Genomic DNA, 57671 nt, shown 5'->3' on the forward strand with positions numbered 1-57671 from the left:
GCGGTGGCAGGCTATGGCCAGTATCTTGGCCTGATCCACGGGCGCGACGCCGGGCAGGCCGACAACCTGGACGGGCAAGACCCTGACGCCGCCATCAACAGAGACACAGGCACCATAATAGAAACCTTCAACCGCTACCGACTGCTATGCGCCATGCGCGCCGGCGACTACGGGGTCGAAGGCATCAACAGAAGCGTCACCCAAGCCCTGACCCAGGCCAAGCTGATACAACCCCAGCAAGAGTTTTACCTGGGGCGGCCCATCATCATCCAGAGCAATGACTATAATCTCGGGTTATTCAACGGCGACATAGGGCTTGTCCTGCGGGATAACGACAGGCCCGAGCGGCTGATGGCTCACTTCGTCAAGGCCGATGGCAGCATACTCAAGGTATTGCCCGCCCGCCTGCCGAGCCATGACACTTGCTTCGCCATGACGGTACACAAGAGCCAGGGCAGTGAGTTCGAACAGGTGGCCCTGGTGTTGCCGCCGAGCCCCAGCCCGTCCCAGTGGCAACTGCTGACCAAGGAGCTTGTCTACACCGCCGTGACCCGCGCCAAACAGAGTTTCAGCTGCCTCGGCAGTCAGGGCGTGTTCGAGCGCGCCTGCATGCAGGCGACCCAGAGGGCCTCGGGCCTGGCCCATAGGCTGTGGCAGCAGCAACAAGACGCCCGTTAGGCAAAGCTTGGGGAAGGAGGCTAAGAGGGAAGTATAAGAGAGAAGTAACGAGGCTGGCTGAGAATCAGCCCCGGGACCCGGGGAAACCTAGAGGAAGGACGGGCACTATTTCGGCATTTACGTCCCAGGCCCTTGCGCTGCGGCGCCGAGGATCATTAAGATGGCGCCATAGCTTGCATATAGCGTTCGTATGATTTTTTGCGCTCTTGCTGACCCGTTGGTCTGCATAGGTGCGCTACTCGTATTTTCACGGATATCATAACGTCACGGATAACCGGGCCGGATGGCCCTTCTCCCTTATCCGGACAGTCGACTCAGGAGTCATAATGTCAAAAATCAACCTGCTATTGCTCTGTGGTGGTGGTGGTGCCGAGCACGCTATCTCACTGCTTTCGGCCAATTTTTTCGAAACCTCGCTGGCAAAGTCCCCGTTATTCCAGGTGCTCAGGGTCGAGCTGGATAAGCAGGGCCATTATCATACCGCGGCGGGCGAGGGCTGCGAACTGACCAACAGACGCGAGATCCGCTTCGAAGACGAGCATAAGGCCCCCTGGCCAGTGGACTATGTGATCCCCTGCATTCACGGTTTTCCAGGCGAAACCGGCGATATTCAGTCCTACTTCAACCTGATCCAACTGCCCTACTTCGGCTGCGAATCCGAGGCCAGCAGCAACTGCTTCAATAAGATCACCGCCAAGATGTGGTTCAGCGCCCTGGGGATCCCCAACACCCCTTACATCTTCCTGCATCAGAATGATGCCGAGGCATTGCAACAGACTCAGGCCGCCTTGGCCCAATGGGGCTCAGTCTTCATCAAGGCCGCCTCCCAGGGCTCGTCGGTCGGTTGCTACAAGGTCGATGATCCAGACAGGCTGGCACCCGTGCTGGCGGAAGCCTTCGACTACGCCCCCTATGTGGTGGTCGAGCAGACCATAAAGGCCCGCGAGCTGGAAGTGGCTGTGTATGAGTACCAGGGGGAGGTGGTCGCCACTCTGCCGGGGGAAATCATCTGCGAGGCCAACAGCTTCTACAGTTTCGATGAGAAATACGCCAAGAATAGCAAGGCACGCACAGATGTGGTGGCACAAGGCTTGGCCCAGGAAATCAGCGAGCAGATCCGCAGCTACGCCATCAAGGCCTTCAAGGGCATGAAGCTGCGCCACCTGTCACGCATCGACTTCTTCCTCACCCAGGATAACCAGATCTTGCTCAACGAGATCAATACCTTCCCCGGGCTGACGCCGATTTCCATGTTCCCCAAGATGCTGCAACATCATGGTCATGATTTCACCGAGTATCTGGTGCAGACCATAGAGGCGCAGCTGGCCAATCCGGCCGGCTGAAACGCCGCAGCGCCCAGCACAAACACTCAGGCCCGGCATCTGCCGGGCCTGTTCATGATTGAGCCTGTCATGTCAGTGCATGGCACTGTCACCCGCTGGCACTCAGCCTATGCCGGCTTGTCTATCTTCACCCGATAACAGACTTCCCGAAACCAATGCGACCCCATGGTCTTGCCATGCCGTATGCCTATGATAGAGGCGCCGAGATGCTCGAAGAAGCCTCTCGCGGAGCTATTGTCTTCATACACCCAGGTATACACATCGCTGCAGCCTCTGGCCGCCAACATGGCGAGTCTCCTGGCGAGCAAGCTGCGGCCCAAACCATAGCCTTGATACACGGGCGTAACATAACCACGGTATAGCTCCCCGGCATTGGGCTTGATAATGTCCCCCAGAGGGGGATTGTAGTCGAAACGGTACATGCCACAGGCCCCACAGGCGACTACCTCACCTTCATCCTCTATGATGATGGCTTCCTCTTCAGGCGCATTGAGCAGAATAGTGCGCCAGAGCTGCTCGAAGTGTTGCTGTGTTCCCTGTTTAAGGACAGGATCGGGCAAGAATGACTGAAAAGCCTTGAGCCAACTCGAGCGGGTGACGCTGGCCATTGCCACAACATCGTCCAACTTGGCCTCACGCACGTGATACGTCGACGCCCAGTCAGGCACTACCGAAAGCATTCTCGCTTGATTTTCCATGGCAAAATCTCCCTGTCTATCGCAATGACACTATAGCAAGCTACCCAGCTTCCACGTCACACTACCCCATTGCTTGATTGATGCGCCTGAGCGCGTAGTACATCTTGCAGCGACTCTTGCAGAGTTGCATCAAGTGAATTTATTGTTGAGTTCCACAGTTTCGGCTAGCAAAGCCTGTCCTGGTACCCGTTATGCGTCCGGCTCGACCTTGAGCGGAACGTTATTGTTACTGCTTTCCGATCTACCGAAATAGTAACCTATCACAAGACCGACAAAACCGGAAAATACCGACGAGAATGCCTTCAATATTTCTATCGCATCGTTGGTTTGCAGAAAGCCGGTGATCACCAGAGACACGGTCAAACAGGCAACCAGCGCAAAACCACCCACTAAAATAAAAGCCAGCCAAGTTCTGGTACGTTCAGGTTCCATAGTCACTTCCCTCTGAAATATCCATTTTTATCTCCGCAAGTCCAAGCCCTCACACCTCACTTACTGTCACTTGCCGCCACCTTCAATATAGCGCCATGCTCAACATCCAATAGATGGCATAAGCCGCCTTGGGTCTTCAATCTTTCAACTAAAATAACCCCGGCTCACAGCCGGCTTAAATCACCTTGGGCAACTGCAGGTAGGCATGTACAGCCAAATCCCTGAATGTCATATCAAAGTAGCACCCTTTTGTTCGGTAAGCCTGACAATATTCGAGAGCGCCACCGTCACAGTCACAGTGTAAAAAATCATTGGCAGCCAGTGGCTGCAAAGCCCGCTTCCAGCGAGCGGCAATGGACTCGGGCGGGGGCGGCAAATCCGCTAAGATGGCCTCGGAGACAGTAAATTGGCTCTCCATGGCTAACGCCAGCATGTCATCGTTAGCCGCGGCCAACCAACTGGCGTTGTTTTTGCCGACACACAGCAATGGCAGCAACGGCGCAAGTGCCGGACATACCTCATTGCGGTAGATATCGACCTCCCAATAGGCGCGGGCTATTTTGACAAATTGCCCGAAGCTAGTAATAGCCGAAAACCCAGAACCGGCCAGCGGCAATATCTCCACTTTGGGCTTATGCAGATGCACTGTATCGTTGGCCACGTCGATATACCATAGGTCTAACAGCATCGCACTTTGAAAGTATTCGTCGCGCAGCGAGCCCCAGGCTTTTTTCAGCACGGCACCCTTGTCCAAGCTTTGTTTAATCAGTGCCAGCCCAGGTAATTCAGGAGTCGCTATCTGAGCCAACAGCTCGCGATACACGCCATCGCGGATTTCCTTGCAGCGCCCCAGTGGATAAGCTTTACCCGCAAAATGCGGATACACAGGCGCAAGCTGTGAATCGACTCGCGAGCGAAGCCGGGTCAGATCTGAGGCTATGACCTGAATTTCCGCGGCTGTTAACCCCAGATTTGAAGATTGAGGCTCTCCCATCCCTGCCCCCCAATACTGATTTGGTTAATGACATCCACCGCCGGCAACCGCCCCAACGGGCTGAGCGACATTTAATGCGACAAGCTTAGGCGCACTATAAAAACGCATAAACAATGAATTAAAATAAATTGATACCATCAAAGCGACAAAGAAGAAAGCAGAAAGCAGAAAGAAGGGAGGGGAAAGCGGAAGACATGCTAATTTGAATTTGAATTTGAATCAGTTAATGCCGGCTCTATTCGTGCCGGCAAGCGCTCCCCTGCTGAATTGACGGACACTTGACCGAACCATAAGAACAGAAAACACAGCAATCACCCGCTTTAGGCCGCATCAGAGTGGAGCAGGATTCGCACTCATAAAAAAAGCGGCAGGAATCTGTCGGCATAGTTTCAGTTTTCATATGACCGCAAACCGGGCATCTGATTGTCGATTCCAAAATGATCTCTTTCATGACCATACATGTCCTGTCTTTATCTGGCCTTCCGGATGAGCTCAAGGTCGCCTTGCTTTCCCTTGTCATACATTATCGTCTCCTTGGGTAAATCCATTGACCTTAAGCCTAGTCAGAATATGCAAAATCATAAAAATTTTTGATGCATTGCTTCTGCACTTAAACTATCCACTACGTCATGTTTCAACTGAGCTGCAAAATGATGTTACAACTCATCACTTGACTCGCTTAAAGTACAACAAGACATTTCAGCCCAATATTTCATGAACAGCTTGCTAGTTTTGTTTTGGAGCAATAAAGAGAATTTCTGATAATGTCTTACTAGACATTGTAGATAATGTTTGAAAATCTAGCGCTCCAGTTGCCTTAAGTCCTTTTTCATTTTTCAAGCCAAGAATAGCCTCTTTAAGTTGAGGACTCATAACCAGCTTGTTCTGTTGTTTATCAAACACTGTGCTATCAACTACCGATAGATACCTTCCCGCTGCATTATATGCATTTACTTCTAGATTAATAGATTCCTGTCTATTTTTATCCAAAGATGACAAACGGTAAGCGGCTTCTGTATATGCTAATGCTGCTGTACCGAAGTCTCCATTATTGAGGCTCCACTCCGCATTTTTTAACAATGTTGCCTGGCGCTTGTTTGATTTAAGCGAAATCAGTTTATTTGGCATAGGGCAATCGAACATGTCGAAATAGTATACACTATCATTAACTGGTGTAACAACCAGTTGTTCAAGTAAGTTACAGGTAAAATCTTTTAAAATATATCCATCACCACCAGTAATAGATACTCTTTCCTTAACCTTTGTTACGTTTATTTTATCTATGTACGCGCGAATCCCTCTCTTGCTATCAGCATCCACAACTCTAACCTTTTCTAACGCTTGGCTTGATGTTGAGAGGAAAAAAAGATTATTAATGTAGTCATTACTTTCTTAGCTACTGACATCGAGCCAACTCCTTTTAGCGAAACATATATAGGCACAAATAAGAACAAACCAGGTAGCAAATAGTGACATCAATATTCCTAGTTTGTGCTTTATCAAAAATGTCTGCAAACCGCTAGGTAGCACCTTTATCGCTTCGTTACTTTTGACATAAAGAGCACTAACCACTCGATTTTCGTCAAACATGATATTAGCGACCAAGTAAATAGAAGAAGATGGATGAAACTCATAAATCTCAAATTCTGCCGATTTTTCGCTACTACATTGAGGTTTCTTTGTATCCTGAGCCTTCATATTTGGAGGGCCAAGGATAACATCTTGCTTACCAAAACATTTAGCGCTATCGTCGTATATTTCAAATGTTAGATTCTTAAAGAGATAACTGCTAGAAACATTGGTCAAGACATAAGTAAGCTTTTGGGTGTCTGATTCATAGCTTTTACTAGTAATCTCGATCACAGGCTCTTTCTCTAAACTGCTAACAATTTGATTTGTTGTCCATGCAAATACAGATAGCAAAATTGTGAATAAGAAAGGAATGTTATTCATGACCTTCCCTCAAGACTAGACATAATATCCTCCGGCATTGAGTGTCGGAATCCGTGTTTTCTCATAGGTTAGCGAAACCAGAGTCACACTCTTTGAGGCCTTTTGCAGTTCAATGGGAAAACATCACAAGAGATCGACATGTTAAAAACTAGCACATTTCCATCTGCTTGGACGTACACACGAGAACTACTAACATTGCTATGGTTTCTGACGTTATTGGTAATACTGTAACTTATCATGGCGCCATTGCCCACCAAGGCCAAGCTTCAAGGAGCAACAAGTATTTACGTTACATCAGCCAGATCCCCAAACCAGCCAGTGCCGACAGAGAATGCAAGATCATCCGCCGACACTTACTTGCTAAAGGCACTTCACCAAGAAGGTCCTGCCGGTTTTTTAATGGCCGTCACGGACACCTTTTTATCTATTGACAAGGAATCATATCAACGCCCGGTTTAGGGGCGGATACAACGCCTTGTTAGGCGTCAAATTAGGGCGAATAAGCTATTTATGATCAAACTTTGGATGCCTTCAGCTAGTCGCTGTGCACTCGCTTTAGCACTTACTTTCAGCTTAATGACTTCAAGCTGCGTTAAGACTTCCATTTTTCGAACCAGCTTTTTATAGCCTTTAGAGGTTAGATCACCCTCCGCCAACATCACAGTCCAGCGCTCAAGATTCTCTGCTTGTAATCGAGTAAAATCGGACTTCTCTTTTTTTGCATCTGCAACTAATTTCTTAAGCTCTCCTTTTGCAAGAATCTTTCCTTCATCAACAATTCCATCGATAAAATCCGTAAATTTGCTCATGGGTTAGCTCCTATTTTTTGTCTTTGTTTTTCAGGTTTTCTGTTGAAATCGCGATATCGAATGCTTGCCCTAAGACCACAGAAGCTTCTTGAAAATATTTTTTCCCTAACGCGCCAGGGCCATCTTCCTTGTAGTATTGTACATCATCCATAAACAAGCCTACGACTTTAGTAAATTGCTTTTCTGTATCACTATTTGGATTGCCTTTTCCTTTTTCATACTCGTAGGCTTTTTTAAGGCTCAGAGTTGTTGCTTCAATTCTTTCTCTATTTTCAGTGAATGGTTTAGTGTCAAAGCTTCCAACCAGCGTTGTGGTTTCTGCTTTTAAACTAGTTAGCTGTGTGTAGGTGGTCGCATCGTAGTAAGATATTGGAATGCCACTACATGCAACTAGGCTGATAAGAATTAAAAATTGAGTTAAAAATATATTTAGCAAGTTCCCTTTGCGTTGACTTACCGGAGTTTCAAACAGCAGTTTCTTCATGTTCCCTCTCCTTTTTTCGATGATGGATAAAATATTAACTAGATTGAAAAATCTGCTTTAATGGCTAATACCAAAAGCAACGGCGAATATATGAACCCGATGAACTAACTTATTATACTTTAACTTTGCCACCACATCTTTTAATTCTCTGAGTATTTGTTCATCATAAATAGGATTTCTTTCATTCTCGGCACGAATAACCTCCATAACCTCAAGAGATGACTCGGAAATTTCAATGAGACTTTCAATTAAAACTGCAACCTGAGACTTAGTCGCCCTTTTGGCTCGTTCTTCATGAATTGCTTTGGTTGTAATCAGAGCATGAATTATGTGACACAGTGATTGAATATTATTTTCCATCTGTGTATGTGCTGCTTCATATTTTGCATATAAATAGGTCTTTTTAGGATCCAATTCAGACAACCGCTGGATAATCCTTTTTACCGACTCATCTAAATTGTGAGTAAACCACTACAACCCAGCATACATTCCGTTGTCGTATGCCTCAACTAAGCTTTTAAGCCCTGCTAAATCGGAACTGGCTCTACGTAACTCTACAGTTAATAGGCGCCAGACGGATTCTTGCTTAGCTTTCTTTTCTTTATATTTGGATAGCCAATCTTTTATCAGGGAAAACACAATTGATAACAAGAATAGAATAAATAATTTTAATACATCACTCCATGACAGCATAGTTCCTCCTTTCTAAACCTAATGCCTAAGTTCAGGGGAGGGTGAGGCGATACCTGTTTTTACAGCAGCAAAAATTGGCAGCGGGTCAAACGTCCCTTGCAACAATTTGTTAGCCATCAACTGGCCTTGTTGATCAAATCATTCGCAGGCAAGTCTGTCCCCATCAAGGCTTGCGGTGTTAATTGACCACTTGGCGAACGGGCATACCCAGTCTTATGACTTTGTTCATGGCCGTCTCCGATAATGAGCGTTGGTGATAGTCATTGTCTTTCTTCCATTGCTGTAGCGCATGACTTTTCAGCGCCTTGACGGCCTCATTTCGAGGGTGACCGTCCTCCCAGTAACCCGCATTTTTCCTGGGCGGGATAGTGGGCTTGCTGCCTTTGCGTTTCAGCAGTTTATGACAGGCTTTAGTGTCATAAGCGCCATCGGCTAACACTTGCTTAACTTTGCGTCTCAGTAGGTTCAATAAGGTAGGCAAGACCTCATTGTCGGCCACACTTTCCAAGCTGACCTCAGCAGCTATCACTTCATGTGTGGCGGTATCCACCGCCAGATGCAGTTTACGCCAGGTACGACGCTTTTCCTTGCCGTGCTTATGGGTTTTCCATTCGCCTTCACCGTAAACTTTCAGCCCTGTGGCATCGACAACCAAGTGGGCAATCGCCCCGCGGCTTGGATTGCAATAGTTAATCTCGACAGTCTTGGCACGCTTGCTGATGCAGCTGTAACCGGGGACGCCAGGGGAACGTTCATTATGATCTGCACCACTAAAAGTGGACATTTTGCTAAGCACTGTTCTTTTGTTCAAAATTCTCTGGGCTTAGATAGCCAAGGGCACTATGCCTTCTGCTTTTGTTGTAATCAACTTCAATGTATTCAAACACAGCCTGACGCATAGTTTCTCTGTCCATAATGGGTTCATATTGAATCGCCTCGACTTTGAGTGAATGGAAGAAACTCTCAGCACAGGCGTTATCCCAGCAATTGCCTTTACGGCTCATGCTTTGATTCAGTTCATGTCTTGCTATTAAATCTCGGTACGCATGCGAACAGTATTGGCTGCCTCTGTCACTATGGGTAATGACCTCTTTGGGGAAGCCACGCCGAAACAGCGCCATTTTCAGAGCATCACAGACCAACTCAGACGTCATTCGTGAGCTCATTGACCAACCAATCACCGCCCGTGAGTACAAGTCGATAATCACCGCCAGGTACAACCAGCCCTCACTTGTCATTAAATAGGTCATATCGCCTACCCATTTCTGGTTCGGTGCCATTGCCGTAAAGTCTTGTTTCAGCAAGTTAGGCGACACAGGCAGTTGATGATTGCTATCTGTGGTCACCTTAAACTTGCGGGCGGCATTGGCCACCAAACCCTGGTGTTTCAGGCTGCGGCCTATGGTCTTTACATCGGCAGCATCACCCTGTTCGGCAAGGTCAACCTGGATACGTCGGGCGCCGTAACGTGTCTTGCTGGCTTCAAAGGCTAGCTTGATTTTGGCATCCAGGGTCGTGCGTTTAACCAGCCTGGGACTGGGCTGCCGACCGACACTACGCCACGCATAATACCCACTTCGCGATACCTTGAGTGCCAGCACCATTCTTCGAAGCGTGAACAGCTGCTGATGCTCAAGGATGAATTCAAACCGGGCTATTTTTGATTCTTCGCGAAGTAGGTGGCCGCCTTTTTTAGGATATCTAAATCCTCAGTTTTCTCAGCGAGTTGCCGTTTAAGCTTAGCCACCTCGGCGGCCAGTTCAGCTTCACGTTGACTGGTGCTGGATTTTCTCTCGTTGGTAGCACGCCAGTTATAGATTTGCGACTCGTACAGTTTCAACTCTTTGGCTGCTGCGGCAACACCAACTCGACTGGCGAGTTTTAACGCCTCGGCTTTGAATTCAGCGGTATGGATTTTACGTTTAGTTTTAGTGGTCATTTTTCACCTCGTTAAGGGATTTTACTCACTTAGCTCGGTGTCCAAAAGTAGTGGTGCAGATCAGATCGCATCAGGAGCAGCAAATTCCCCCATTTAGGCAACAACGCCCACTAACGCATAAATCATCATATTTTTTGCTTCCACTGACCTATACAATATACGTCTTAACACATTACATTTGTATTCAGTCGGTATTGAAGTAGCATTTTTCCGAAGAAAAAATCGGTGACGAGCCAAACTTTATCTGCAACAATTCTTTATGCGATTGACCTCCTTTTAGGATTAAGAGCAATGTACACATAAAAACACTTAGTCTGTTGAATTTGGATGATTCACGGCCAAATCATTGCTTACATCAGACCACCATTTCAGATAATTTTTAGTAGAGTCTTTCCCAGATTTAACTAACATTTCCTTTACTTTATCAGTTAAATTAAAGTCTGTAGTCCCAACGCCAAAAGTATTGATGTATACAGTTCTTTGCCAGTCGTCGCTATGTAGATGCTGGCTGTCTTGTACAGACAGCAATGTTTTTACTAGTTGCATTGTGTAGTCGAGGAAATGTTCAATTTCTGCTCTTTTAGGCGTTTGACCATCACGAAACACCCCAATATCCTGAACAGAATCCAAACGAAATCCCAGAGTTTCCTTATTGTAGATGTACGGACTACTCTTAGGTAAAATTGTCATTAACTTCTTGTTTTCTTCCTCATAGTAACTCGGGACCCTTTCCAAACTTTTGTTTCCAAGATACTTCTTTCGATCGAATATTTTTACCGGATAATTGTTAATGACGCCGCCATCAGCAAACACGTCTTCTCGATCATCTCTAACAGCTTGAAAAAATAATGGTATAGACATTGAACGCCGCACAGCATCAACAACTCTCATACGCGGCGTATGTTCTGGTGAATACACCTCCCCAAAGGTAGTTGATAGATTTGAAGCATAAACGAACAATTCTTTCCTAGAGTGTTCGGCAAGTGCTTTAAACGTGATGTTTGCGGAACCTGTTTTATCTTTTAGAAGTTGACCAATCCAATCACTAAAGTAGTCTCCTTTATACCAACCATATTTATTTTTCAAACGCTTCATGTCGCATAGCACTCCCCAACTATCGTCTTTGAAATCGCTGAAGTCCAAAGTCTTGAGGATTTTCAACATTTCTGTATTGCTATAGCCGGCAGCAAGCAGTACCGCGTTTATTGAACCTGAAGATGTTCCACCAACACGCGATATTTGATCTATAATTTTTTCTTTTTCAAGAACTTGCATTGCTCCAATGTATGCAATTCCTTTTGCACCGCCGCCCTCAAAAACGAGATTTTTGAATGGGTATGACATTTTCTCTCTCCTTTACTTCCAATGCGAATTATAAATTTTTGATGCGACTTCGCTGATCCATGATCATTCACTCATAACCAAGTTAATAATACCGCACTCTAGTTAATATCAAGACAACTCTCTTTTAGTATCTAAATAGTAGGCATGTATGGTGTGTTCTATATCATCAATTTCGTCACTTTTTGAGGTACGATGGATTTATTATCAGATCCAGTATCATGAACTTACCCACTCATGTGAGGCCATGTTGATTAAAAAACAGTGTGCTCACTCTTGTCTCTATTCCCTGAGGACTGCCACTGAAACTTTACTCAATGGAAATTATCTGTAATTAAAAGCGAGATATTTACATACGCTAAGCGCGTGCAGATAGAAGAAAGTTGACAATCACCGAGACAACGACGATGCCTGCAAGGACAAAAAACACAGCGTTCATTTAAGTATGGAGGATCTTCCGTGAAGGTCGAGCATGGCAACGACGCCAGCACAAAAAACTAAAGAAAAGCGGCAGTTTTCGTTTACTGTACATAGTATTATGAACTGTTTTCATAGGATTAAATTAATAAATTTATTTAACATGGAGTATATTATAAAAACGGTTAATTCTTCTAATCTACTTCTTGTCACCATTTATTATTAATTTATAAATTATCTCACAGCCATTCTAGCATTCAATAAGACAGCTAGCTCGTCTGAATCAATTGTATTTTTAACTTAAAAAGCCAATCATTGCTCTATTTTACCGTCCGTTTCCTTAGCTAAAACTCCAGGTTCAGACATTGAACAACTAATCAGCTAAATAAATAAACAAACTTTACTTAATCATTCCTTTTGTTTTGACACCAACCACTTTAATTAACTATTTAAAGTTTAAATGCAACGCAAATTATTGTGCTGCATTTACACGGTCGAGTCCACCGGCTATCTAACAATCATAGTTTACTTCAATCTCAGGAAGCGAGCCATCCTTAAATACCTTACTGAACAGCTTCTTTCTACTTAAAGAAAACTTACAGTCCTCCCAAAGCACCTTAACTACTTGCTGGCTTGTTTTGTTATTATTATTTTTTGACTTTTAAAATACAAAAACGTCTATCAAACTTGAATCCCCCCTGTCACAATATGACATCATTTCATATCCCTTCAACATCCCCACTTTAGCCCAAGTTTCAAAAAATTTTACATGTTCAACCTTAAACTTTGTAAAGTTCATGTCTTGTAGGCATCATAGTGTGAAGTAAATAACTCTCAGCCATTTAACAGGAAAATGCAGCTAATTGAAACTAACAAACGCCCCATATTCACAGTCATACTTATATATCTCAATATAAGCAGGACATCCAAACTTGCTTGTGAGGAAATAAACATGCCTGTTTTAACACACTTAATGTCAACGATAATCGGCGCATTTGTTTTAAGCGCCGCGAACAACAAGCTATTGATCTTTCCAAGAAAAATTGATACTCTTTTGTTATGCGAGCCCACTTCATGTATCAATACTGATCGGAGAAATATTTCTTATCGGAAGCTTCCCCCTCTAACCTGTCATATATTATCTTCTGATACAACCCTTCCGAAAATGCAATCGGATTTGATGTGTTTATATAGCTCAATATGTCCTCTATGAATAATATTGCATGCACACTCTGCCCCCAATATGTATTGATTAGATTTTGATCGTCGTCAGGGATGGTCGATATTTCTTTCGATTTAAATGAAGCAATTCTAGTTCCATGCGCTGATACTTCAGCTGATTCTTGATACTTTTCAAGTTCCATCTTTAAATCAACATAGTTTCCAGTTCCGATATATACTCTAAGTAATGCTGGCTTCTTAATTGATATACTTGACTTGCCAGAATTTGCGAGAATTGCCGACACCCTAAAAAATGATTTATTCCTTTTTAGTTCAGCAATCAATAACTCAATTTTCCTCTCAGCAATAGGCAGGTTGGTTTGAAGCTCTGAATATCTCTCTTCAGTAGAAGATAAACGTGATTCGTACCTTTTAACAAAGGTGTCAATTATATTTTTAAAATAAATTATGTTCTGGTCTACGTTCTCACGCTTTTGTTTAAAAACAGATGCATCGAACTCATCCTCACCGACTTCGTCCAGCAGAGGCGCATTTAAACGCGCAATTTTTTGCAAAGTAAGGGACGTCGGGGTTATCTGTTTCACTTCTTCAAGTTTTGTCTTCGCGCTATCAATTCTATCTGGCAGCGACTTGAGCTCCTCCTTTGTATACTCAAGCCTCTCCCTAAGAGTTTCTGGGCTCACCAAATCCTTGCGACCAGACTCGATTCTACGCGCAAAAGAACCATCTTCCCCTAACAAACGAAAAAACGTCCCTGACGATGAGCCAAAACTCCTAGTGTCAAGCACTCCTAGTTCAGGGTAATCTTGGCTCGTTATACCAGCTTCTGAAGAAATCTCTCGGGATATGGAGTTGATTTCTATTGAAAGTTGCGGAGTTTCAACCCAGTAAGTTTGCCAGTATGGAACTAGAAATGCGAGTAGTAATCCGACGATGATACCAGCAATTCCAATCCAGTGCTCTTTTGTGAAGCTCTTCAAAGAAATCATTTGTTACCTCCTTTATCGGTTTTTATGTCCCACTCCGAACTATTTTTCACGAAACATTTTTATAACAAGTACGAGCCCTCTCAAAGTCGAAGGAGAAGTCCAACACTGGATTGTTGCACCAGCGGCCTTAGACAAAAGAGGTCTCTTCGGTATCCTTGCCATGGCGACATGAATGCATTCGCGGCGGGCTGCATGGCGCCTGATGCAGGGAATTGGCTCATATCCAGTCACGCTACCGCCCCTGATGCTGGGCTTCCAGATGCCGCGGTATGCTTTCGGAGATCTGAGTCTCTTATTGGTTTCGGCTGCATTTATGAATTTGATACTGGCTTATCTCAAATAACCAACGGCATACATAGTTGCAGCTAAGCAATCAGCCTTGACTGGCCGCAGCGGCAGGGTATCTACACAAGGAAAGGTAAATGAAAGGACGAAATCGAATAGATTGATGCTGCTATCATCCTGATAACTAACCTTCTTCCATGGTGATTGAATCGCCGTAGCGGGTGAGTAACCCCAAACAGAATTTGCTCTAATCAGGAGTATAGAACCAAGTTGACACTTTGCGAGCCAATCTTACAAAAACACATTTAGATTTACTGATGCTGCCCAGCGTTTCTCGCGCTATGGCACTGACACTATGGCTATGACTATGGCTATCTATGACTATGGGCTTATGGGGCTATGGCACAGTGGGGAGTAGGTCTAATTGGGGGCTGGTGCAGCAAGCTAGTTGCCTTGGCCGAAGCCGAGAAGGATGAGGAAGATACGGCAGAGTGGCCGGCAGGGTAACATCTGGCGCTAATCGTATCCCTGTCTGTTAAAGCTGGGCTGTTGTTGAATCAACCGGCACGAGTCATTGGGCTTTTTTCTCTATAAAAAATCGAATGTAACCCAAATATGCGGCCGTAAACACCAATGGCATCACATACCAAAGATAGGCCATTTTGCCTGCGCCAAAATGATAGAACACTAGCCCAAGGATAGCGCTCATTGCACAGCAGGCCGGCAGTACGTAAATCGCAGAATTTAACACAGTATAGTCTGACGGTGTCGGCCGATGACTCGTCCCGATAGCACTGAAACCCACAGCCACCATGAAAAATACAACATAAGCCAACAGACTTTGAACAATTGTTCCGGCAATCACCCAGCTTAAATCCATAACTCATCCTCAAATCCATTCAGGATCAGATGCATTGGAAAAACCTCAGATGCAAAGACATAGGCTGTTACTCATGCATGGCATTCATCCCCTGGCCTGGCGTGCAGGCGCAGGGGACGAAATCAACACCGATGAATGTGCTGCACCCCTTCCAGACTGTGCAGTACAGCCTGTACAACTAAAAGCGGCACAGGTATGGGAATAGACGACACTAGCTTCTATGCACCCATGCCAATGCTTCTCTAACACCGGCATAAAGCCGCTTAAGCAGCATATCGAAGATGGTACGTATGGTTTTATAGGTTAAATCTGCCACTGTGGTGACTACCGCACCGGCAAAAGCCAACATATGCCCCAGCAAGCCCTTAACATCCGATGCGGCAGACTCACCGGCGCGGGCGATTTGTTCCAACGTCTGTGCCACCAGATCATAGAAGGTTGCACCGCCGCTGATCGCCGCTTGGACTGTTATCGCGGCCAGATGACCCGTTTCACGCAATATGGTGACTAACGCGGCGCTCAGACGTTCACACCAGTAATCACTGAAACTCGCCTGATGCCGGTTAGGGTACTTCAATTTTACCGGCTGCAAGAAATCACTCGCCTGGGTTCGCAGCCTTCCCCAATCCTCGGTATTGGCCGTTGAGAGATAGCCTGGAACGGCACCCGTTTTGGGATCCATGCCATGGGCCGCAATACTCAGCCCCTGGGAGCTGTCCAAACGGTACTCGACGCCTTTATAGGGAGAATGGATAAAGGGCCACAGCGGCACCTTAGGCACAAGATCGGCCCCATGGGTGCACCTGAAGATCTTATTGACACTCGCAGTGTTCTTTATCGAAAAGCCGCTCAGGCCGACCCTGGGCGCACCGAAGGTGTAGAGATTGACATTGTCTGTGTAATGACCTGCGACCCAATCTGCGGTCAGGGTCGCAATGGCGCCGCCCAAGCTATGGCCGACGCAGTGCACAGCAGCGCCCGGGTTACTGCTGCGCCATTGATCCAAAAACACCTGAAATTGCGGTCGCAGCGATGAGAATGCCCGCTGAAAGCCCGCATGCACCGGCTGCTTATTGTCCGCCATTCGAAGGCCAATCTGGGCATTGGTACTCCAGTCGGCGGCGGAGGTAAATTGGGTGCCGCGAATCGCAATAATGGCATCGCCCTGGAATCTATCTTTCCCCACGCCCATAGCCGCGAAGCCAGACTGCCTATCCAAGATAAAACCGCCGGTTTTACCTATGCCACTGCGCTGAAACTCAAAATTATTTCTAATGTACTGAGTACCAAATCCAAGACCAGATGAGTCGCCAATTAAATCGTAAACACTGGATGATAGCTCAGAGGCCAATTTGGGGGAGAGCATTGCCATAAAACATTCCTTGTTCTGTTGTTGATTAACTTACCATTCACCGTATTTCTTACGCTTTTCGACTTCGATGGCTTCCAGTTCGGGCCAGCGGCAGATACTTTGAACTTCATAACGCACACTGCCATCGGGAAATTCTTCATCGATGATCTGATGCACCATTTCAGGTTCGACCAAGTCGCAGTTGAGCCTTGCCAGCCGGTCGACAAAATAGGCAATATGCTTGACCCCTCTCGACTTGGCTCCCCAAATGAAGGCATCTTCGTATTCTTTGTATCTGCCATCATCCAGCTTTATCATTTGAATTATTCTATTTTCTACGAACAACCTATTTGGATGTTTGGATTTCATCGTCAGTTCGGGAAAGGTAAAACGTCCCTCATCATCTGTGACGGTATAATCCCATGCCGTCTCATCCATGGCGTCAACATAATTGTATCCCCGCTTCAGCTTCAAGCCTGCGACGGCCTGGCCTTGGTGGGTGATCCTGCCCGATACCTCAGGGAACACTTCAACATCGACACTTTTCTTAAATAATCCCAACATGGACTCCTCCGAAAAACCTGTGGCGACAAACAAGAACGCCGCCAATGGTAACAGCCAGACACTCATACGATACGGCATATGCATACTTAGCCTCGTTGCTCACTTCAACAAACCAACATTTTAAAACAATGAATTGCATCTGACGCGCGGGCTAAGTTCATCTTAGGCACCACAAGCTCAGGCCTCTTGCCTAAATGCCCTAGTACAAAAAACTGATGCACTTACGGCTGTCAAACATCAGGCACTCGCCATAACCCAAGGTCATGACTGGCGACCAATACCGGCAACAATGAAAGCGCAAATCACGCTGCGCATGGAAGGAGATAGGGGGAATGAAACCAAATGGCTCTATGCTGCTATCTTCCTGACAGCCGGGGCGCTTCCATGCCAATATAATCACTGTTATTAACGGCTTATCCTAAAGGAAATTTGGCACTCTAGCAAGCATCGACTCGGACACCCGCCCCCTGCAATTGCGGGGGGGCCGCCTTGGTTAATGAGGCTCTGACTAATGGAGCTGTGGCTAAGGGATCCGGCGCAGAAAGGCCAACGCCTTGTCCAGATCCCGGGTACGGGCCATGGGCGGCAGCGAATTGAGGAAGGCCTGTCCATAGGAGCGGTTGACTATGCGGTTATCACAGAGGATCAGCACGCCTCTGTCCTTCTCGTCGCGGATCAGCCGGCCGACCCCTTGCTTCAGGGAGATGATCGCCTGGGGGAGCGAGATCTCGGTGAAGGGATCACCGCCATGGCGCGCCACGCTGTCGGCGCGGGCACGGTAGAGAGTGTCGTCCGGCGACACGAAGGGCAGCTTGTCTATGATGACGCAGCTGAGCAACCGGCCCCGAACGTCCACCCCCTCCCAGAAACTGGCGGTGCCCAGCAGCACGGCATTGCCCAATTGCCGAAACTTGGTCAGCAGGCTCTGTTTGCCCGCCTGCCCTTGCACCAGCAAAGGATATTGGGTGCGGCTGCGCAGCGCCAGCGCAACCTGTTCCAGCATCCTATGGCTGGTGAACAGTATGAAGGTGCGGCCCTGGGCGGCATCTATCGCCTGCAGGCATACCTCCACCAGCTGTTTGAGTGCCTGCTGCTGGTTACTGACGCTGCCCAGCTGTCTGGGCACGCAAAACAAGGCCTGGCGTGGGTAGTCGAAGGGACTGTCGAGAATGGCCTGCCGCGCCTTGTCTATGCCCATTTGCTTGGCGAAATGCGCCAGACTGCGGTCGACCTGCAGGGTCGCCGAAGTAAATACCCAGCTGGTATCAGGATTGAACAGCTCGGCGCATTCCCTGGCAATGTCTATGGGTGAAATTCGCAGCACCACAAATCTGTTGCCAAGCTCTATGCCGTAGGCCGCCTGTGGATTGTCACAATGGAAAAACTGCGCCAGTTTGGCGTTGAACTCGGCCAATTTTACCGCGATATCATCCAGTTCTTCGCTGCGCCCCAGGTGGGCCGTGAGCAGTTTGGCCAGCGCCTGCAATTCATCCAAGAGCCCCCAGGACAAGCCGGCCAGGGTCTTGTCACCCAGCAACTGGCGCCAGTCGTTGGCGTCCCTGGCATAAAGGGCGTTATGCCAGTCTGCGAGCCTGGCGAGGCAGCGCTGACTGAACTGGGCCAGCTGGCCCGTATCCCCCAGCTCGCTGCGGTACAGGGCCAACACTTGCTGCAACAGCGAGTCCAACACTCGGCTCGAACATTGCTGGCCGAAGTAGTTGACGCAGATATCCGGCAGCAGGTGGGCCTCATCGAAGATCACCACATCGGGATCGGGCAGCAACTCGGCGAAGCCCGTGTCCTTGAGCAAACTGTCGGCGAAAAACAGATGATGATTGACCACTATCACCCTGGCATCCATGGCCCTGGCGCGGGCCTTGCGGGTGAAACATTCGTCATAGAAATCACAACGTTTGCCTATGCAGCTTTCCTTGGTGCTGACCAGCAGCGGCAAGGCGGGCGAGTTTTCCGCCACGCTGGTCAAGCCGCCTATGTCACCGTCCTTGCTGGTGCCGGCCCACTGGTTGACCTTGAGCAGATCGTCCAGCAACCGCGCCTCAGTATGGCTGGCTTCCTGCATCTGTTTATCCAGCCTCAGCTGGCACAGGTAGTTGCTGCGCCCCTTGAGCAGAGCCAGTTTTGGCTTGAGGCCCAACATCTGAGTCAGTGCCGGCAAGTCTTTGTAAAATAACTGCTCCTGCAGGTTTTTGCTGCCTGTGCTTATGATGATCTGCTTGCCGCTGAGCAGCGCAGGGATAAGATAAGCGAAAGTCTTGCCGACACCCGTGCCGGCTTCGAGGACCAGACTCGATCTGGTCGCTATGGCCTCGCTGACAGCCGCAGCCATCGCCGTCTGGCTGTCCCTGGGGCTGAAACCTGTTACCTGCCTGGCGAGTGCCCCATCTGCGGCAAACACGCGGGCAACTTCGGTGGCTAGTCGGCTGATCAAAATGCACTCATCTGGTTAAGGCTCATCTGTTGCCCGGCATTATGCGGATTTCAGCCGAGACTACAAGCATCCGGCCTGGAAGCCTGTCTCGGTATGCCGCACAGGGGAACGCCGCAACTTAGGTTATATCTAATGTCTTTATCGCATGCTGAATTTACTTCAACAAGCAAATTGTGGGTTGCAAAGCGGAGAAAAAGCGCATAGTTTAAAAACACAGCACGGGTAAACAAGGTCGATGAACGACTGCCCGCCAACGAATTAGCATTAACGAACCAGGGCAAGGCCCACAGGAAATCGAGAACATATGAGCCAGATACTGAACGCTATCCATCATCACCACCACAAGCGGTAGCCTTCGGATGCTCACTGCCGGAGGACTGTTTCCTCCCGGTGGTTTGATTCAGCACAGTCAACAACCCCTGGAAGGAATTCCGGGGGTTTTTGCTTTCAGGGTTTAACAAGTTGTTTTTTTACCGATCTTGACAATTATTAAGCTAACCACTTTGAATCGAACTACAGGAACTTATCATGATTGAATCGAACCGCCTGCGTATCGCCATCCAAAAGTCCGGCCGCTTGTCGAAAGAATCTCAACAGCTGCTCAAGAGTTGTGGGGTGAAATTTACCGTCAACGAACAACGCCTCATCGCCCACGCCGACAACATGCCGATAGACTTGCTCAGGGTGCGTGACGATGACATTCCCGGGCTGGTGATGGACGGCGTGGTCGATCTGGGGATCATAGGCGAGAACGTGCTCGAGGAAGAGCAGATAGAGCGCCAGACAATGAGCAAGCCAGCCGAGTGTCTCAAACTGCGGCAGCTGGATTTCGGCTCCTGCCGTTTGTCGCTGGCGGTGCCGACCGAGTTTACCTACAAGAATGCCTCATCCCTCGAAGGCCTGAGGATTGCCACCTCCTACCCTAACCTGCTGCGCCGCTACATGGAGCAACAAGGCATAGGCTACCGTGACTGTATGCTCAAGGGCTCGGTGGAAGTCGCGCCGCGGGCGGGCCTTGCCGACGGCATCTGCGATCTTGTGTCTACCGGTGCGACGTTGGAAGCCAACGGCCTGTATGAGACAGACGTCATCTACCGCTCCATGGCCTGCATCATACAATCGACCCAGACCCAAACGTCGGTCAAGCAGGCCTTGATAGACAAGATATTGTCGCGGATCAACGGGGTGATCCGTGCCCGCGAGAGCAAGTACATCATGTTGCACGCCCCCAATGCGACCCTGGAGCAGATAGTCGCCCTGCTGCCCGGCGCCGAGCGCCCGACCGTGCTGCCACTGAGCCACGACAGCAACAGGGTCGCTGTACATGCCGTCAGCACAGAAGATCTGTTCTGGGACACCATGGAACAGCTGACGGCGCTGGGAGCCAGCTCGATTCTGGTGATGCCCATAGAAAAGATGATGGGGTAAGCATGGACATTTTGACTTGGTCTAGCCTATCAGACGACGAGCAACGCAGGGTGCTGCAACGCTCGCCACTGGTTGCAGATGACAACCTGGAGCAGAGCGTACGCCAGATAATAGACGCGGTCGCGAGCCGGGGCGATGCCGCCCTCATGGAGTTCAATCTGCGCTTCGACGGCGTTAGCACAGAGAGCCTGAGGCTGACCCAGGCCGAGATAGCCGCCGCCGGCACCCGCGTATCGCCCGAGCTCAAGCAGGCCATAGCCAGGGCAACGGCCAACATAGAGGCGTTTCACGGCGCCCAGCAATTTCGCCCCCTGGACTTGGAGACCCAGAGCGGCGTGCGCTGTGAGCTGCGCAGTGAAGCGATAGCCAAGGTCGGCCTCTATATTCCCGGTGGCAGCGCGCCACTGATCTCCACAGTGATGATGCTGGCCCTGCCGGCGAAAATCGCCGGCTGCGAGCGACGTGTGTTGGTCAGCCCGCCCCCCATAGACGATGCCATAGTCTATGCCGCCAACGCCTGCGGCATCACGGAAATCTATCGGGTTGGCGGGGCTCAGGCCATCGCCGCCCTGGCGCTGGGAACCGAGACGATTCCCGCGGTCGACAAGATCTTCGGCCCGGGCAACAGGTATGTCACCGAGGCCAAGCGTTTGCTATCCCAGGACAGGCGCTGCACCCTCAGCATAGACATGCCGGCCGGGCCATCCGAAGTGCTGGTCATCGCCGACGGCGACGCCGATTGCGAGTTCATCGCCGCCGATCTCCTGTCCCAGGCCGAGCATGGCCCCGACTCCCAGGTGATATTGGTCACGGACTCGAGCGCCATCGCCGACGGCGTCAATGGGGCACTGACCCGGCAACTGGCACAGCTGTCACGCAGGGAGGTCGCCGCCCGGGCCCTCGCCAGCAGTCGCACCCTGCTGGTAGAGGACATGCGCCAGGCGGCCCAGGTCTCCAACCTCTATGGCCCGGAGCACTTGATCATCCAGACCCGCGCCCCCCGTGAGCTGCTAACCGACATACGCGCCGCCGGCTCAGTGTTTCTCGGCGGCTACACCCCAGAGTCCGTCGGCGACTATGCCAGTGGCACCAACCATGTGCTGCCGACCTATGGTTACAGCCGCGCCGTCTCCAGCCTGTCGCTGGCCGACTTCAGCCGCCGCTTCACAGTGCAGGAATTGACGGCCACCGGCCTGAATGCCATAGGCCAAACCGTGATGACATTGGCCCTCAGCGAAGGACTGGATGCCCATGCCAATGCCGTGAAACTGCGACTGGCGAGCCTGGCGGCAGTAACCCCGGCGCAGGCGGAGAATGACTGAAATGAATCGACAACTGACAACAGAGACGGCACGAGTGGCAGCGCAAATGACAGATCCGGTAGCAGACATGAACATTGAGGCCAAACGCCTGGCCGAGCGGTTGGCCCGACCCGAGCTGCTGACCCTCACTCCCTACCAGAGTGCGCGCCGCCTGGGTGGCCGAGGTGATATCTGGATCAATGCCAACGAATCACCGTTCAATAACGCCGGGCTCGACAGGCTCAACCGTTATCCCGAGTGCCAGCCGCCCGAGTTGCTCCAGGCCTACAGCCAGTACAGCGGCGTCAAACCGGGGCAAATTGTCGCCGGCCGCGGCGCCGATGAGGCTATTGAGCTGCTGGTCCGCACCTTCTGCGTTCCCGGCGCCGACAGCATCGCCTGTTTCGGTCCGACCTACGGCATGTATGCCATCAGCGCCAAGACCTTCAACGTGGCCGTCAAGGCATTGGCCCTGACAGATGCATACGACCTGCCCGAGGATTTCGCCACCCAGGTGAGCGGGGCCAAATTGGTGTTCGTCTGCAATCCCAACAACCCCACGGGCACAGTCATAGACAAGGCGCGCATAGAGGACATCATCCGGGCCTTGCCCTGTGCCTTGGTGGTGGTCGACGAGGCCTATATCGAGTTCTGCCCCGAGTACAGCGTGGCGGATCTGCTCGACAGCTACCCCAACCTGGTGGTGCTGCGCACCCTGTCCAAGGCCTTCGCCCTCGCCGGGGCCCGCTGTGGTTTCATGCTGGCCAACGAGGCGATAGTCGAACTTGTGATGCGGGTGATCGCCCCTTATCCGGTGCCACTGCCGGTCGCCGAACTGGCAACCGCGACCCTGAACCAGGCCGGCATAGCCCGCATGGGCCAACAGGTGGCGGAGCTCAAACGCCAGGGCGCGCGGCTGACGGCGGCACTCGAGGCCTATGGCGCCAAGGTGCTCCCCGCCAACGGCAATTACGTGTTGGCGCAATTCGCCAGCCTGGCTGAGCTAACCGCCATAGGCGCCAAGCTGCAAGGCGCGGGAGTGGTGGCCCGCAGCTATCAGGACCCGCGCCTGGCCCAGGCGATCCGCTTCAGCTTCAGCGACGCGGATGACACAGATGTACTGGTCACACTCTTGGGCGAGCGCTGACCCAGGGTCAGACAACAGAATATAAGCAATGAATTTACTCTTTAGAAGGTAGGCGTCATGCAACAGAACAACCCCCAAAAGCTCCTCTTCATCGACCGCGATGGCACCCTGATAGAAGAGCCTGTGACAGACAAACAGGTCGACAGCCTGGCCAAGCTGGTGTTCGAACCCCAGGTGATCCCGGCCCTGCTCAGGCTGCAACAGGCGGGTTATCGCCTGGTGATGATCAGCAACCAGGACGGCCTGGGTACCCCCTCCTTCCCCCAGGAAGACTTCGATGCCCCGCAGAAGATGATGATGCAAATACTCCAGAGCCAGGGGATCAACTTCGACCAAGTGCTGATCTGTCCGCACTTCGACGATGAAAACTGCAGCTGCCGTAAGCCTAAGCTCGGCCTGGTGCAGGAGTTCCTCACCCAGGGCAAGGTGGATTTCACCCAATCGGCCGTGATAGGCGACAGGGAAACGGACATAGAGCTGGGCCGCGCCATGGGCGTGCGCAGCCTGCAATACGACAGACATAAACAGGGCTGGAACGCCATCGCCGAGACGCTGCTGAGCCGCGGCCGCAGCGCGACTGTGGTGCGCACCACCAGGGAGACAGACATCAGGGTCAGTGTCGATCTGGACTCGGCGGTCAAGGGCAAGATAGACACAGGCATAGGCTTCTTCGATCACATGCTGGATCAGATCTGCACCCATGGTAATTTCCGGATGGATGTCCAGGTGGATGGCGATCTGGAAATCGACGATCATCACAGTGTCGAAGACACAGGCCTGGCCATAGGCGACGCCCTGAGGCAGGCCCTTGGCGACAAGCGCGGCATAGCCAGGTTCGGTTTCAGCCTGCCCATGGATGAAGCCAGGGGCGAGTGTCTGCTGGATCTGTCCGGCCGGCCTTTCATCAAGTTCGATGCCAGCTTCGAGCGGGAAAAAGTCGGCGAGATGGCCACAGAGATGGTGCCGCACTTCTTCCGCTCCTTCGCCGATGGCCTGCGCTGCACCTTGCACCTGGCGACGGATGGCGATAACGATCACCACAAGGTCGAAGCCCTGTTCAAGGTGCTGGGCCGGGCCTTGCGCCAGGCGGTCAAGGTCGAAGGCGATGTTTTGCCATCGAGCAAGGGCGTGCTCTAGGAGGCCGTATGCAAGATCCAAGCTCAACTGCCAAGGCTATGGCCGCCAAAGATGTGACAGACAGAGGTGTGGCAAGAGGCACTGGCGCAGCCAAGAGTGAAACCGGCGGCACGGTAATCATAGACACCGGCTGTGCCAATCTCAGCTCGGTGCGCTTCGCCTTCGAGCGCCTGGGAGCCGCAGTGACAGTCACAGACGAGCCGGCGCTCATCAAGGCCGCCACCCGGGTGGTGCTGCCCGGAGTCGGCAGCGCCGCCACCGCCATGGCGGCACTCGAGGCCAAGGGACTGGTCGACCTCATTCAGGGGCTGACTCAACCTGTGCTCGGGGTCTGTTTGGGGATGCAGCTGCTCAGCCTGCTGTCCAAGGAACGCGGTGGCCGCAGTGAGGACTGCCGCTGCCTGGGGCTGATCCCCACCCAAATAGAGGCCCTCGCCGACAAGGGATTGCCGCTGCCGCACATGGGCTGGAACCAGATAGTGCCGACGGCGCACCCCTTGTTCGCCGGCATAGCGCCCGGCAGCTATGTGTATTTCGTCCACAGCTACCGTGCCCCCATCAGCGCATTTACCCTCGCCAGCTCGGAATATGGCGAAACCTTCAGCGCCGCCATAGGCAAAGACAACTTCATGGGCGTGCAGTTTCACCCTGAGAAGAGCGCCGCCGTCGGCGCCCAAATTCTGGCTAACTTTTTAACCATGGGCGCCGAATCATCTGCCTCGGCCCCAGCAGACCAAGCGGCTAAGGAAGCCAAGTCATGATAATACCGGCAATAGATCTGATCGATGGTCAGGTGGTACGCCTCTACCAGGGGGATTACGACAAACAGACCAGCTTCGATGTCGGCCCGCTGGCTCAACTGCAATCCTATCAGGCCCAGGGCGCTGCCTGGCTGCACCTGGTGGATTTAACCGGCGCCAGGGATCCCGCAAAACGGCAAATCGACTTGATTGCCACCTTGGTCGCGGGGCTCGAGGCCAAGATCCAGGTCGGCGGCGGCATACGCACAGAGGCACAGGTGGCCGAACTGCTGACCAGTGGCGTCCGGCGGGTGGTGATAGGCTCGCTGGCGGTCAAAGAACCCGAGTTGGTCAAGCGCTGGTTCGAGAAATACGGCAGCGAGGCCATCTGTCTGGCGCTCGATGTCAACCTGGACGAGCGTGGCGAGAAGCAGGTCGCCGTCTCCGGCTGGCAGAGCGGCGGCGGCAAACGCCTGGAAGACATAGTCGCCCAGTTCAGCAGCGTCGGCCTCAAACACGCCTTGGTGACAGACATCAGCCGCGATGGCACCCTGAGCGGCGCCAACACGGCACTCTACCGCGAGTTGGCCCAGGCTTACCCTGATATTCACTGGCAGGCGTCCGGCGGCATCGCCAGCCTTGATGACGTGGCCGCGGTGCGTGACAGCGGCGCCGCCGGCATCATCATAGGCAAGGCGCTGCTCATCAATCAATTCAGTGTCACGGAGGCAATCCAATGCTGGCCAAACGCATAGTCCCTTGCCTGGATGTGAAAGACGGCAAGGTGGTCAAGGGGGTGCAGTTTCGCAACCACGAAATCGTCGGCGACATAGTGCCCCTCGCCGCCCGCTACGCCCGGGAAGGTGCCGACGAGTTGGTATTTTACGATATCACCGCCAGCGCCCACGAGCGGGTGGTCGACAAGTCCTGGGTCAGCCGGGTGGCCGAGCAGCTGGATATCCCCTTCTGCGTCGCCGGCGGCATCAAGACGCTCGCCCAGGCCCGTGAGTTGCTGGCCTTCGGCGCCGACAAGATCTCCATCAATTCTCCGGCGCTGACGGATCCCACACTGATCTCCCGCCTGCAGGATGAGTTTGGCCGCCAATGCATAGTGATAGGCATAGACTCCTTCTACGATCAGGCAAGCGACAGTTACAAGGTGAAGCAGTTTACCGGCGATGAAGCGGCCACCAGGGACACCCAATGGTATACCCAGGATTGGGTCGAGGAAGTGCAGCGCCGTGGCTGTGGCGAAATAGTGCTCAACGTGATGAACCAGGATGGCGTCCGCGGCGGCTATGACATCCAGCAACTGAGCCTGGTACGCGCCATCTGCGATGTGCCGCTCATCGCCTCCGGCGGCGCCGGCACCATGGCACACTTCAGGGACGTCTTTCTTCAGGCCGGGGTGGATGCGGCGCTGGCGGCCAGCGTATTCCACAAAGGGATCATAGACATAGGTGAATTGAAGGCCTATCTCAAGGGTCAAGGCGTCGCCATCAGATACTCGCGACCCGAGTGAGCTGCAGCGGCAATGTTAACGAACAGATAGAGACATTATTATGCAACAACTCAATACACCCAAGGGCGCGGCCACGCAGCCGCAACCCGGGTCACAGACAGATACAGAGTCACTGGCAAGCGGGCTCGATTGGGACAAACAGGATGGCCTGATCCCTGCGGTAGTGCAGCATCACCTCACGGGCAAGGTGCTGATGCTGGGCTACATGGACAAGGCGGCGCTGGCCAAGACACTGGAAACCGGCCGGGTGACCTTCTTCAGCCGTTCCAAGCAGCGGCTATGGACCAAGGGCGAAACCTCGGGCAATACCCTGGAACTGGTCGCCATAGACAAGGATTGCGACAACGACAGTCTGCTGGTGCAGGTGCTGCCCAACGGGCCAACCTGCCACAAGGGCACAGAGAGCTGCTGGGTCGATGGCAAGGCGCATCCCTTTCTCGACAATCTGGCGCAGCTTATCGCCTCGCGCAAGGGCCAGAGCGGCGACACCAGCTACACAGCCTCGCTGTTTGCCAGCGGCACCAAACGGATAGCCCAGAAAGTCGGCGAAGAAGGGCTGGAAACCGCGCTGGCGGCGGCGACCCACGACAGGGAAGAATTGGTGGATGAAGCCTCGGACTTGCTGTTCCACCTGTTGGTCCTGCTCGAAGATCAACAGCTGGGCCTGGCTGACATCAGCGCCAGGTTGATGCAGCGGCATCAGGCCCGTCAGGGCTGAGGCCAGGCGCTGGGAGCCGCCTGGGTTCCCGGCGCGAGGTGCCGCTCACCCCTGATCTTAGGGCTTGCCTTCCTGTGACTCCTCCCGCTGTGCCGCGCGTCTGGCTTCCCCTTTCGCCTCCCGCTTCAGGAGCAAGGCGCCGTCAAGGTGCAGATCCCGTTGCGGGAAGGCGATGCTGATATGATGCTGCTGCAACAATTCACATAACCTGAAGCGCAGTTCGCTGCGCAGGCGCCTGATATCCGTCTCCGAGTGGGCCAACAGCCAGAAGACGATCTCGAAGATCAGCGCATTGTCGCCGAAGTCATCGAAGTACACATTCGATCTATGCTTCAACACTATGTCCTCACGCTCATCCATGACCTGGCGCAACAGGGATGCCACCAGCACCACGTCCGAGCCATAGGCCACCCCCACCCGCACCGAGGTGCGCACATTGTTGTCTATCAGGGTCCAGTTGGTGACGGTATTTTCCAGCAGCTGACTGTTGGGCACCAGCAGATGCACGCCGTCGTTACGGCGGATCAGGGTCGAGCGGGTGTTGATGCTCTCCACCATGCCACGGGCGGTGCCGACCTCGAGAAAATCCCCGATGCGGATGGGCCGTTCCCACATCAAGATCCAGCCGCTGATGAAGTTGTTGATGATGTTCTGGGCACCGAAGCCCACGCCTATGGCGATGGCACCCGAGACGAAGGCGAAGGCCGTCAGCGGGATGTTCAGCAACTCCAGGCTGGTGACTATCACCAGCGCCAGGGCGACGACCAGATAGACGCGGGAAAACAGATGCACAGCATCGGCACTCACATGGCGCGCCACCAGGGCTTTTTTGATCCACTTGCCGAGTCGGGTGATGATGAACCAGGCCAAGAGTAAATACAGGGGCACCTGCAGCAACTGCATCACAGTGATGGGTCGCTGATCATAGCTGAAAATAACGTAGGCCAACCATTCACGTATCGTATCCAGGCTCATGCCATTCTCCCTTCATCGAGGCATTTGCTGAGTATAGTCAGGCGCGCGCGCCTCGTTAAACTGAGTCAAAAATCCGCGCGTTAAGGATAAGCCGCAGGACATAAAGAATAAGGCATAAGGCATAAAGATAGACAAGGATAGGAGCTTAAGGCTTGGCAGCCGGAGCGGGACAGCAGGCTCCAGGGGGGCCCTTGCCAGGGAGCAAAAAAAGACAGGCAGGGGCCTGTCTCTTCATCGACGATAGCCGTCAATCGTAGATCTGGGCCTCGCCCGGGGGGCGGGTCTTGAGCACTTTGAGGAACCACATGTACTGCTCAGGGTAAGCCAGGATCACCTGCTCGACCGCGCGATTCAGGGTCAGGGCCTCGTTATCCTTGCCCTTCATGGTCTCAGGGGCTATCGCCGGCATCACAGTCAGCTCGAAGCGGCGCGCCGCTTGATCATAGCCAATCTTCACCGGCATCACCTGGGCATTGCCGGCCTGAGCCAGGCGCCCCACCACGGGCAAGGTCGCCTTGACCGTGCCCAGGAAGGGGCTGAACACGCTCTGCTCCGGCCCCAGATCTTCGTCGGGCAGATAGAAGAAGCTGTTATGCTGCTTCAGCTCACTCAACAGGGCGCGGATCCCCGCCTCGCGCATATACACATTGCCGCCCAGGCTGCTGCGCAGGCGATTGCTGAACCAGTTGAACAGCCCGTTCCTATGGGCCTTGGCCATGGTCACCATGGGCAATTCGAGATTCAGCCGCAGGCCCGCATAATCTATGCCCCACACATGGGGCATGATGAAGATCACCGGCTGGCCGGCCGCCTTGGCCCGTTCGACATGTTCGAAGCCCATCAGCTTGACCCGGCGGCGTATATGGGCCGGCGAACGCAACAACAATTCGGCCTGGGCCAGGAGTATGATGACAAAGTTATCGACGTTGTCTTTAACCAGCGCCTCGATCTCGGCCTCGCTCTTGTCGGGAAAACAGGCATGCAAATTGGCGCGGGCGACGGCCAGTGGCTTGGTGGCGAGCTTCATCACCAACCTGGCCAATAACCTGGCGAGGGGATCCCTCAGGCCTGCGGGCATGGCACCGAACGCCAACAGCAAGAGAATGGCCAGCCAAGTGAACCAATATCTGGGGTGCAGCAGGGAAAGTGTGAAACGACGATCGAAATATTTGGCTTGTCTCGACAATGGATAACCTCTGATACTGGAACAACCAACTGAAAATAATACGACAGAAACAGCAAAGCCACTCAGCGAGTGGCTTTGCTGTTATACGCAAGCGAAACTATTTGCCCGTGTTGGATGCTTCTACACGGGTCTTCAGCTTCTGGCCGGGACGAAAAGTCACGACCCGACGGGCTGAAATAGGTATGTCTTCACCTGTTTTTGGGTTCCTTCCCGGTCTTTGATTCTTATCCCTAAGGTCAAAATTGCCAAAGCCAGATAGCTTGACCTGCTCACCGTTCTCGAGTGCGCCTCGAATTTCTTCGAAGAACGACTCTACCATCTCTTTTGCAACGCGCTTATTAATACCAAGCGTTTCAAAAAGATGCTCTGCCATTTCGGCCTTGGTAAGTGCCATACTCTATTCCCTCAACGATGCGTTGAACTCGACCTTCAGGGCGGAAACGACTGAATCAACGGTTTCAGCTATCTCTTTTTCCTCAAGGGTACGAGTAGTGTCTTGTAACGTAAGTGCTATCGCCAGGCTCTTCTTGCCGGGTTCCACACCTTTACCTAAGTATACATCGAACAAGTTTAAGCCAACCAACTGATTTTCGCCAACTTTTCTTATCAAATTCATCACATCGCTTGCCGCTACACTCTCGTCTACCACCAAGGCTATGTCACGGCGGTTTGCCGGGAACTTAGACACAGCTTGGGCTAGCGGCAATTTCGCATGTAATAAAGCATCCAATTCCAGTTCGAAAACGATTGTCTTACCATTGAGACCAAACGGCTTCTCCAGGCTGGGATGAACCGCACCTATGTAACCTATGACGCGATCATTCCTTAATATTTCAGCACATTGCCCAGGATGAAGCGCCGTATGGCTCGCCTCTTTAAAGCTAAATTCTGATGTGGAAACTGTCAAGCCGATAATGGCTTCTAAATCGCCTTTAAGATCGAAGAAATCAACGGTTTTCGACTCCATAGACCAATGTTCGTCCTGCTGCAGGCCGGTGATCACCGCGCCCAGCATGGCTTGCTGCCTGACACCGGATTCGGCATTCAGATCAGGAACAAAGCGCAAACCTGTCTCAAATAATCTCACCCGGCCCTGCTGACGCGCCTGGTTATAGCCGACGGCGGTCAACAAACCCGTGAACATGGACAGGCGCATGACAGACATTTCGCTCGATATCGGGTGCGGCAACACCATGGTGTCTTGCCCAGGGTGCACCAGAGACTGCAACTTGGGATCGACGAAGCTGTAAGTCACGGCTTCCTGGAAACCCCTGCCCACCAGGAGGTCACGTACCCGCTTGAGGCTCAGCTCAGACTCTTTGTGGACAGGCATGCTGAGCGCCGCCACCGGGGCCACGTTGGGGATGTTGTTGTAACCATAGATACGGGCAACTTCTTCGATCAAGTCTTCTTCGATCGCCATATCGAAACGGTAAGTGGCCGTAGTGACCAGCCAGCTGTCGGCGGCGACTTCGACGCCAAAGCCCAGGCGCTGCAAAATCTCGGTCACATCGCTGTCCGGAATGTGATGGCCCAGGATCCTGTCCAGCTTGCTGCGGCGCAAGCGGATCTCCACCTGCTTTGGCAGGTGTTCATCTGACTTGGCTTCGACCACGGGACCGGCTTCGCCGCCACAGATGTCCAGCACCAGACGGGTCGCCCTGTCCATGACCTTATGCTGCATCTGAGGGTCGACACCGCGCTCGAATCTATGGGATGAGTCGGTATGCAGCCCCAGACGACGGGATTTGCCCATGATGGCCAGCGGCGCGAAGAAGGCGCACTCGAGCAGTATGTCTTGGGTGGTGTCGCTGACACCTGACGCTTCTCCCCCGAAGACACCGGCCAATGCCAGCGGCTTGACGCTGTCGGCGATCACCAAGGTGTCGGCCGGCACTGTGACTTCGGCGCCATCGAGCAGCGTCAGCTTCTCTGCGCCATTGCCCAGACGCACCTGAATATCCCCTTCGAGCTTAGCCAAGTCGAAGGCATGCATGGGCTGACCGAATTCCAGCAACACGAAGTTGGTGATGTCGACTATGGGATCTATGGAGCGAATACCGCTGCGGCGCAGCTTTTCCTGCATCCACAGTGGGGTCGCTGCCTTGACGTCTATGTTCTTCACCACCCGCCCCAAGTAACGCGGGCAAGCCTGAGGCTCGAGCAGGTTAATCTTGACCTGGGCGTCGCTGACGGCAACCGCCGCTTCCCAGCTCGGCTCGGTGACGGCCTGACGGTTCAGCACGCCCACTTCACGGGCGAGGCCGGCCAGACCCAGGCAATCGGCGCGGTTGGCTGTCAGGTCCACGTCTATGACGGCGTCGTCGAGTTGCAGGAACTCACGTATATCCATGCCAAGAGGCGCATCCTGCGGCAATTCGATGATGCCGTCACTCTCTATGTCTATGCCCAGCTCGCCGTAGGAGCAGAGCATGCCCATGGAAGGCTGACCGCGCAGCTTGGCTTTCTTGATCTTGAAATCGCCGGGCAACACGGCACCGACCATGGCGACGGCCACTCTCAGGCCCTGACGACAGTTGGCGGCACCACAGACGATGTCGATAAGCTCATCGGCACCGACATTGACCTTGGTGACCCTCAGCTTGTCGGCATCCGGGTGCTGGCCGCATTCGACCACTTCGCCGACGACGACACCGCTGAACTCGGCGGCAACGGGTTCGATACCGTCCACTTCCAGACCGGCCATGGTAATTTGATGGGATAAGGCCTCACGGCTAATGGCAGGGTTGACCCACTCACGCAGCCAGGATTCACTGAATTTCATTGGATACTGCTCCGTTATTTAAATTGCTTGAGGAAACGTAAATCGTTTTCGAAGAAGGCACGCAGGTCGTTGACGCCGTAACGCAACATGGTCAAACGCTCGACCCCCATACCAAAAGCAAAACCGGAGTATTTCTCTGGATCTATCCCTACGCTGCGCAGCACATTCGGATGCACCATGCCGCAACCCAGGACTTCCAGCCAACCATTCTTGCCTTTCACGTCCACTTCGGCCGAGGGCTCAGTGAAGGGGAAATAGGAAGGACGGAAGCGCACTTCCAGGTCTTCCTCGAAGAAGTTACGCAGGAAGTCATGCAATATGCCTTTGAGTTCGGCGAAATTCACATGCTCATCCACGAACAGGCCTTCGACCTGGTGGAACATGGGTGTATGGGTCTGATCGTAATCGTTACGGTAGACGCGACCGGGAGAGATGATCCTCAAAGGTGGCTTCTCCGTTTCCATGGTGCGGATCTGCACGCCCGAGGTCTGGGTACGCAGCATCAGCTTGGGATTGAAGTAGAAGGTATCGTGATCCGCACGCGCAGGGTGATGCTCGGAAATATTCAAGGCATCGAAGTTGTGAAAATCATCTTCGATCTCCGGGCCATACTTGACACTGAAGCCAAGCTCACCGAAAAAGGTTTCTATGCGTTCTATGGTACGGGTAACTGGATGCAAGCCACCCAGGTCCATGGTGCGACCCGGAAGTGTCACATCAATTTTCTCGGCGACAAGTTTGGCTTCCAGTTCGGCGCGCTTGAGGCCGTCGATCTTGAGGCTCAACTTTTGCTGGACGGCTTGCTTGGCGTCATTGACGGCTTGACCAAACGCGGGCTTCTCTTCGGCACTCAGAGTTCCCATCATTTTCATCATGTCGGTGATCTTACCCTTCTTACCCAGGTAATCGACACGGATATCATCCAATGTCTTCAGATCACTGGCCTGGTCAATAGTGACTAAGGCTTGTTCTACGATCTCAGTTAACTGCTGCATCTTATCTTCCACTGCTTACTAGCACTCATAGGAGGCTGAATTGGCGCCTCAGGATCAGGCTATTGGCTGCTGTTGGTGTAACACTGCGCTTGGTTTTCCACCCGGCTTTTTCACCCGGCTATGCCTGGCTCTGACCTTGGCGCCGTTTTGGTTCCTAGCGAGAACGGATAAAAAGAGTAGAATTTTACGCGAGACAAGGGGCTTTTACTAGGCTTTATTCGCCCTTTTCATGATGTTAATGCATCTGTCGGCGCACTTAGCCGGCCGAACTTCAACCCAGGCCAAAGTCCCTCGCCGGTGGCCTTCCCGGGCGGACGCCTGTCAATGACGCCTTGCTATCTGCGGCCAAACTGACGCACACTCTAACGCTGACGGAAAATCCCCCAACAACAGGCGCTCCGTGGCGATTTTCTGAACAAACAAACCCGAATACCCTGAAATAGCCTCAAGTCGGCGGCATATTACCCGATATAGAGAAGTCGTTTCAGAGTCCATAATATCGAGGCGTTAATGAAAGAAGTTAAATTTCGTTGGATAGATCAATTTCTCATCCACATGACCCTAAAAACCAAATTTGCCATTCTGGCACTGGTGCCCATCATCATCATCCTTGGACTCAGCTGGTTACTCAACAGCCAGTATAACCAATCCATGCGCGACGCCCTGCTCAAGCAAGAGCAGAGCCAAATTCAAGCGGCCAATAATCTCTTGGGTCAGGCCTATGCCGCCCTGCCCGCGGAGCAGGCCGGCGATTTGTTAAACCAGCTCGGCGATGGACTCAGCGTCAGCCGGGTCAATGACGCCGCCCCTGCCCTTGCGCGCCTCGCCGCCGATGGCGGTGGCATGCTCCAAAACGGTGACAACTTTACTTTGGTCAGTGGCATCAACGGCCAACAACTCATCAGCAGCCGCAGCATCAGCCGTCAGGCCCTCGACGCCATGACAGTGCATGACAATGGCCTGGTCTATGGCGCCATTGCGGCCTCGCTCATCATCCTCTGCCTGTTCAGCTATTACATTTCCACCTTCGTCGGCGGCGCCCTGTACACGACTGTGATGGCCTTGAAACGCGCCGCCTCGGGCGATCTCACCGGCCGGCTCAGCTTCTTCGAAGTCAAGGATGAATTCAGCATCCTGGCCATCAGCATAGATGCCCTGGTCGAACGCCAGCACCAGCTGGTCAAACAGGTGTCACAAGCCACGGCCCAGATCCGCAGCGTCGTCGCCGCCTTCCGGGATACGGCGCAGCAGGGGCAATCGCTGGCGATGAATCAACGTCAGCATCTGGACTCGCTGGCCACAGCGATGGAAGAGATGACGGCGGCGGTGAAAGAAGTCGCCCGCAACGCCGAACACTCCTCGACCGAGACCCAGGAAGCCAATGTCCAGGTCGATGCCGGAGCCAAAGGCATAGCCACCACAGTGCAGGCCATAGGCCAGCTGTCCAATGAAATCGCCGATGCCTCCGATGCCGTCAATGTGCTCAACGACAACGCCAGCCAGATAGACGAGGTCGTCTCGACCATCAACGCCATTTCCCAACAGACCAACCTGTTGGCGCTCAATGCCGCCATCGAGGCCGCCAGGGCCGGCGAGCAGGGCCGCGGCTTTGCCGTGGTTGCCGATGAAGTCAGAACCCTGGCCGGACGCACCCAGGCGGCGACAGTGGAGATCAAGTCCATGATCGAATCCCTGCAGGCCGGCACCCGCAACCTGACCCAGGTGATGTTGCGTACCGTGGGCCAGGCCGATGAAGGCAAGAAAAATGTGTTGCAGACGGGCCAAGATCTGGAAAACATCGCCCTGCATAGCGGCAAGGTGTTCGAGATGAGTGTGCAGATAGCCACCTCGGCCGAAGAACAGTCGGCGGTTGCCAACGAGATAGCCACCAATCTGATGGAGATCCGCAACCAATCCCACGATGTCGAGCAGTCCGCCAATCAGTCGGTTTCAGGGTGCGACGAGTTGCATGCCACCGCCGAACAATTGGATCAGTTGTTGGTCGGTCTCAAACTCTAACTTCCCCGGCCAAACCCCACAGAGCCAAGAGGTGCGCGCGCCTCTTGGCTTTTCTTTTGCACAATTTCCACCTAAGTTAATACCAAGTAACAATAAAAAGGTTAAACTCAGCAGAGTTTCCCCGCAACGATAAGGGATGGCGATGGTGCAAGGAATCACGACAGGGGCGAGATCCCAGTTGGCCCACTGGCGTAACAGTCTGACCTTCAAATTCAGCGTTATTCAATTCGTTATCGCCACCATACTCATCACCTGTACGGTCTGGGTGATGGTCATCATCCAACGCTCGCAACTCCTGGATCAGCAGACGGCGCTCAATCAGAGCAATGGCCAGTTGGTGGTCGCCAGGCTGATGGAGATGACAGCCAAGGTCGAGACCAAGGTGGTGGCCATCGCCGATCTCGGCGCCCTGTATCGCCACGATCATGAACAGCTGCTCCATAGCCTGCCGGCCATCATGGAGCAGAGCCATCCACAGAGCATCATAGCGGGAGGCGGCATCTGGCCAGAGCCAGGCGCCTTCGAACAAAAAAAATACCGCGACAGCCTGTTCTGGGGCCGGGACAGCCGAGGCGAGCTGCTCAGGGTCGATGATTACAACAGTGACAGCCGCAAGAGCTATCACTCGGAGGATTGGTATCAACCGACCCGCTTGCTGCCCGCGGGCAAGACACTCTGGTCCAAATCCTATCGCGATCCCTTCACTCACCAAACCATGGTGACCGCCTCGACACCGCTCTGGGTCGAACATCATTTCATCGGCGCGGCCACAGTGGACGTGAGCCTGACGCAATTCTCCGCCATGTTGCGCAATTTGATGCTGGACCTGAGCGGCTATGTGATAGCTCTGGATCCCCAAGACAGGATCTTGGCCTATCCGGATGAAGACAAGATCAGCGAGTCCGATCCCAATGGAGACAGGCGTTTCATCACCTTCGCGCAGCTGAGCGCCAGGCAAACTGAATATGAGGCGGTGCAGCAGGCGGTAATAAGCGCCAATCAGGCCTTCATGCGCAGCGCCGCCAAGGCGAGCAACCCAGCGGGGCAAGGGGGGCAACTGAGCCCACAGCTGGACCCAACCCAGAGGGCCATGCTCGGCGCCATAGTCAACACCAGGGGCGACAGCGAACTTCAGGCGCCTAAACTGTTACAGTCGGTCGAGTTGAAACACGATCCCCTGCTGGGTGAACCTGCATTGGTGTCCCTGTTCCTGATGCCCAACACCTATTGGAAGGTCATCATAGTCACCCCCATCTCGTCCCTGGCCAACAAGGCGAACCTTATCGCCGCCAAGGTGGGTGCCTATCTCATCGCCATGCAGCTGCTGGCGCTGGTCTTGCTGTTCCTGTTACAGCAGAGGTTATTTGTGACCCCCATGAGCCGCATGGCCGGCGCACTGCAGCAGAATAACCCCGCCCTGCTGGAGTTGGATGCCTCCAGTCGCCAGGATGAGGTCGGCATGCTCGCCAGGGCTTTCATCGCCCGTACCCGGCAGCTGGAAGTGACCATGTCGAGCCTGGATGCCAACAACCTGGCATTGGAGCAGCAGCTGCAGAGCCAGAAGGAAGCCCAGCAGGAACTGAAGCAATACAAGGACCAACTCAATGCCCTGCTGAAATCATCCAATAACTTGATTTATATAAAAGACTTGAATGGCCGTTATATCCTGGCCAACGACAAGTTCTGCGAAACCTTGGGCATAGAGAAACGCCACATACTGGGGGCCACGGACAATGACCTCTTCCCGCTCGCCTTGGCACAAATTTACCGCAAGAATGACAACAGGGTACTGGAGAGCAATGACGCCATCAGCTTCGAGGAGGCATTCCCCTCGCCCCATGGGGATCTCAGTTATCTGGTCACCAAGTTCAGCATACTGGATGATAACGACAAGACGGTCGCTGTGGGTGCCATCGCCTTCAATATTGCGACCAAGAAACAACTGGAACAACAACAGGCCCAGGCGTATCAACAACTGCTGGGTGAAAAACAACAACAGCAGAATCAACTCCAGCAGTTATCCCATAAATACCAGACCCTGGCCGCACAGCATAGGGAGCTGGGTGCCAGCCTGGAGAGACAAATTCAGCTGAATAAGAGTGGCCACCTGAGCCACAGGTTGCTGCAGGGCCTGGTGGAGAGCCTGGTTGCCGGCATGATGCAGGAACAGGATAGCCTGCTGGCGAAGATCTGCCGCCTCGACCCCGAGTCCCCCCAAACCCATGAGCCACTCATGGCGCTCATGAGCCAGCATACCGACAGGATACGCCATCTGCACCAACTGGTGGCCGCCCAGCATAGCGACGTTAAACCCGTACACCTGGCGCAGTTCATCCAACATCTGCTGAGCCTGCTGCAGCCGCAGCTGCACAAGCAAAGGGTCGAAATCGAGCTAGAGTGTGATAACAAATTGGTGGTCGAAGGCGACGCCTGGAGCTACCTGCACCTCTTGTATCCCTTGCTGATCAACACCCTGGCGCATGCCTTCAGTGAGCACATAGAACACAAACGCATCAGGCTGAAGCTTTACACCGAGCATCGGCAGCTGCATATCGACTGTGAAGACAATGGTATCGGGCTCACTTTCCAGCAATTGGCACAACTCAAGGAATGGATGCGCCAGGACAAGTGTCATGGCACCCTGAGCTGCCTGTCGCTGTGGCTGCGCACCGAACTCAAAGGCAGCCTCAACATCCAGTCGAGCATCAACAAGGGCACTAAACTCAGCTGTTGCCTGCCCTTGCCCAGCAGCAACGTCAGCGAGAACCCAACTGAGAGCAAGGCAAATTAAGCAATGAAGGGGCTAGGAAGGCGTTTGCTCGAACCAGAGTTTGGCATCGACCCGCTCGGCAAGACCGAAGACCCGCACTGAACAGGGGATCATGCTGGCCAAGGTCTTGGCCATGGTGCGCATCAGAGGATCGTCGGCCACTATGGCGATACGGGAAAAGTCATTCAGATGAAACAACCCAAGCACGGCATCATCCCACAGGGCGCCGACTGAAATACCTTCGAATTGTTCTGAAAATTCATACCATAAGCGGATGCTGGCATGATCCCTGAGTTTGGCCTCTATGGCGGGCAGCAAGACGGCTTCATAGTCTTGCGCGCTAATCACACCCGAGGCTCTCACGGCGACTGTGTCGTGCTCGAAACCTGTTTTAAGCTCAAGCATGGTCACTCCTTCGCGGCGTCAGCGCGCCATCAATAGACGAAATGGAAAATATACAACAGCAACAACCCCATGGTACAGGCGCAATGACATGCATGCTGCCCCCTGTGGTGCCCTTCCTTGAAATAGCGGAAATGTCGCGAGAACTGTACGCCTAGCCAGACGAGAATAAAGGGCACGAAAGGCAGGGAAATCACGAAGGGAATAAAGCCCCAACCGAAGTCGGTTGCATGGTGACTGAACAGACGCAGCAACAGCCAGCATAGGAATAACAGCAGATAAATGACGAGATGATACCCCAGAAACGGCCGTCCAAATGGCTTGATATTCATCATATGTAACATAACGACTCCCTACACAAGAACAACTCAAACATTAGATGTGCAGGTAAAGAAGTACAAGCGGCATCAATCAAAAGACTGTAACTAAGTATTTAATCCCCATGAGTTTTATTCGACGGGCTCGAGCCTGGCGATTTCTTGATCGAACAGATTCTTGATCAGCCCGGAAAACTCGGTAATAAAGAGGATCTGGGCCTGGGTTGCCTTATGGGAGGCGACTTTCGCCAGGATCTCTTCCAAATCATAGATGATGGCATCGATCTCGCGGATCACTGTGTTGCGTTGTTCGAACGTCAGCGACGGGTTTTGGCCACACACCATGATGATCTGCGCCGAGAGTTGGTCCTCAAACCACTCCATCACGGTTTCGCTGCAAAGCTGCTGACTATCCGGAGTTTCAAACAGGCCTAGATGCTCAGTAAGATATTGTATCAAATGCATATAGCCGTCTTTATCTGTTACCATTTCCCCGCCCTTAACACGCTGATTATGATGAACGCCGGACCCGGGCCCGGCGGTTTTTTCCTGGCTGTCGCGGCTCGGCCTTATTGCGTCAGTGTCAGCACAAAAGACACGGGCACAGCCAGACTGATGCTGGGCAAGCCCGCGATATCCCGCAGCTTATCGACTCCGGCGACGAGATCAAACTCCTTGGCATTGACTATGACAGGTTGCCAGCTGCTGACCTGCACCTTATGCTCGGATAACTTGGCCAGCACCAGGCTGAAACGCTTATTCAGGGCCTTGCCATGCAGGCCTATCTGTCCATCGAGCTCGACAACCCGGCTATCACCGACCGCCAGATCTGCTATGAGTGCCGGTGCTAGGCTGGCATTCAGGGTCAACTGTGGAAACCGGGTCACATCGAACAACAGACTCTGCATCCGCTCGTCACGGATCTCCACCCCGGTAGACACGCTCGACAGGGGGATGTTCAGCTCGAAGTGGCCCTTATCATCCAGACTGCCACTGAGACGCTTGAAATGATGCACTTCGGCAATATCGCCTTTCTTGATGGAGATAAAACTGACCCTGGAATCTTGATTGGCAACTTGCCATGGGGCCGCATTGGCAGCGCCGGCAAGCATGGCCAAGGCGATAACACTCATCCATTTATTCATCACATATCCTCTTGGTATTATCTTTCCGTAAGTTATTTGTTCGTCGCCGAGGCTGTCGCGGCATCCCCAACGACGGCCTCCAGCCGCGAATTACTTTAACGACCTGCCAGCCATTTATCTAATGTTTTTGCAAAGGCATGCTTATCCGCCTGGGAAAAACTATCCGGTCCTCCGGTATGCACCCCAGAGCCGCGCAGGGTTTCCATGAAATCCCGCATGGTCAATTTCTGGCGGATATTATCGGCGTTATAGAGCTCTCCCCTGGGATTGACCGCCAGTGCGTCCTTGTCGATCACCGCCGCCGCTAATGGAATATCGGCGGTGATCACCAAATCATTAGCCCGCACCTGATCTTCTATGTATTGATCGGCCACATCGAAGCCACTGCCCACCCGCACCACGGCGATATGGGGCGATACCGGCACCCGCAGCAATTGATTGGCCACCAGGATCACCCTCACCCCCTTGCGCTCTGCCGCCCGGAACAGTATCTCCTTGATGGGATTGGGGCAGGCATCGGCATCTACCCAGATTTTGCTGTCAGTGTCGTTCATCTTCTCGTCTCAAAGTTACTGCCTGCGCCACTCGGCAACACAGCTGCCCATTGGCAGCGACTGGGTCTCTTACGCTTGCACTGTCAAGTACTTGCAATAATTCACTGCTAGCCTATGAAGGTTTCATCCTGCCAGTGGATGGCGGTGCAAACGTGTAACAAACCCAAAATATATCGAGGATATTATGTCAGATCAGTTAGTTACCGGTGTTGTTAAATGGTTCAATGATGAAAAAGGTTTCGGTTTTCTCGCCCTGGAAAATGCCGAAGACGTCTTTGTACATTACCGTGCCATCAACAGCCAGGGTCGCAAGACCCTCAGAGAGGGCCAACAGGTAAGCTTCATCGTCACCCAAGGTCAAAAAGGCCCACAAGCAGAAAACGTCACGCCGCTCTGACAGCGGCGCGAGCTTCCAGCTGGCAGACTTTCAAGGCGCGAGCCTGTCTATCTGCCAGCTGCTTGCCTCCTTGGTGTAGAGGAAGCGGTCGTGTAGCCTATGCTCGCCCCCCTGCCAGAATTCTATGCTCGAAGGCCTGACCAGAAAGCCGCCCCAGAATTTAGGCAGAGGTATCTCACCCTGAGCAAATTTCGCCTTCATCTCCATGAATTTACTCTCCAGCGCCTGACGCGCCGACAGCTTACTCGACTGCTTGGACACCCAGGCGGCGATCTGGCTCTCCTTGGGACGGCTCATGAAATACTTGATCACCTCGGCGGTGGATAGCGCCTCGGCCTGGCCCGTCACCGCGACTTGACGCTCCAGCGGATGCCAGGGAAACAACAGGCTGATCTTGGCGTTGGCGGCGATTTGCTGCGCCTTGCGGCTCTCGAGATTGGTAAAGAAGACGAAGCCATTATCATCGAAGCGTTTCAGCAAGACTATGCGCTGAAATGGCTGACCACTGGCATCGACTGTGGCAACACACATGGCGGTCGGATCGCTCAGCTCTGCCTCCCTGGCCTGCGCCATCCAAGTGGCAAACAGCGTCATGGGATTGGCCGGCAAGTCGGCACGCCGCAGCCCTCCCTTGTTGTATTCCCGACGAATATCACTGAGATCTGTCATTGTTCTTTCCTTAGCATGTTGAAAAGCGGAAGCCGTCGCCATAGCGCTATTATGACGGCACAAATGAAAAAGCCAACGTCAGGACGTTGGCTTTTCGCTGTCGATAACACTTATTTTTTAATCAGCCCCTGACCTTCGGCCCAGACGTGCAGCATCTCCAGTCCCAGGGTCGCACCGGCCAGCGCCGTGATGTCGGCCGAATCATAGGCGGGCGCCACTTCAACCACGTCCATACCGACCACATTCATGCCACGCAGGCCACGGATAATCTTCATCGCCTTATCACTGGTGAGGCCGCCACACACCGGGGTACCTGTGCCTGGGGCGAAGGCAGGATCCAGGCAGTCGATATCGAAGGTGATATACAAGGGCATGTCACCGACCCGGGCACGGATCTGCGCCACGATTTCCTCGGCACTGAGATCGTTGGCGGTAGCGCCGTCGATCACTTGGTAGCCGTGGTTTTCACGATTGTATTCGGTGCGGATACCGACCTGCACAGAGTGCGCCGGATCTATGATGCCTTCACGGGGAGCATGGAAAAACATGGTGCCGTGATCATACTTGCTGCCCTGACTGTAAGTGTCTGTATGGGCATCGAAATGCAGCAACGCCATGGTGCCGAATTTCTTGTAATGGGCACGCAGCAAGGGCAAGGTCACGAAATGATCGCCACCGAAACTCATCAGCGTCTTACCCGACTCCAGCACTGAGGTCGCGAAGGCTTCCACTCTCTGGGTAAAGTCTTCGGCATCGCCGCAGTTATAAACCAGATCGCCGGCATCGACCATCTTCACATGCTGGCTCAGGCTGAAATCCCAAGGCCAGCGGGTCTCTTCCCAGGCCAGGTTAACCGAGGCACGACGAATCGCGTCCGGCCCCATACGTCCGCCAGAACGCCCGGTAGTCGCCATATCGAACGGCAAACCAATGACAACCACATCCGCATCGCTTTCGAGGGGCTTGAAGTTCAATGGTTGACGCAAATACCCAAACGCATTCGAATACAGCGAGTAATCGGGTTTATCTGCTAAGGTGGTCATACATTCTCCAAAAAGGGCAAACGCCGAAAAATTACATAGGTTCAGGGATCAACACTTCATGGGACAAGTGCTGATAATGACTGAAGTCGATATTATACCCCTGCTCCGGGGCTAAAGAACAACTTCCCAAGCATAAATGCGCCGGAAAAGTATGATTCTGGGGTGTCGAGTTAAAGCCGATCACATCCCAGCTCCCCGGATTGAGGCGGGCCAGGAGCTGCGCACAAATATCGACAGGATAACTCCCCAGGTCCAGATTGGTTTCCAGGCTCACATAGGAGCTGGTTTCCTGGGGGGTGATGTGGATGGTGACATAGTCCTTGCCACGGATAGCGTTCACCGAATATCCCAAGGGCTGAAACAGGAAATCATCGAATTGAAACTCAGGCAGCAGGCTCTCCAAGGCCAGCAGGTGGCGCACTCCCGCTGCCGTCTGCCGACTGCCACGCAGGTAATCGGCCGCCTCACCGCGTATGTGGTACATGAGCAGCTCGCTGGTGCAGTCATCCGCCGCGGCCCGATAGTCTCTGTCGGTGCAAAAAATATAGTGGTGATGTGAGTCCAAATGCCCTATGCGATAGGCCTTGCCTGACACGTGCCGGCGTAGCCTGAGCAGATCTTGTTCGAATGAACTCGGCTGCAAGTGCGACAGGTATTCGTTCTTGCGCTGATAGCTGGCGAAAGCGATGGCATCCTGGCCCAGGTGCTCGATAAAGCCAATGGCCGCATCGACCAGAGTGGTAGTGCCACAGGTTAACATCAAGAACCTGTCGTCCCAGACGAACAGACTCGATTCGCTCAACAGGTAGGCATCGCAATCTGGGTTGCGGATACAGGAGAGGATCTCGGCATTGGCACGGGTCACCAATTGCGCCCAGAAGCCGTCACCGAGCCGGCGCAGACTCTGATACTGAGGCGTGACTATAACCTCAATTTTTTTCTCCGAACCTTCAAAAAACATCGTGTCTCTATACCTAATACAGGCCGGCAGTATGGACTCCTGCCGGCCTGTTTCATGCTTGCTTAGATTTAAACCTGCTCTACCGAGAAGTCTTCTAAATAGGTATAACCCTTCAAGCCCAGTTGCAGCTCTTCGAGTATGTTGGCCCGTTCAGCTTCCTCTATATGCAGATTCACCAATTCTTCATAGGTACGCATGAAAGACACGGCATCCAGGTTAACGTAGCGCAACACGTCCGCCACTGTATCACCGGCGAGCACGGACTCGATATTGGTCAGGCCCTTGTCATCGATACGCACCACGGCCGAGTTGGTATCGCCGAACAGGTTATGCATGTCACCCAGAATTTCCTGGTAAGCCCCCACCAGGAAGAAACCTATCAGGTATGGGCTCTCGGCACTCCAGGCAGGCACAGGCAGGGTCGTTTCAATCCCCTGACCATCGACGTACTGATCTACTATGCCATCGGAATCGCAGGTGATGTCCAGCATCACGGCGCGGCGCTCGGGTGCCTTATCCAGCCCGGACAGAGGCAGCACGGGGAACACCTGATCTATGCCCCAGGCATCCGGCAGAGATTGGAACAGGGAGAAGTTCACGAAGAACTTATCGGCCAGTTTCTCATTGAGCTCATCTATGATGGGTCTGTGGTAACGGTTTTTCGCACTCAACATGCCCTGCACTTCATGACATACCCGCAGGTTCGCCTGTTCGGCCCAGGCGCGTTCCGCCAGGTTGATTTGCCCTGTGGCAAACAAGGAATGGGCTTCGGCCAAGTCGCTCTGGCTGTCATGGTAGATTTCAATCAGCGCCCGCTGATCGGCGCGGCCACGGATCTCGGACCAGGACTGCCACATGTTATGCAGCAACTGGGGCGATTCTTCCGCCGGTGGCTGAATATTTTCAGGCACATAGGCTTCGGTGCCTATCACATCAGTGATCAGCACGGCATGATGAGCCGTCAAATAACGCCCGGATTCAGAGATGATACGCGGCATCGGCTGCTCGTACTCATTACAGATATCGGTCAGCACATTGACTATGTTGTTGGCATATTCGGTCAGGCCGTAGTTCATCGAGTTATTGCTCTGGCTGCGGGTACCGTCATAGTCCACCGCCAGACCGCCACCCACGTCGAAACAATTGACGCTGGCGCCGAGTTTGCGCAATTCGCAATAGAAACGTCCGGCTTCGCTCACACCCTGACGAATATCGCGGATGTTGGCGATTTGCGATCCCAGGTGGAAATGCAGCAGCTGCAGCGAGTCCAGCATATCATGCTGTTTCAGCTGCTCGACGACCGTCAGTACCTGCGCCGCCGACAAGCCAAACTTGGACTTTTCGCCGCCACTGGCCTGCCATTTACCCTTGCCCTGGAATGCCAGGCGGGTACGCAGGCCCAGTCTTGGGGTCACGCCCAGGCGCTTGGATTCGGTCAATACCATCTTAAGTTCAGACAGCTTTTCCAGCACTATGTAGACTTTATGACCCAGCTTTTCGCCGATCAATGCCAAGCGTATGTATTCGTTGTCTTTGTAGCCATTACAGACGATGACGGAACTGGCCTTCTGTGCCATGGCCAGTACGGCCATCAACTCAGGCTTACTGCCGGCTTCCAATCCAAGCTGTGGCACTTCCTTGGAGACCTGGCTCGCCAGGATCTCTTCGACCACTGTCTGCTGTTGGTTCACCTTGATGGGGTAAACCAGCAAGTAGTCGGCCTGGTATTCATACTTCTGGATCGCCTGATCGAAGGCGTGACACAGGCTGTTGACTCTATGATGCAATATCTGTGGGAAACGCACCAACACGGGTAAGGCTACCCCGGCCTTGACCATGTCTTTGGCCAGCTCGTTCAAGCCAATCTTGTATTCAGGGTTCGCTGGATCCGGTGAAACAGTCACCTCACCGCCATCGCTGATACCGTAAAATCCTTGGCTCCAGTGGGTTACATTGTACCCAGAACGAGCATCATCAATAGACCAATCATTCATTATATATTTAGCCCGTTAATTAAAAATGGGTTAGACAGTCAGGGCAGACCTGACGGCTTGTTCTACAAATCCAGGCAAAGCGAAGCTCGCCTGATGTATTGCTGGCGTGTAATAACGCGTGCTGATCCCAGCCGCGTCATAACGAGCCATGAGGCTGGCCAAATCGAGCTGGCGCGCACTCAGGTTATCTGTTGCCCATGCAAACGCCATGCTGCCACCGACATAGGTGGGCACGGCGGCCATATAGAACCAACATTCCTTCACATATGGGCTCATGCGCCTTACTGTGTTTGGCACTTCGTCGGGTTGCATGAATGGCACCCCATTCTGGGCGACGAAAATACCCTCTGCATTAAGGCATGCAATACAAGCCTGATAAAAGTCCGAACTGAACAAGACTTCACCCGGTCCGACCGGATCCGTACAGTCGGAAATAATCACATCGAAGCCTTGCTGACAGGACTGCACAAATGCCATCCCGTCCGCTATCACTACCTCGACCCGCTCATCTTCGAACGCGCCCTGGGAATGCTGCGGGAAGTAAGTCTTGCACATCTCAATCACAGCCGCATCGATTTCCACCAGGGTGATATTGCGGATCTGAGCATGCTTCACCACTTCTCTGAGCATGCCGCCGTCGCCCCCGCCTATGATCAGCACACTCTGCACTGCGCCATGGGCCAATATGGGCACATGGGTCAACATCTCATGATAGATGAACTCGTCTCTTTCCGTCGTCTGTATGGCGCCATTGAGTGACATCACACGACCAAACCTGGCATTGTCGAAGATAGTCAACTGCCACTGGGGCGTTGTCTGCTCGAAGACCAGTTTATCCTGGGTAAAATATTGCCCATAAGCGCCGTACAGGGTTTCACAGTATCTGTTGTTAGCTTGCATGAAATTGACCGCACCACCTCGACATCAGAGGGTAAAAAAATCAAAGCACTCAACATCGGATGCTTCCTTCCAGGGAATTCCGATGCACCAGCCGCCACTCCAGGGAGCTGAGCGACGCCTATGACTGGGGACTGTTGGTCTCTTCGCGGCCGGAATTGATGCGGTTAAGCGTGAGGTGCTTCAAGCGTGTGTCGGCACAGGCTACCGGGCAGGCTGCCACAGGTAAGCGCAGAATGAAAAATCTATGGTTATGCATTAGCTAAAACCCCTCTTAACCCCGTGTAACTTATGATAGTGCAAGAACACGGTTCATGACCTGTGAACCATAAAGCCTGGAGGCGGCTTAAACCCGATAACTTAGTAGATGTCTCCATAAGTATCAAGCCGCTAACTCGTAAAACGGCGCAATTAAACCTTGCTGGGCGCCATAATGCAAGCAGGAATATCACTTTAAATTAGCCGTTAAAAAATAATCCACACGCCATGGAGACAGCATTGGCGACCAGGCATAAAATTCGCGATAATAATCAGAATGATAACCTGACATTCTCCTCGGCAATACTGTTCAATATTTTTTAATATTCCGGGCTCATTCCCGTATTGCGGCATGGGAAAACTTGTCGAGCATCCCAAGGGGAATTCCTCTATAATTCTCCCCAGTTACAATCGATAGTGCACATAGAGAATTACATGATACAGATAGGCAGAATCTGCAAGCTTGAAGTCGTTAAACAGGTCAGTTTTGGGGTGTACCTCAACGCCCAGGAGCTGGGGCAAGTCCTGTTACCCAACAAGGTCACGCCAAAGGACTGCCAAGTCGGCGATTGGCTCGAGGTCTTCCTCTACCTGGACTCGGAAGATATGGTCATAGCCACCACCCGTCGCCCACTGGCGCAAGTGGGTGAATTTGCCTATTTGAAAGCCGTTGCCACCGGCCCCTATGGCGCTTTTCTCGACTGGGGGCTGGATAAAGACTTGCTGCTGCCCTTCGGCGAACAACATAAGACCATAGAAGAAGGCCGCTCCTACCTAGTCCATGTCCATGCCAACAGAGCCGATGAACGCATCGTCGCCTCGGCCAAGCTCGACAAGTTCCTTGATAAGACGGCCCCGGATTATGACGTTGGCCAGCAGGTGGAGCTCATCATAGGCGGCACCACAGACTTGGGCTACAAGGCCATAGTCAACCAGCAACACTGGGGCGTCATCTACCAGAACCAGGTATTCCAGAAACTGAGGTTTGGCCAGAAACTGAAGGGGTTCATTAAACAGGTGCGCGCCGACGGCAAGATAGACTTAGCACTGCAACAAGGCGGTAAAGAGGAGCTGGATCAACACGCCAGACTCATCTTGTCCAAGTTAAAGCAGGCCGGTGGTTTCCTGCCGTTAACCGACAAGACGGATGCCGGCATCATTTATGAGCAGCTTGGCATGAGCAAGAAAGCCTTCAAGAAATCCATAGGCGGGCTATTCAAAGCCGGCCAGCTCAGCATTGACAGCGACGGTTTAAGGCTCACAGAAGACGCCTGATTGACTGATTTAGCAGCAATATATCCGCTCGCTGGGACAACTCCTAGGATAATCGGCATGGCTCTGTTATAACAAAGCCATGCTTTTTTATGCGGAGCCCATATGCTACTCACGTCACACGAAGCCAGAGTCATAGGCTGCCTTCTGGAAAAAGAAGTCACCACCCCGGAACAGTACCCTTTGTCACTCAACGCCCTGACCTTGGCCTGTAATCAGAAGTCCAGTCGCGATCCTGTGCTGGAACTGAGCGAAACTCAGGTGCAGGCGAGTCTGGATTCCTTGGCGAAACGCAGGCTCATCAGCGAGCAGTCCGGCTTCGGCAGCAGGGTCATCAAGTATCAACACAGATTCTGTAACACAGAGTTTGGTGAGTTGCAGCTGACGGCGGCGCAGCTGGCCATAGTTTGCCTGTTACTGCTGCGCGGCCCACAGACGGCCGGCGAGTTGCGCACCCGCAGCAACAGACTGCATAACTTCAAGGATATTGCCGAAGTCGAACAGACACTCGCAGAGCTGGTGCGAGCCGAGCCCCCCATGCTGGGACAACTCCCCCGGGAGCCGGGCAAGCGTGAATGCCGCTTCGAGCAGTTGTTCAGTGGCTCTGCCAGCCAGGCGGGCTCGCCAAAGATACAAGCTGCTGCAGCCGATGAGCACGCAGCCAGTGACATGACAGCCGACACGGGCGAAGCCGAGCTGGTCGACAGAGTCGCTCGGCTCGAACACCAGCTCGCCCAATTAACCGAGCAAGTGGCGCTATTGCTGGCCGCTACCAAATAATCAAACCGTCCAAGATGGTCGGCAACATGCGTTAAAGGATCTGCACTCCATGGTCAATCACACCCCTCCCACGGGCTTGCGCAACAGTCTCATCATTGCCAAGTTCGAATTGCATAAACTCTTCTTACAAACCCGGGGAATTGTCGCCTTAATCGCTTTCGGCCTGGTATGGGGGCTGATTCTCCTCTATCCGGTGCAAAGCGCCTCGGGGATATTACTCCAGCCTCAGTTTAAAGAAATGATGGATGGCCTCTTTGGCCCCAATACTCTCAACGAGCTGTTTGACTGGCCGGTGGCCGAATTGGCGGTATTCTGGTGCGTCGCCCTATACCTGTTTCCGATTTTCAGCATTTTCATTGCCGCCGATCAGTTCGCCTCGGATAAGAGCCGGGGTACCTTCCGCTTCATTTGCCTCAGGGCCAGCCGCGACAGTTTATTTTTCGGGCGCTTCCTGGGACAGATGCTCATTCAGTCCCTGCTGATCTTGCTCACAGTGCTGGCGACCATAATATTGGCCGCCTCCCGGGATCCCAACCTCCTGCTGGCCGCCGGCAATACCGGCCTGGGCGTCGCGATTAACCTCATCATAGTGATCATGCCCTACACGGCTGTGATGGCCATACTGTCACTCTATGCCTCGACTGCCCGTCAGGCGACCATCTACGCCACCATATTATGGACCCTGGTCTCTATCGGCATCATGTTGCTGGACAGTCAGTTGCCTTATGTTGCTGCGCTGCGCTGGGTATTGCCTGGCTCGCAACTGGACGCCATGATCAACACCCAAGGACTGGCCAGCTTCAGCTACGCCCCCATTCCGCTGCTCCAGACTGCAGTCATTCTGCTGCTGGGACGAGTCTACCTGCAAAGGAGCGCATTATGATGTTGGTTAATTGCACCGGCCTCAGCCAATTCTATGGCAACAAACTGGCACTCGATAACGTCGATTTCAACCTGAATGCCGGCGCGCCCATAGCCCTGGTGGGCCCCAACGGTGCCGGGAAAACCACGCTCTTCAGCCTCATGTGCGGCTATTTGACCCCCAGCAAGGGAGAGATATTGATCTTGGGTGAGAAACCCGGCAGTGCTCCACTCCTGGGGCGGGTGTCGGCCCTGCCCCAGGATGCCAAGCTGGATCCCAACCTCTCGATTTTGTCACAGCTAACCCTGCTGGCTCAGTTGCAGGGCATGAAACCCAATGCGGCCAGACAGGAGGCCCTGAGGGTACTTGCCCTGGTGGATCTGACCGACGTCGCCGGACAGAAGCCCCCCAGCCTGAGCCACGGCATGAGCAAGAGGGTCTCCATCGCCCAGGCGCTGATGGGCAGCCCAGAGTTGGTGCTGCTCGATGAACCCACCTCGGGGCTGGACCCGGCCAATGCCAAAAAAATCCGGGAGCTGGTGCGAAGCCTGTCCGGCGAGATCACTTTCATCATAAGTTCGCACAATCTGGATGAACTGGAAAAACTGTGCGATCAGGTATTGTATTTGGACCAAGGTCGGCTGAACCAATCTGTATCCTTGCAATCCGGCAACCAGGCGCAGTTCGATTACCTCACCCTGACCATGCAGTCCTGTGATGCCGACAGCCTCACCAAGGAGCTCAGTGCCCGCACCGGGGTCATAGCTGTCACCTCGAAGAACAGTAATGAGTTCGTTATCCAATACGATCCAGATCTCACATCCGCTCTGGAGCCGGCACTCTTCAAGCTGTTTGAGCAACAGGGCTGGCAGTATAAGATGCTGTTGAAGGGGCGCACCCTGGAAGACACCCTCTTCTCTTAAGGGCTTTTGGCTGAAAAGGCGATGGCCACAAGGCACGGGGGCAAGGCCCACAGTCACAATCCCGGGCGCAGCGCCACGACAGCGCCACGACAGCGCTGCGCCCGGGCAAGCGGCTCATCAGAACAAAGCAGTTTTCACTTCCATTTCTTGCCAACGAGAATTGCGGATAAGCAGATACTCGCCATTGCGATAGGGCATGGCGAGCTGTGCATATCGCGCCAGATCGCCGCCAGGGGCCTTATGCTCCAGGACAAGATACCCCTCAGGATGCTGCTCAATCCAGCGCTCAATGTCATGCTCGGTCCGCAACTCAGTCAATGCCTGTGTGCCCCTGGCCAGAAATCGAAACTGATCGGCATAATCATCGACATAGGCAATGGGCTTGCCTTGCTCCTGCACACCTATGACCTCCCTGGCAAAGACTTGCAGATCATAATAATGCCGGATCACTGGGGATATCCCCAGCAGCAGAGACTGCAATGCCAGCGGAAAGGCAAGCAGCAGCCAACGCGTGTTGGGCCTGGTGGTCAACAGCAAGGCCAGCGCCAATGGCAACAAGCTCAAAGCCCTGACCCATGGCGAGAGTGACGCCCCCGGAAAATAGTGTGCCGTGACTTCGGGTAACACCACAAGGCTTAAGGCGATAACCAACAACAAGGCCACCATGCCGTAATACCTTGGACGTATATCTGGCCATTTACAGGCCATCCACAGGGCAGCGAAAGGCAACAGAGGGATGAGATAATGCACCTGCTTGCCACTCATCAGGCTAAACAGCAGTAACTGGGGCAGCATGCCCCACAGGGCAAAACGCTGCAATGGCGTCTTGGCCCAGGCTCCCCGCCAAATTCCGGTCAGGCTCCAGGGCAATAACAGCAAGGGCAATAACAGCAGATACCAATACCAGGGCCTGGCATGGGCGAAGGCGTTGGCAATGCGTCCCGTCGTCTGCCGCCACAATATCGCCTCGGCATAAGTCTCGCCACCGAAAATTGCCGCCGGAATAGCCCAAAGCAGCACCACCAGGATGCCGAGCAAGGTGGCCAGCAGGGCGGCCTTGACCCATGTCTTGCTGCAAAGATCCGGGGCCGGCTTCCAAAAATGATGGCTCAATACCAGCGGCAACCAGAAAACCAGCATCACAGGTCCCTTGGCGAGCAGACCCGCGCCGACCGCGAGCCCGGCGGCTAGCAACCAGCCTGTTGTCTGCTCCTGGCCATATTTCAGCATGCAGTAAAGCGACGCCAGTAAACAGACACACACAAGCACATCGAACATGGTCAGGGGGGAATAGACCAGCCAGGGCAGGAAACTGAGTAACATCATGGGAGCCAATGCCGCGATACGTGCCGCATTGGCGAAGAAGTTATTCACTATGCTGCTCAACAGGAAAAAACTGCTGAGTCCGACGACAGGGATGACAACACGGGAAGTAAAATCTGTCACCCCGAAGCACAACCAGTTGACATTGATCAGCCAGAAGAGCAAGGGAGGCTTATGGGCATAGGGCTCCCCGTTGAGCTGGGGCACCAACCAGTTATGATTTTGCCACATTTCCCATGCAACAGACAGGTAGCGGGTTTCATCGATAGGCAGCAAGGGGAAAAACCAGAGACGAAGTAGAATGAACCCCGCCGCCACCAACGCAGCCAAAGTGGCCCCCGCCCCCAAAGAATAGATTTTTGCAGACAAAATACCCCTCCCTTTGATTGGATCTGACTCATCAATCCTGAAGAGTCATAGTTTAGCACTCAGCCCCTGCGCCATTATCAGTGTCCTGTGTCTGTGGGCTGCTTGACGCTTATCTTAGATATTCATCATGAAGGAATCATTAAAGATATTGCTAATACACATTTAAAATCGAATAAAAGCAATGACTTTATACCAGCGACAGCAAAATTTGCCGGCAAGGCTCGACCCATGGAGCTGAAAATAAGCGCAAAAAATCCGGAGAGGCAGAGGACGCGGGGGATACTGAAAGCGCCATAGCCGGCGGCGAGTCAGCTGACCCCGGGCTGTACAGCTGGCTATTAGTTAAGGAGAGCCAAGAGTTGCTAAGCATGCGAATTGATGGGTTTGAGGATACAGCAACGGCAATCGAGACTCGGGATGGTAACAACGGCTCGAAAAATACAGATACAAAAAGAGCCATGGTTTGCACCATAGCCCTTTAGAGTCCTTACTGTCAGCCGGGGCCGACGAGTAATGATTAGCCGATAATTGTTACGTTTTCAGCTTGAGGACCTTTCTGACCTTGAGTCACAGTGAAAGATACTTTCTGACCTTCGTCAAGAGTTTTGAAACCGTCAGAGTTGATTGCACGGAAGTGAACGAATACGTCTGGACCAGACTCTTGCTCGATGAATCCGAAACCTTTGTCAGAGTTGAACCACTTAACTACACCAGTTACTTGAGACATGATATAAATCCTGTAAATAAAAATATTAAAGCCTTAACGGCGGTGGAGCTGGAAAATGCCGGTATTACTTATGTTTACAGGACGAACTGGGTCGTATTGAACACATAAATATAAGCCCAACCTTCAAGCTGGTATGACTATAACCCATTTTCGGAATATGTCAACAAACTATATCGACGCCAACTTTAGTTTCTGCATGGCATTATCCATACTCTGTTCCGGCTCATTGACCAAGACGCCTTCGGTTTTAGCAATCCGTAAAAAAAACAAATTAAAACATTTTGATTTTAATGACTTACGAAAAACAACATTCAGACGCATTTCACTCTATGCACTTCAATCTGGAAATCCAGTTCACAGCTCAGGCCCTGCTGGGTCAAATTAATTTTTTGCTCGGCGGTCAGTTTCCACGCATAAGGCGTCATCTCGAGGAAGTGGGCTATGTCCTGTGGCTCAATCAATGTCAGCTGCCATCTCAGACGCTCCTGATGCAGGCAATCGAAACCTGCCAGCTCGGCCGTCGTTTCCGGATGTAATCTGGGTTCAGGATAAATCAGTTTTTTCAGGGCAAAATGGTGCCAGGGCCCGGGCGATACCGTGATCAATATGCCTTCCTTGGCCAACACCCGACTCACCTCCTCCAGCTTAGATGGCGCGTAGATCCTGATGGCCAAGTCGAAACTCTGGGCCGCAAACGGCATATCGTAGGCACTCGCGACACAGAAGGATGACTCGGGGTAGCGTTTGGCGGCATATTTTATGGCGGATTTGGAAATATCCAGCCCCTGCAAGCGGCAGGCATGATGCCGCTTGATGCTGTCAAACAGCCTCTGGCTGTAATAGCCCTCACCGCAACCTATATCCAGCAGGCTCCCGGCTTCGGGGGCATGGGCCAACGCTAGCTCGTTGACCCTGTCGCTCAATGCCTGGTAATGACCGGCATTGAGAAACTCGCGCCTGGCGAACATCATCTGCCGGTTATCACCCGGATCTTTGGAGTTTTTCTTCTGTACAGGCAATAAATTCACATAGCCTTCTTTGGCGCAATCGAAGCTATGTGAGGCCAAACACCCCCAGCTGTTGCCCTGCAAAACCAAGGGCGCGGCGCAGAGGGGACAAATATAATGCATAGTGATACCCGGCTTCCTTTATGTCAGAAATTACAAGACGATGTCATGTTCATCATCTGTGAGTCGCCTGACCATCTCTGTCACGCCCGACGGCGCCAGCAGTTCGTAGCAGTCAAGCTTGCGCTGCAGCTTTTCCTGGCTCAAGCTCTCATTTGCTGCCTGGCCGTAGCTCTGGCGCTCCAGTTGTTGGCTGTAAGTTCGGAATAACCATTGTCTTTTTTTCAGTAACTGGCTATCCAATTGGGTGGCTTCGGCCGACAAACCTGGATGCAACTTACCCAGCTCTCCCCTGAGAAACGCCTGCAAATCGCTTCTGACCTGCTCGAGTTCGGCAATATGCACCGCCAGCATCTGTGAAGATTCACTGTAATCATAGTTTCTGGCCAGCAGTGCCTTGGCCAGCATTATGTCCTTGGGCTCTTGAAACAGGCGCAGGTCATGCTCCAGCGGCACAGATTCGAACAAGCTGTCCCCTGCCTGACTGAAGCTCAAGCTTGTCGCTCCGGGCGTCAATGTCAGACAGATCCCGGTCCGCAACTGAGCGGCACAGATCCCTGGGGCCGTCCCCAGCCGGGGATAGAGTCTCAGGCCCTGCCCCATACCCCGAACCAAGCTATGACCCGATGGCAGTTCTCTGGAGCCTGTCTCTGTTCCTGTCGCAGACTCCGGCTCGAATTCCAAGCGCAGGAAGGCTTGGCTTTTAATGGTCAAACGACTCTTGCCGACACTGTTGTCGATAACTATCATTTCAACCAGGGGGGCATTGAGCATCTGCAAGACGATAAAATCGCTGGCGTCTTCGGGTAATCTGAGTCTTAAATGGCGTTCTTGTTGCACATCGACAACGACGGGCTGACTGAAAAATGGGTTATACATACGGCTCACAGTCCCTTAATTAGCGCACGATTGTACCTTTGAAGCCGATAGGGGTCACGAGTTAACAAGGAATTTAATCAAGATAATGATGTCGATAGGCAGTGATTGCTGCCCCTGTCAGCCCATTAGGTGGTAAGATAATTCCATTCTCACGTCTGCCTTTTTATTCATACTTATGTCCTCACCCGTTCAGCCAACCTTGTTTTGGCACGATTATGAAACCTTCGGTGTCAGCCCGGCCAAAGACAGACCGGCGCAGTTTGCCGGGATCCGAACCGATCTCGATCTCAACATCCTAGGCGAACCCGTCAGTTTCTATTGCAAGCAAGCCACGGATTATCTGCCCTCTCCCGAGGCTATCCTGATCACAGGGATCACCCCTCAGCTGGCGAACCTCAAGGGCCTGGTCGAGACCGAGTTCATGGGGCAGATCAACGCCTTGTTCAGCCAACCCAATACCTGCGTCGTCGGCTACAATTCACTCAGGTTCGACGATGAAGTCACCCGCTTTGGCTTCTATCGCAACTTCATCGACCCCTATGCCAGAGAATGGCAGCAAGGCAATTCCCGCTGGGATATTATCGACCTGGTCAGGGCCTGCTATGCCTTCAGGCCTGAAGGCATAAATTGGCCACAGAAAGAGGATGGTTCCCCCAGCTTCAAACTCGAACAGCTCACCCAAGCCAATGGCCTGAGCCATGACAAGGCCCACGACGCCCTGTCCGACGTATATGCGACCATTGCCATAGCCAAACTCATCAAAGAGAAGCAGCCCAAACTCTACCAATACTATTTCGGCCTGCGGCGCAAGCAGGCGGTCAGCGAGCAGCTGGATGTGCTGAATATGCAACCCTTGGTGCATGTCAGCTCCAAAATCAGTGCACTGCATGGCTGCACTACCATCATAGCCCCCGTGGCCCATCATCCAGTCAACAAAAATGCCATCATCTGTGTCAACATGGCGATGGATATCAGCCCGTTGATCGAGTTGGACGTTGAAGCCATCAAGACCCGGATGTACACCCCGAGAGCCGAGCTCGGCGCCGATGAGCTGCCCATTCCGGTGAAGCAGATACATATCAACAAGTGCCCCTTCATCTCACCCGCCAAGACGCTCACTGATGAGAATGCGGAGCGATTGCAGATAGATAAGGCGTTCGCCCGCGAGCAATATAAGCGATTGCGCAATCATCCTGAGATCCGGGAAAAGCTCACTGCCCTGTTCGAATCCCAATCCGAATATGAGTCAGACAACCAGGATCCCGATCTCATGCTCTACAGCGGTGGTTTTTTCAGCCATGCGGATAAGGCCAAGATGGAGATAATACGTCACACCACACCACAAAACCTGGCCGCCCTGGATCTGCAATTCGACGATCCCAGAGTCAAGGAGATGTTATTCCGTTACCGGGCACGCAACTATCCTGAGCTGCTCGATGAACAGGAGTCCCTGCGCTGGCGTGAATTTTGTCAGCAAAGGTTGGCCGACCCCGACTACCTGTTGCGCCTGGAGAACTTGTTGCAAGACACGGAAGACGAAACAGAACAAAAGCTCCTGGCCGCCTTGTGCCATTATTTGCGTTCGCTCTGAATACCCTTCATTGCGACTGGATCACATTCCGCGACTTTAACGATTAAGGATGAGGGAAATGCAAGACAGATTCATACACAGCATAACCCAGTTACCCCCAAAATTAGCCAGTGCCCTGTTACCCCTATTGGGCCATGACTTTGCCGGCCATCTGGACGCACAACAATTGGCGCAGTTGATGGCGGCCGCCAATCTGAGTGAAACCGAGCTCCTGTTGGCCTTGCTGCCGATAGCCGCGGCGCTGGCCAACCCGCCGATCAGCGACTTCTATGTCGGTGCCATCGCCAAGGGCAAAAGCGGCGCTGTCTACATGGGTGCCAACCTCGAACTGGCGGGCGAAGCCCTGTTTCATTCAGTCCATGCGGAGCAGAGTGCCATCAGCCATGCCTGGTTAAGCGGCGAGAGCCAGATCCTGGATATCATAGTCAACGCCAGTCCTTGCGGGCATTGCCGCCAGTTTATGAACGAGTTGGTCAATGGGGCGAATATCCAGATACATTTGCCCAGACAGCAGGTACAGCCCCTGTCCCATTATCTGCCCCATGCCTTCGGTCCCCAGGATCTCAATGTCACCATGCCCTTGTTATCCAAACAGCAAACCGAATTTGCCATCGAGAGCTCGGATCCCATGGTCATAGAAGGCCTGGATCATGCCAGCCTCAGTTATGCTCCCTACAGCAAATGCTTTGCCGCCGTGGTGTTGGAAACCCATGACGGGGCGACCTTCTGTGGCCGCTATGCCGAAAATGCCGCCTTCAACCCCTCAATGCTGCCCATGCAAATGGCACTGACGGCGCTGCTGCGCCATGACAGGGATTTTAGCGACATCAATCGCGCCCTGCTGATAGAGTCATCCCAGGGCAAGATCAGCCTGGTCGGGGCAACACTGGATGCACTTCAGGCCGTCAGCACTATCGAGCTGGAGCATCTGGTGCTGGAACCGAGCTAAACGGGCCTTCAAGCCAATAAAAAAGGAC

55 protein-coding genes and 1 pseudogene (1 of these 56 only partly in view) are annotated in these 57671 nt (G+C 52.9%); 19 read left to right on the plus strand and 37 right to left on the minus strand.

Annotated elements, in window-relative coordinates:
* Positions 1-678: the 3' end of an exodeoxyribonuclease V subunit alpha gene (recD, locus tag LZP73_RS14690; protein ID WP_234235742.1), read on the plus strand. It extends 1356 nt beyond the left edge of the window; the window shows 678 of its 2034 coding nt (coding positions 1357-2034); the start codon falls outside the window, past its left edge; its stop codon occupies positions 676-678.
* 326 nt (positions 679-1004) lie between these two features.
* A complete protein-coding gene (locus LZP73_RS14695; protein ID WP_234235743.1) occupies positions 1005-2021 on the plus strand; it encodes a D-alanine--D-alanine ligase in 1017 nt (338 codons plus the stop codon).
* A 107-nt stretch (positions 2022-2128) separates the two neighbouring features.
* On the opposite strand, the gene LZP73_RS14700 is transcribed toward LZP73_RS14695, so the two are convergent.
* The 18 genes and pseudogenes from LZP73_RS14700 to LZP73_RS14785 all read right to left on the minus strand — a co-directional run bounded on the left by LZP73_RS14700 (position 2129) and on the right by LZP73_RS14785 (position 19478).
* Complete coding sequence (locus LZP73_RS14700; protein WP_234235744.1) at positions 2129-2719, minus strand: GNAT family N-acetyltransferase; 591 nt, start codon at positions 2717-2719, stop codon at positions 2129-2131.
* 189 nt (positions 2720-2908) lie between these two features.
* Positions 2909-3151: a hypothetical protein gene (locus LZP73_RS14705; RefSeq protein WP_234235745.1), complete on the minus strand. Its 243-nt coding sequence runs from the start codon at positions 3149-3151 to the stop codon at positions 2909-2911.
* 175 nt (positions 3152-3326) lie between these two features.
* Positions 3327-4037 (minus strand): hypothetical protein, encoded by a 711-nt coding sequence (locus LZP73_RS14710; protein WP_234235746.1) that lies wholly within the window; start codon positions 4035-4037, stop codon positions 3327-3329.
* Positions 4038-4380: 343 nt separating this feature from the next.
* The gene (locus tag LZP73_RS14715; protein ID WP_234235747.1) at positions 4381-4596 is read right to left on the minus strand and encodes a GDCCVxC domain-containing (seleno)protein; all 216 of its coding nucleotides are present in this window, start codon (positions 4594-4596) and stop codon (positions 4381-4383) included.
* Between the two features lie 275 nt (positions 4597-4871).
* Positions 4872-5465, minus strand: a complete 594-nt coding sequence (locus tag LZP73_RS14720; protein ID WP_234235748.1) for a hypothetical protein — start codon at positions 5463-5465, stop codon at positions 4872-4874.
* 72 nt (positions 5466-5537) lie between these two features.
* Positions 5538-6098: a hypothetical protein gene (locus tag LZP73_RS14725; RefSeq protein WP_234235749.1), complete on the minus strand. Its 561-nt coding sequence runs from the start codon at positions 6096-6098 to the stop codon at positions 5538-5540.
* 485 nt (positions 6099-6583) lie between these two features.
* Positions 6584-6907, minus strand: a complete 324-nt coding sequence (locus LZP73_RS14730; RefSeq protein WP_234235750.1) for a hypothetical protein — start codon at positions 6905-6907, stop codon at positions 6584-6586.
* 10 nt (positions 6908-6917) lie between these two features.
* Positions 6918-7391: a hypothetical protein gene (locus tag LZP73_RS14735; protein WP_234235751.1), complete on the minus strand. Its 474-nt coding sequence runs from the start codon at positions 7389-7391 to the stop codon at positions 6918-6920.
* Positions 7392-7448: 57 nt separating this feature from the next.
* Complete coding sequence (locus LZP73_RS14740) at positions 7449-7814, minus strand: hypothetical protein (protein WP_234235752.1); 366 nt, start codon at positions 7812-7814, stop codon at positions 7449-7451.
* A gap of 48 nt (positions 7815-7862) precedes the next feature.
* Complete coding sequence (locus LZP73_RS14745; protein ID WP_234235753.1) at positions 7863-8084, minus strand: hypothetical protein; 222 nt, start codon at positions 8082-8084, stop codon at positions 7863-7865.
* 178 nt (positions 8085-8262) lie between these two features.
* A pseudogene (locus LZP73_RS14750) lies at positions 8263-8843 on the minus strand (IS5 family transposase); the annotation flags it as partial.
* A gap of 29 nt (positions 8844-8872) precedes the next feature.
* A protein-coding gene (locus tag LZP73_RS14755; RefSeq protein WP_234235754.1) for an IS3 family transposase occupies positions 8873-10023 on the minus strand; the annotation gives its coding sequence in 2 pieces (ribosomal slippage) (positions 8873-9780 and positions 9780-10023; 1152 coding nt in all).
* 309 nt (positions 10024-10332) lie between these two features.
* Positions 10333-11367: a patatin-like phospholipase family protein gene (locus tag LZP73_RS14760; RefSeq protein ID WP_234235755.1), complete on the minus strand. Its 1035-nt coding sequence runs from the start codon at positions 11365-11367 to the stop codon at positions 10333-10335.
* 1493 nt (positions 11368-12860) lie between these two features.
* Positions 12861-13952 carry a hypothetical protein gene (locus LZP73_RS14765; RefSeq protein ID WP_234235756.1) on the minus strand — a complete coding sequence of 364 codons (1092 nt, stop codon included), beginning with the start codon at positions 13950-13952 and terminating at the stop codon, positions 12861-12863.
* A gap of 856 nt (positions 13953-14808) precedes the next feature.
* Positions 14809-15117 (minus strand): hypothetical protein, encoded by a 309-nt coding sequence (locus LZP73_RS14770; RefSeq protein ID WP_234235757.1) that lies wholly within the window; start codon positions 15115-15117, stop codon positions 14809-14811.
* Between the two features lie 211 nt (positions 15118-15328).
* A complete protein-coding gene (locus tag LZP73_RS14775; RefSeq protein WP_234235758.1) occupies positions 15329-16309 on the minus strand; it encodes a lipase family protein in 981 nt (326 codons plus the stop codon).
* A 210-nt stretch (positions 16310-16519) separates the two neighbouring features.
* Complete coding sequence (locus LZP73_RS14780) at positions 16520-17032, minus strand: DUF4198 domain-containing protein (RefSeq protein WP_234235759.1); 513 nt, start codon at positions 17030-17032, stop codon at positions 16520-16522.
* A gap of 523 nt (positions 17033-17555) precedes the next feature.
* Positions 17556-19478: an ATP-dependent DNA helicase gene (locus LZP73_RS14785; RefSeq protein WP_234235831.1), complete on the minus strand. Its 1923-nt coding sequence runs from the start codon at positions 19476-19478 to the stop codon at positions 17556-17558.
* A gap of 531 nt (positions 19479-20009) precedes the next feature.
* Between LZP73_RS14785 and hisG the strand changes: the two genes are divergently transcribed.
* Genes hisG through hisIE form a run of 8 tightly spaced genes read left to right on the plus strand, consistent with a single transcriptional unit; the run spans position 20010 to position 27474 of the window.
* Entirely contained in the window at positions 20010-20909 is a 900-nt protein-coding gene (gene hisG / locus LZP73_RS14790; RefSeq protein ID WP_234235760.1) for an ATP phosphoribosyltransferase, read from the plus strand.
* Between the two features lie 2 nt (positions 20910-20911).
* Positions 20912-22231: a histidinol dehydrogenase gene (gene hisD, locus LZP73_RS14795; protein ID WP_234235761.1), complete on the plus strand. Its 1320-nt coding sequence runs from the start codon at positions 20912-20914 to the stop codon at positions 22229-22231.
* A gap of 46 nt (positions 22232-22277) precedes the next feature.
* Positions 22278-23357 (plus strand): histidinol-phosphate transaminase, encoded by a 1080-nt coding sequence (hisC, locus tag LZP73_RS14800; protein WP_234235762.1) that lies wholly within the window; start codon positions 22278-22280, stop codon positions 23355-23357.
* Between the two features lie 57 nt (positions 23358-23414).
* The gene (hisB, locus tag LZP73_RS14805; RefSeq protein ID WP_234235763.1) at positions 23415-24494 is read left to right on the plus strand and encodes a bifunctional histidinol-phosphatase/imidazoleglycerol-phosphate dehydratase HisB; all 1080 of its coding nucleotides are present in this window, start codon (positions 23415-23417) and stop codon (positions 24492-24494) included.
* A gap of 38 nt (positions 24495-24532) precedes the next feature.
* Positions 24533-25255 (plus strand): imidazole glycerol phosphate synthase subunit HisH, encoded by a 723-nt coding sequence (gene hisH / locus LZP73_RS14810; protein WP_442800751.1) that lies wholly within the window; start codon positions 24533-24535, stop codon positions 25253-25255.
* Positions 25252-25989 (plus strand): 1-(5-phosphoribosyl)-5-[(5-phosphoribosylamino)methylideneamino]imidazole-4-carboxamide isomerase, encoded by a 738-nt coding sequence (gene hisA, locus LZP73_RS14815; protein ID WP_234235765.1) that lies wholly within the window; start codon positions 25252-25254, stop codon positions 25987-25989. Before hisH ends, hisA begins: the two co-directional genes overlap by 4 nt.
* The gene (gene hisF, locus LZP73_RS14820; protein WP_234235766.1) at positions 25971-26756 is read left to right on the plus strand and encodes an imidazole glycerol phosphate synthase subunit HisF; all 786 of its coding nucleotides are present in this window, start codon (positions 25971-25973) and stop codon (positions 26754-26756) included. The genes hisA and hisF overlap by 19 nt, the downstream gene beginning before the upstream one ends.
* A 40-nt stretch (positions 26757-26796) precedes the next feature.
* A complete protein-coding gene (gene hisIE, locus LZP73_RS14825) occupies positions 26797-27474 on the plus strand; it encodes a bifunctional phosphoribosyl-AMP cyclohydrolase/phosphoribosyl-ATP diphosphatase HisIE (RefSeq protein WP_234235767.1) in 678 nt (225 codons plus the stop codon).
* A gap of 57 nt (positions 27475-27531) precedes the next feature.
* On the opposite strand, the gene LZP73_RS14830 is transcribed toward hisIE, so the two are convergent.
* The 5 genes from LZP73_RS14830 to pheS form a co-directional block, all read right to left on the minus strand.
* Complete coding sequence (locus LZP73_RS14830) at positions 27532-28449, minus strand: mechanosensitive ion channel family protein (RefSeq protein WP_234235768.1); 918 nt, start codon at positions 28447-28449, stop codon at positions 27532-27534.
* Between the two features lie 247 nt (positions 28450-28696).
* A complete protein-coding gene (lpxM, locus tag LZP73_RS14835; RefSeq protein WP_234235769.1) occupies positions 28697-29635 on the minus strand; it encodes a lauroyl-Kdo(2)-lipid IV(A) myristoyltransferase in 939 nt (312 codons plus the stop codon).
* Positions 29636-29732: 97 nt separating this feature from the next.
* Positions 29733-30029 (minus strand): integration host factor subunit alpha, encoded by a 297-nt coding sequence (gene ihfA, locus LZP73_RS14840; protein ID WP_169562383.1) that lies wholly within the window; start codon positions 30027-30029, stop codon positions 29733-29735.
* A gap of 3 nt (positions 30030-30032) precedes the next feature.
* Positions 30033-32420 carry a phenylalanine--tRNA ligase subunit beta gene (gene pheT / locus LZP73_RS14845; RefSeq protein ID WP_234235770.1) on the minus strand — a complete coding sequence of 796 codons (2388 nt, stop codon included), beginning with the start codon at positions 32418-32420 and terminating at the stop codon, positions 30033-30035.
* 14 nt (positions 32421-32434) lie between these two features.
* The gene (gene pheS / locus LZP73_RS14850; protein ID WP_234235771.1) at positions 32435-33415 is read right to left on the minus strand and encodes a phenylalanine--tRNA ligase subunit alpha; all 981 of its coding nucleotides are present in this window, start codon (positions 33413-33415) and stop codon (positions 32435-32437) included.
* Positions 33416-33925: 510 nt separating this feature from the next.
* Here pheS and LZP73_RS14855 point away from each other — a divergent pair.
* Both LZP73_RS14855 and LZP73_RS14860 read left to right on the plus strand, forming a co-directional pair.
* A complete protein-coding gene (locus LZP73_RS14855) occupies positions 33926-35434 on the plus strand; it encodes a methyl-accepting chemotaxis protein (protein WP_234235772.1) in 1509 nt (502 codons plus the stop codon).
* A 142-nt stretch (positions 35435-35576) separates the two neighbouring features.
* Positions 35577-38225 carry a PDC sensor domain-containing protein gene (locus LZP73_RS14860; protein ID WP_234235773.1) on the plus strand — a complete coding sequence of 883 codons (2649 nt, stop codon included), beginning with the start codon at positions 35577-35579 and terminating at the stop codon, positions 38223-38225.
* 12 nt (positions 38226-38237) lie between these two features.
* On the opposite strand, the gene LZP73_RS14865 is transcribed toward LZP73_RS14860, so the two are convergent.
* The 5 genes from LZP73_RS14865 to LZP73_RS14885 all read right to left on the minus strand — a co-directional run bounded on the left by LZP73_RS14865 (position 38238) and on the right by LZP73_RS14885 (position 40622).
* Positions 38238-38609, minus strand: coding sequence for an STAS/SEC14 domain-containing protein (locus tag LZP73_RS14865; protein WP_234235774.1), 372 nt, complete (start codon positions 38607-38609; stop codon positions 38238-38240).
* A gap of 29 nt (positions 38610-38638) precedes the next feature.
* Positions 38639-38950: a hypothetical protein gene (locus LZP73_RS14870; RefSeq protein WP_234235775.1), complete on the minus strand. Its 312-nt coding sequence runs from the start codon at positions 38948-38950 to the stop codon at positions 38639-38641.
* Between the two features lie 105 nt (positions 38951-39055).
* Positions 39056-39412, minus strand: coding sequence for a DUF3802 family protein (locus LZP73_RS14875; protein WP_169562377.1), 357 nt, complete (start codon positions 39410-39412; stop codon positions 39056-39058).
* A gap of 80 nt (positions 39413-39492) precedes the next feature.
* A complete protein-coding gene (locus LZP73_RS14880) occupies positions 39493-40068 on the minus strand; it encodes a YceI family protein (protein WP_234235776.1) in 576 nt (191 codons plus the stop codon).
* A 95-nt stretch (positions 40069-40163) separates the two neighbouring features.
* Entirely contained in the window at positions 40164-40622 is a 459-nt protein-coding gene (locus LZP73_RS14885; protein ID WP_234235777.1) for a YaiI/YqxD family protein, read from the minus strand.
* Positions 40623-40806: 184 nt separating this feature from the next.
* On the opposite strand from LZP73_RS14885, the gene LZP73_RS14890 reads away from it, so the two are divergent.
* Positions 40807-41019 (plus strand): cold-shock protein, encoded by a 213-nt coding sequence (locus LZP73_RS14890; RefSeq protein ID WP_169562374.1) that lies wholly within the window; start codon positions 40807-40809, stop codon positions 41017-41019.
* A gap of 30 nt (positions 41020-41049) precedes the next feature.
* On the opposite strand, the gene pdxH is transcribed toward LZP73_RS14890, so the two are convergent.
* From pdxH to speE, 5 genes are all read right to left on the minus strand, one after another.
* On the minus strand, positions 41050-41688 hold the full coding sequence (pdxH, locus tag LZP73_RS14895) for a pyridoxamine 5'-phosphate oxidase (protein WP_234235778.1): 639 nt from the start codon (positions 41686-41688) through the stop codon (positions 41050-41052).
* 110 nt (positions 41689-41798) lie between these two features.
* Complete coding sequence (speB, locus tag LZP73_RS14900; protein ID WP_234235779.1) at positions 41799-42731, minus strand: agmatinase; 933 nt, start codon at positions 42729-42731, stop codon at positions 41799-41801.
* Positions 42732-42762: 31 nt separating this feature from the next.
* Positions 42763-43692, minus strand: a complete 930-nt coding sequence (locus tag LZP73_RS14905) for an S-adenosylmethionine decarboxylase proenzyme (RefSeq protein ID WP_234235780.1) — start codon at positions 43690-43692, stop codon at positions 42763-42765.
* A gap of 68 nt (positions 43693-43760) precedes the next feature.
* Positions 43761-45686, minus strand: a complete 1926-nt coding sequence (gene speA / locus LZP73_RS14910) for a biosynthetic arginine decarboxylase (protein WP_234235781.1) — start codon at positions 45684-45686, stop codon at positions 43761-43763.
* Between the two features lie 30 nt (positions 45687-45716).
* Complete coding sequence (gene speE / locus LZP73_RS14915; protein WP_234235782.1) at positions 45717-46586, minus strand: polyamine aminopropyltransferase; 870 nt, start codon at positions 46584-46586, stop codon at positions 45717-45719.
* A 690-nt stretch (positions 46587-47276) separates the two neighbouring features.
* Between speE and LZP73_RS14920 the strand changes: the two genes are divergently transcribed.
* The 4 genes from LZP73_RS14920 to LZP73_RS14935 all read left to right on the plus strand — a co-directional run bounded on the left by LZP73_RS14920 (position 47277) and on the right by LZP73_RS14935 (position 50678).
* Positions 47277-48116, plus strand: coding sequence for a CvfB family protein (locus tag LZP73_RS14920; protein ID WP_234235783.1), 840 nt, complete (start codon positions 47277-47279; stop codon positions 48114-48116).
* A gap of 102 nt (positions 48117-48218) precedes the next feature.
* Entirely contained in the window at positions 48219-48893 is a 675-nt protein-coding gene (locus LZP73_RS14925) for a YceH family protein (RefSeq protein ID WP_234235784.1), read from the plus strand.
* Positions 48894-48942: 49 nt separating this feature from the next.
* The gene (locus LZP73_RS14930; RefSeq protein WP_234235785.1) at positions 48943-49776 is read left to right on the plus strand and encodes an ABC transporter permease; all 834 of its coding nucleotides are present in this window, start codon (positions 48943-48945) and stop codon (positions 49774-49776) included.
* Entirely contained in the window at positions 49773-50678 is a 906-nt protein-coding gene (locus tag LZP73_RS14935) for an ABC transporter ATP-binding protein (protein ID WP_234235786.1), read from the plus strand. The genes LZP73_RS14930 and LZP73_RS14935 overlap by 4 nt, the downstream gene beginning before the upstream one ends.
* A gap of 117 nt (positions 50679-50795) precedes the next feature.
* Here LZP73_RS14935 and LZP73_RS14940 read toward each other — a convergent pair whose 3' ends face one another.
* The 4 genes from LZP73_RS14940 to LZP73_RS14955 all read right to left on the minus strand — a co-directional run bounded on the left by LZP73_RS14940 (position 50796) and on the right by LZP73_RS14955 (position 55103).
* On the minus strand, positions 50796-52370 hold the full coding sequence (locus tag LZP73_RS14940) for an ArnT family glycosyltransferase (protein WP_234235787.1): 1575 nt from the start codon (positions 52368-52370) through the stop codon (positions 50796-50798).
* Between the two features lie 517 nt (positions 52371-52887).
* The gene (locus tag LZP73_RS14945; protein ID WP_011789734.1) at positions 52888-53097 is read right to left on the minus strand and encodes a cold-shock protein; all 210 of its coding nucleotides are present in this window, start codon (positions 53095-53097) and stop codon (positions 52888-52890) included.
* A 311-nt stretch (positions 53098-53408) separates the two neighbouring features.
* A complete protein-coding gene (gene rlmA / locus LZP73_RS14950; RefSeq protein ID WP_234235788.1) occupies positions 53409-54227 on the minus strand; it encodes a 23S rRNA (guanine(745)-N(1))-methyltransferase in 819 nt (272 codons plus the stop codon).
* Positions 54228-54257: 30 nt separating this feature from the next.
* Complete coding sequence (locus LZP73_RS14955) at positions 54258-55103, minus strand: hypothetical protein (RefSeq protein WP_234235789.1); 846 nt, start codon at positions 55101-55103, stop codon at positions 54258-54260.
* A 175-nt stretch (positions 55104-55278) separates the two neighbouring features.
* On the opposite strand from LZP73_RS14955, the gene sbcB reads away from it, so the two are divergent.
* Entirely contained in the window at positions 55279-56694 is a 1416-nt protein-coding gene (gene sbcB, locus LZP73_RS14960) for an exodeoxyribonuclease I (RefSeq protein ID WP_234235790.1), read from the plus strand.
* Positions 56695-56752: 58 nt separating this feature from the next.
* Positions 56753-57643, plus strand: coding sequence for a cytidine deaminase (gene cdd / locus LZP73_RS14965; protein ID WP_234235791.1), 891 nt, complete (start codon positions 56753-56755; stop codon positions 57641-57643).
* Positions 57644-57671 lie beyond the last annotated feature (28 nt).

The organism is Shewanella sp. AS16 (genome assembly GCF_021412365.1).
In the GTDB taxonomy this organism is placed as follows: Bacteria; Pseudomonadota; Gammaproteobacteria; order Enterobacterales; family Shewanellaceae; genus Shewanella; species Shewanella salipaludis.

Bases quoted from the DNA above. Each gene is read 5' to 3' on its own strand.
- LZP73_RS14695 (WP_234235743.1), top strand. From the start codon at position 1,005: ATGTCAAAAATCAACCTGCTATTGCTCTGTGGTGGTGGTGGTGCCGAG.
- LZP73_RS14700 (WP_234235744.1), bottom strand. From the start codon at position 2,719: ATGGAAAATCAAGCGAGAATGCTTTCGGTAGTGCCTGACTGGGCGTCG.
- LZP73_RS14705 (WP_234235745.1), bottom strand. From the start codon at position 3,151: ATGGAACCTGAACGTACCAGAACTTGGCTGGCTTTTATTTTAGTGGGT.
- LZP73_RS14715 (WP_234235747.1), bottom strand. From the start codon at position 4,596: ATGAAAGAGATCATTTTGGAATCGACAATCAGATGCCCGGTTTGCGGT.
- LZP73_RS14725 (WP_234235749.1), bottom strand. From the start codon at position 6,098: ATGAATAACATTCCTTTCTTATTCACAATTTTGCTATCTGTATTTGCA.
- LZP73_RS14730 (WP_234235750.1), bottom strand. From the start codon at position 6,907: ATGAGCAAATTTACGGATTTTATCGATGGAATTGTTGATGAAGGAAAG.
- LZP73_RS14735 (WP_234235751.1), bottom strand. From the start codon at position 7,391: ATGAAGAAACTGCTGTTTGAAACTCCGGTAAGTCAACGCAAAGGGAAC.
- LZP73_RS14745 (WP_234235753.1), bottom strand. From the start codon at position 8,084: ATGCTGTCATGGAGTGATGTATTAAAATTATTTATTCTATTCTTGTTA.
- LZP73_RS14760 (WP_234235755.1), bottom strand. From the start codon at position 11,367: ATGTCATACCCATTCAAAAATCTCGTTTTTGAGGGCGGCGGTGCAAAA.
- LZP73_RS14765 (WP_234235756.1), bottom strand. From the start codon at position 13,952: ATGATTTCTTTGAAGAGCTTCACAAAAGAGCACTGGATTGGAATTGCT.
- LZP73_RS14770 (WP_234235757.1), bottom strand. From the start codon at position 15,117: ATGGATTTAAGCTGGGTGATTGCCGGAACAATTGTTCAAAGTCTGTTG.
- LZP73_RS14775 (WP_234235758.1), bottom strand. From the start codon at position 16,309: ATGGGCGTGGGGAAAGATAGATTCCAGGGCGATGCCATTATTGCGATT.
- LZP73_RS14780 (WP_234235759.1), bottom strand. From the start codon at position 17,032: ATGTTGGGATTATTTAAGAAAAGTGTCGATGTTGAAGTGTTCCCTGAG.
- hisG (WP_234235760.1), top strand. From the start codon at position 20,010: ATGATTGAATCGAACCGCCTGCGTATCGCCATCCAAAAGTCCGGCCGC.
- hisD (WP_234235761.1), top strand. From the start codon at position 20,912: ATGGACATTTTGACTTGGTCTAGCCTATCAGACGACGAGCAACGCAGG.
- hisC (WP_234235762.1), top strand. From the start codon at position 22,278: ATGACAGATCCGGTAGCAGACATGAACATTGAGGCCAAACGCCTGGCC.
- hisB (WP_234235763.1), top strand. From the start codon at position 23,415: ATGCAACAGAACAACCCCCAAAAGCTCCTCTTCATCGACCGCGATGGC.
- hisH (WP_442800751.1), top strand. From the start codon at position 24,533: ATGGCCGCCAAAGATGTGACAGACAGAGGTGTGGCAAGAGGCACTGGC.
- hisA (WP_234235765.1), top strand. From the start codon at position 25,252: ATGATAATACCGGCAATAGATCTGATCGATGGTCAGGTGGTACGCCTC.
- hisF (WP_234235766.1), top strand. From the start codon at position 25,971: ATGCTGGCCAAACGCATAGTCCCTTGCCTGGATGTGAAAGACGGCAAG.
- hisIE (WP_234235767.1), top strand. From the start codon at position 26,797: ATGCAACAACTCAATACACCCAAGGGCGCGGCCACGCAGCCGCAACCC.
- LZP73_RS14830 (WP_234235768.1), bottom strand. From the start codon at position 28,449: ATGAGCCTGGATACGATACGTGAATGGTTGGCCTACGTTATTTTCAGC.
- ihfA (WP_169562383.1), bottom strand. From the start codon at position 30,029: ATGGCACTTACCAAGGCCGAAATGGCAGAGCATCTTTTTGAAACGCTT.
- pheT (WP_234235770.1), bottom strand. From the start codon at position 32,420: ATGAAATTCAGTGAATCCTGGCTGCGTGAGTGGGTCAACCCTGCCATT.
- pheS (WP_234235771.1), bottom strand. From the start codon at position 33,415: ATGCAGCAGTTAACTGAGATCGTAGAACAAGCCTTAGTCACTATTGAC.
- LZP73_RS14855 (WP_234235772.1), top strand. From the start codon at position 33,926: ATGAAAGAAGTTAAATTTCGTTGGATAGATCAATTTCTCATCCACATG.
- LZP73_RS14860 (WP_234235773.1), top strand. From the start codon at position 35,577: ATGGTGCAAGGAATCACGACAGGGGCGAGATCCCAGTTGGCCCACTGG.
- LZP73_RS14865 (WP_234235774.1), bottom strand. From the start codon at position 38,609: ATGCTTGAGCTTAAAACAGGTTTCGAGCACGACACAGTCGCCGTGAGA.
- LZP73_RS14870 (WP_234235775.1), bottom strand. From the start codon at position 38,950: ATGTTACATATGATGAATATCAAGCCATTTGGACGGCCGTTTCTGGGG.
- LZP73_RS14875 (WP_169562377.1), bottom strand. From the start codon at position 39,412: ATGGTAACAGATAAAGACGGCTATATGCATTTGATACAATATCTTACT.
- LZP73_RS14880 (WP_234235776.1), bottom strand. From the start codon at position 40,068: ATGAATAAATGGATGAGTGTTATCGCCTTGGCCATGCTTGCCGGCGCT.
- LZP73_RS14885 (WP_234235777.1), bottom strand. From the start codon at position 40,622: ATGAACGACACTGACAGCAAAATCTGGGTAGATGCCGATGCCTGCCCC.
- LZP73_RS14890 (WP_169562374.1), top strand. From the start codon at position 40,807: ATGTCAGATCAGTTAGTTACCGGTGTTGTTAAATGGTTCAATGATGAA.
- pdxH (WP_234235778.1), bottom strand. From the start codon at position 41,688: ATGACAGATCTCAGTGATATTCGTCGGGAATACAACAAGGGAGGGCTG.
- speB (WP_234235779.1), bottom strand. From the start codon at position 42,731: ATGACCACCTTAGCAGATAAACCCGATTACTCGCTGTATTCGAATGCG.
- LZP73_RS14905 (WP_234235780.1), bottom strand. From the start codon at position 43,692: ATGTTTTTTGAAGGTTCGGAGAAAAAAATTGAGGTTATAGTCACGCCT.
- speA (WP_234235781.1), bottom strand. From the start codon at position 45,686: ATGAATGATTGGTCTATTGATGATGCTCGTTCTGGGTACAATGTAACC.
- speE (WP_234235782.1), bottom strand. From the start codon at position 46,586: ATGCAAGCTAACAACAGATACTGTGAAACCCTGTACGGCGCTTATGGG.
- LZP73_RS14920 (WP_234235783.1), top strand. From the start codon at position 47,277: ATGATACAGATAGGCAGAATCTGCAAGCTTGAAGTCGTTAAACAGGTC.
- LZP73_RS14925 (WP_234235784.1), top strand. From the start codon at position 48,219: ATGCTACTCACGTCACACGAAGCCAGAGTCATAGGCTGCCTTCTGGAA.
- LZP73_RS14930 (WP_234235785.1), top strand. From the start codon at position 48,943: ATGGTCAATCACACCCCTCCCACGGGCTTGCGCAACAGTCTCATCATT.
- LZP73_RS14935 (WP_234235786.1), top strand. From the start codon at position 49,773: ATGATGTTGGTTAATTGCACCGGCCTCAGCCAATTCTATGGCAACAAA.
- LZP73_RS14945 (WP_011789734.1), bottom strand. From the start codon at position 53,097: ATGTCTCAAGTAACTGGTGTAGTTAAGTGGTTCAACTCTGACAAAGGT.
- rlmA (WP_234235788.1), bottom strand. From the start codon at position 54,227: ATGCATTATATTTGTCCCCTCTGCGCCGCGCCCTTGGTTTTGCAGGGC.
- LZP73_RS14955 (WP_234235789.1), bottom strand. From the start codon at position 55,103: ATGTATAACCCATTTTTCAGTCAGCCCGTCGTTGTCGATGTGCAACAA.
- sbcB (WP_234235790.1), top strand. From the start codon at position 55,279: ATGTCCTCACCCGTTCAGCCAACCTTGTTTTGGCACGATTATGAAACC.
- cdd (WP_234235791.1), top strand. From the start codon at position 56,753: ATGCAAGACAGATTCATACACAGCATAACCCAGTTACCCCCAAAATTA.